Annotated in this window: 48 protein-coding genes (1 of these 48 cut by a window edge); 26 read left to right on the top strand and 22 right to left on the bottom strand. The window is 68.6% G+C overall.

Annotation, left to right across the window (positions count from 1 at the left end):
• The 3 genes from ABD260_RS17725 to ABD260_RS17715 all read right to left on the bottom strand — a co-directional run.
• Nucleotides 1-4,484, bottom strand: partial view of an Ig-like domain repeat protein gene (locus tag ABD260_RS17725; RefSeq protein WP_344234678.1) — the 5' portion only. 280 nt of this gene lie to the left of the window's left edge; 4,484 of the gene's 4,764 nt are visible here — the first part of the coding sequence; the start codon lies at nt 4,482-4,484; its stop codon lies off the left edge, out of view.
• Between the two features lie 120 nt (nt 4,485-4,604).
• Nucleotides 4,605-5,351 carry a cobalt transporter gene (locus ABD260_RS17720; RefSeq protein WP_344234677.1) on the bottom strand — a complete coding sequence of 249 codons (747 nt, stop codon included), beginning with the start codon at nt 5,349-5,351 and terminating at the stop codon, nt 4,605-4,607.
• Complete coding sequence (locus tag ABD260_RS17715; RefSeq protein ID WP_344234676.1) at nt 5,348-6,130, bottom strand: hypothetical protein; 783 nt, start codon at nt 6,128-6,130, stop codon at nt 5,348-5,350. Before ABD260_RS17715 ends, ABD260_RS17720 begins: the two co-directional genes overlap by 4 nt.
• Nucleotides 6,131-7,877: 1,747 nt before the next feature.
• Between ABD260_RS17715 and ABD260_RS17710 the strand changes: the two genes are divergently transcribed.
• Nucleotides 7,878-8,402: an ATP-dependent Clp protease proteolytic subunit gene (locus tag ABD260_RS17710; protein WP_344234675.1), complete on the top strand. Its 525-nt coding sequence runs from the start codon at nt 7,878-7,880 to the stop codon at nt 8,400-8,402.
• A gap of 542 nt (nt 8,403-8,944) precedes the next feature.
• On the top strand, nt 8,945-9,334 hold the full coding sequence (locus tag ABD260_RS17705) for a VOC family protein (RefSeq protein WP_344234674.1): 390 nt from the start codon (nt 8,945-8,947) through the stop codon (nt 9,332-9,334).
• Here the strand turns inward: ABD260_RS17705 and ABD260_RS17700 are convergent.
• From ABD260_RS17700 to ABD260_RS17690, 3 genes are all read right to left on the bottom strand, one after another.
• A complete protein-coding gene (locus tag ABD260_RS17700) occupies nt 9,324-9,785 on the bottom strand; it encodes a hypothetical protein (RefSeq protein WP_344234673.1) in 462 nt (153 codons plus the stop codon). The genes ABD260_RS17705 and ABD260_RS17700 overlap by 11 nt on opposite strands.
• Before the next feature lie 5 nt (nt 9,786-9,790).
• Nucleotides 9,791-10,381: an RNA polymerase sigma factor gene (locus ABD260_RS17695; RefSeq protein WP_344234672.1), complete on the bottom strand. Its 591-nt coding sequence runs from the start codon at nt 10,379-10,381 to the stop codon at nt 9,791-9,793.
• A 69-nt stretch (nt 10,382-10,450) separates the two neighbouring features.
• Nucleotides 10,451-13,108, bottom strand: a complete 2,658-nt coding sequence (locus ABD260_RS17690; RefSeq protein WP_344234734.1) for a CHAT domain-containing protein — start codon at nt 13,106-13,108, stop codon at nt 10,451-10,453.
• Nucleotides 13,109-13,164: 56 nt separating this feature from the next.
• Here ABD260_RS17690 and ABD260_RS17685 point away from each other — a divergent pair, with 56 nt between their 5' ends.
• Entirely contained in the window at nt 13,165-14,433 is a 1,269-nt protein-coding gene (locus ABD260_RS17685; RefSeq protein ID WP_344234671.1) for a S8 family peptidase, read from the top strand.
• Nucleotides 14,434-14,622: 189 nt separating this feature from the next.
• Here the strand turns inward: ABD260_RS17685 and ABD260_RS17680 are convergent, their stop codons facing one another.
• Nucleotides 14,623-14,934, bottom strand: a complete 312-nt coding sequence (locus ABD260_RS17680) for a hypothetical protein (protein WP_344234670.1) — start codon at nt 14,932-14,934, stop codon at nt 14,623-14,625.
• Between the two features lie 251 nt (nt 14,935-15,185).
• Between ABD260_RS17680 and ABD260_RS17675 the strand changes: the two genes are divergently transcribed.
• The gene (locus ABD260_RS17675) at nt 15,186-16,631 is read left to right on the top strand and encodes an alkaline phosphatase PhoX (RefSeq protein WP_344234669.1); all 1,446 of its coding nucleotides are present in this window, start codon (nt 15,186-15,188) and stop codon (nt 16,629-16,631) included.
• Here the strand turns inward: ABD260_RS17675 and ABD260_RS17670 are convergent.
• Complete coding sequence (locus tag ABD260_RS17670; protein ID WP_344234668.1) at nt 16,600-17,730, bottom strand: serine hydrolase domain-containing protein; 1,131 nt, start codon at nt 17,728-17,730, stop codon at nt 16,600-16,602. The genes ABD260_RS17675 and ABD260_RS17670 overlap by 32 nt on opposite strands.
• A 71-nt stretch (nt 17,731-17,801) precedes the next feature.
• Between ABD260_RS17670 and ABD260_RS17665 the strand changes: the two genes are divergently transcribed.
• Nucleotides 17,802-18,383: a TetR/AcrR family transcriptional regulator gene (locus ABD260_RS17665; RefSeq protein ID WP_344234667.1), complete on the top strand. Its 582-nt coding sequence runs from the start codon at nt 17,802-17,804 to the stop codon at nt 18,381-18,383.
• Here ABD260_RS17665 and ABD260_RS17660 read toward each other — a convergent pair.
• The 4 genes from ABD260_RS17660 to ABD260_RS17645 all read right to left on the bottom strand — a co-directional run bounded on the left by ABD260_RS17660 (nt 18,349) and on the right by ABD260_RS17645 (nt 22,957).
• Entirely contained in the window at nt 18,349-19,593 is a 1,245-nt protein-coding gene (locus ABD260_RS17660) for an MFS transporter (RefSeq protein ID WP_344234666.1), read from the bottom strand. The genes ABD260_RS17665 and ABD260_RS17660 overlap by 35 nt on opposite strands.
• A gap of 27 nt (nt 19,594-19,620) precedes the next feature.
• Entirely contained in the window at nt 19,621-20,856 is a 1,236-nt protein-coding gene (locus ABD260_RS17655; protein WP_344234665.1) for a BNR-4 repeat-containing protein, read from the bottom strand.
• Nucleotides 20,857-21,422: 566 nt separating this feature from the next.
• A complete protein-coding gene (locus tag ABD260_RS17650) occupies nt 21,423-22,109 on the bottom strand; it encodes a nucleotidyltransferase domain-containing protein (protein WP_344234664.1) in 687 nt (228 codons plus the stop codon).
• A complete protein-coding gene (locus ABD260_RS17645; protein WP_344234663.1) occupies nt 22,109-22,957 on the bottom strand; it encodes an alpha/beta hydrolase in 849 nt (282 codons plus the stop codon). The genes ABD260_RS17650 and ABD260_RS17645 overlap by 1 nt, the downstream gene beginning before the upstream one ends.
• A gap of 145 nt (nt 22,958-23,102) precedes the next feature.
• Here ABD260_RS17645 and ABD260_RS17640 point away from each other — a divergent pair, with 145 nt between their 5' ends.
• The 5 genes from ABD260_RS17640 to ABD260_RS17620 are packed head-to-tail and all read left to right on the top strand — an operon-like array spanning nt 23,103 to nt 28,690.
• Nucleotides 23,103-24,032: an ABC transporter permease gene (locus tag ABD260_RS17640; protein ID WP_344234662.1), complete on the top strand. Its 930-nt coding sequence runs from the start codon at nt 23,103-23,105 to the stop codon at nt 24,030-24,032.
• The gene (locus ABD260_RS17635) at nt 24,032-25,030 is read left to right on the top strand and encodes an ABC transporter permease (RefSeq protein WP_344234661.1); all 999 of its coding nucleotides are present in this window, start codon (nt 24,032-24,034) and stop codon (nt 25,028-25,030) included. The genes ABD260_RS17640 and ABD260_RS17635 overlap by 1 nt, the downstream gene beginning before the upstream one ends.
• Nucleotides 25,023-26,021, top strand: a complete 999-nt coding sequence (locus ABD260_RS17630) for an ABC transporter ATP-binding protein (RefSeq protein ID WP_344234660.1) — start codon at nt 25,023-25,025, stop codon at nt 26,019-26,021. Before ABD260_RS17635 ends, ABD260_RS17630 begins: the two co-directional genes overlap by 8 nt.
• Nucleotides 26,018-26,992 (top strand): ABC transporter ATP-binding protein, encoded by a 975-nt coding sequence (locus ABD260_RS17625; protein ID WP_344234659.1) that lies wholly within the window; start codon nt 26,018-26,020, stop codon nt 26,990-26,992. Before ABD260_RS17630 ends, ABD260_RS17625 begins: the two co-directional genes overlap by 4 nt.
• A gap of 9 nt (nt 26,993-27,001) precedes the next feature.
• On the top strand, nt 27,002-28,690 hold the full coding sequence (locus tag ABD260_RS17620; protein ID WP_344234658.1) for an ABC transporter substrate-binding protein: 1,689 nt from the start codon (nt 27,002-27,004) through the stop codon (nt 28,688-28,690).
• Nucleotides 28,691-28,695: 5 nt separating this feature from the next.
• Here the strand turns inward: ABD260_RS17620 and ABD260_RS17615 are convergent, their stop codons facing one another.
• Together ABD260_RS17615 and ABD260_RS17610 are read right to left on the bottom strand one after the other, a co-directional pair.
• Complete coding sequence (locus ABD260_RS17615; protein WP_344234657.1) at nt 28,696-29,199, bottom strand: phosphatase domain-containing protein; 504 nt, start codon at nt 29,197-29,199, stop codon at nt 28,696-28,698.
• Nucleotides 29,192-29,743 (bottom strand): GNAT family N-acetyltransferase, encoded by a 552-nt coding sequence (locus tag ABD260_RS17610; protein ID WP_344234656.1) that lies wholly within the window; start codon nt 29,741-29,743, stop codon nt 29,192-29,194. Before ABD260_RS17610 ends, ABD260_RS17615 begins: the two co-directional genes overlap by 8 nt.
• Before the next feature lie 107 nt (nt 29,744-29,850).
• On the opposite strand from ABD260_RS17610, the gene ABD260_RS17605 reads away from it, so the two are divergent.
• Nucleotides 29,851-30,978, top strand: coding sequence for a metallophosphoesterase family protein (locus ABD260_RS17605; RefSeq protein ID WP_344234655.1), 1,128 nt, complete (start codon nt 29,851-29,853; stop codon nt 30,976-30,978).
• On the top strand, nt 30,975-33,845 hold the full coding sequence (locus tag ABD260_RS17600; protein ID WP_344234654.1) for an AAA family ATPase: 2,871 nt from the start codon (nt 30,975-30,977) through the stop codon (nt 33,843-33,845). The genes ABD260_RS17605 and ABD260_RS17600 overlap by 4 nt, the downstream gene beginning before the upstream one ends.
• Before the next feature lie 54 nt (nt 33,846-33,899).
• Here the strand turns inward: ABD260_RS17600 and fdhD are convergent, their stop codons facing one another.
• Both fdhD and ABD260_RS17590 read right to left on the bottom strand, forming a co-directional pair.
• Nucleotides 33,900-34,733, bottom strand: coding sequence for a formate dehydrogenase accessory sulfurtransferase FdhD (gene fdhD, locus ABD260_RS17595; protein WP_344234653.1), 834 nt, complete (start codon nt 34,731-34,733; stop codon nt 33,900-33,902).
• An 18-nt stretch (nt 34,734-34,751) separates the two neighbouring features.
• On the bottom strand, nt 34,752-35,774 hold the full coding sequence (locus ABD260_RS17590) for a phosphotransferase family protein (RefSeq protein WP_344234652.1): 1,023 nt from the start codon (nt 35,772-35,774) through the stop codon (nt 34,752-34,754).
• Between the two features lie 55 nt (nt 35,775-35,829).
• Between ABD260_RS17590 and ABD260_RS17585 the strand changes: the two genes are divergently transcribed.
• The gene (locus tag ABD260_RS17585; protein ID WP_344234651.1) at nt 35,830-36,447 is read left to right on the top strand and encodes a trimeric intracellular cation channel family protein; all 618 of its coding nucleotides are present in this window, start codon (nt 35,830-35,832) and stop codon (nt 36,445-36,447) included.
• On the opposite strand, the gene ABD260_RS17580 is transcribed toward ABD260_RS17585, so the two are convergent.
• Nucleotides 36,430-37,137 (bottom strand): MerR family transcriptional regulator, encoded by a 708-nt coding sequence (locus ABD260_RS17580; RefSeq protein WP_344234650.1) that lies wholly within the window; start codon nt 37,135-37,137, stop codon nt 36,430-36,432. The genes ABD260_RS17585 and ABD260_RS17580 overlap by 18 nt on opposite strands.
• A 39-nt stretch (nt 37,138-37,176) precedes the next feature.
• Nucleotides 37,177-38,376: an MFS transporter gene (locus ABD260_RS17575; protein ID WP_344234649.1), complete on the bottom strand. Its 1,200-nt coding sequence runs from the start codon at nt 38,374-38,376 to the stop codon at nt 37,177-37,179.
• Nucleotides 38,377-38,424: 48 nt separating this feature from the next.
• On the opposite strand from ABD260_RS17575, the gene ABD260_RS17570 reads away from it, so the two are divergent.
• The 3 genes from ABD260_RS17570 to ABD260_RS17560 all read left to right on the top strand — a co-directional run bounded on the left by ABD260_RS17570 (nt 38,425) and on the right by ABD260_RS17560 (nt 40,975).
• The gene (locus ABD260_RS17570) at nt 38,425-39,510 is read left to right on the top strand and encodes a ferrochelatase (RefSeq protein WP_344234648.1); all 1,086 of its coding nucleotides are present in this window, start codon (nt 38,425-38,427) and stop codon (nt 39,508-39,510) included.
• Nucleotides 39,511-39,586: 76 nt separating this feature from the next.
• Nucleotides 39,587-40,381 (top strand): inositol monophosphatase family protein, encoded by a 795-nt coding sequence (locus tag ABD260_RS17565; RefSeq protein ID WP_344234647.1) that lies wholly within the window; start codon nt 39,587-39,589, stop codon nt 40,379-40,381.
• A gap of 294 nt (nt 40,382-40,675) precedes the next feature.
• Nucleotides 40,676-40,975, top strand: a complete 300-nt coding sequence (locus ABD260_RS17560; protein ID WP_130379292.1) for a DUF4193 domain-containing protein — start codon at nt 40,676-40,678, stop codon at nt 40,973-40,975.
• A 75-nt stretch (nt 40,976-41,050) separates the two neighbouring features.
• Here ABD260_RS17560 and ABD260_RS17555 read toward each other — a convergent pair whose 3' ends face one another.
• Nucleotides 41,051-41,377, bottom strand: coding sequence for a DUF4235 domain-containing protein (locus tag ABD260_RS17555; protein WP_344234646.1), 327 nt, complete (start codon nt 41,375-41,377; stop codon nt 41,051-41,053).
• A gap of 31 nt (nt 41,378-41,408) precedes the next feature.
• Nucleotides 41,409-41,864 carry a DUF3093 domain-containing protein gene (locus ABD260_RS17550; RefSeq protein WP_344234645.1) on the bottom strand — a complete coding sequence of 152 codons (456 nt, stop codon included), beginning with the start codon at nt 41,862-41,864 and terminating at the stop codon, nt 41,409-41,411.
• 52 nt (nt 41,865-41,916) lie between these two features.
• Between ABD260_RS17550 and dut the strand changes: the two genes are divergently transcribed.
• The 4 genes from dut to ABD260_RS17530 all read left to right on the top strand — a co-directional run bounded on the left by dut (nt 41,917) and on the right by ABD260_RS17530 (nt 44,295).
• Nucleotides 41,917-42,369 (top strand): dUTP diphosphatase, encoded by a 453-nt coding sequence (gene dut, locus ABD260_RS17545; RefSeq protein WP_344234644.1) that lies wholly within the window; start codon nt 41,917-41,919, stop codon nt 42,367-42,369.
• A gap of 76 nt (nt 42,370-42,445) precedes the next feature.
• Nucleotides 42,446-43,096, top strand: coding sequence for a DUF3710 domain-containing protein (locus ABD260_RS17540; protein WP_344234643.1), 651 nt, complete (start codon nt 42,446-42,448; stop codon nt 43,094-43,096).
• Nucleotides 43,097-43,115: 19 nt separating this feature from the next.
• Nucleotides 43,116-43,505 (top strand): OB-fold nucleic acid binding domain-containing protein, encoded by a 390-nt coding sequence (locus ABD260_RS17535; protein WP_184833282.1) that lies wholly within the window; start codon nt 43,116-43,118, stop codon nt 43,503-43,505.
• On the top strand, nt 43,498-44,295 hold the full coding sequence (locus ABD260_RS17530; protein WP_344234642.1) for a DUF3159 domain-containing protein: 798 nt from the start codon (nt 43,498-43,500) through the stop codon (nt 44,293-44,295). The genes ABD260_RS17535 and ABD260_RS17530 overlap by 8 nt, the downstream gene beginning before the upstream one ends.
• Nucleotides 44,296-45,598: 1,303 nt before the next feature.
• Here the strand turns inward: ABD260_RS17530 and ABD260_RS17525 are convergent.
• Complete coding sequence (locus ABD260_RS17525; RefSeq protein ID WP_344234641.1) at nt 45,599-46,276, bottom strand: potassium channel family protein; 678 nt, start codon at nt 46,274-46,276, stop codon at nt 45,599-45,601.
• The gene (locus ABD260_RS17520; RefSeq protein ID WP_344234640.1) at nt 46,276-46,938 is read right to left on the bottom strand and encodes a potassium channel family protein; all 663 of its coding nucleotides are present in this window, start codon (nt 46,936-46,938) and stop codon (nt 46,276-46,278) included. The genes ABD260_RS17525 and ABD260_RS17520 overlap by 1 nt, the downstream gene beginning before the upstream one ends.
• Before the next feature lie 104 nt (nt 46,939-47,042).
• On the opposite strand from ABD260_RS17520, the gene ABD260_RS17515 reads away from it, so the two are divergent.
• From ABD260_RS17515 to ABD260_RS17490, 6 genes are all read left to right on the top strand, one after another.
• On the top strand, nt 47,043-49,070 hold the full coding sequence (locus ABD260_RS17515; RefSeq protein WP_344234639.1) for an APC family permease: 2,028 nt from the start codon (nt 47,043-47,045) through the stop codon (nt 49,068-49,070).
• Nucleotides 49,067-50,251: a class I SAM-dependent RNA methyltransferase gene (locus ABD260_RS17510; RefSeq protein WP_344234638.1), complete on the top strand. Its 1,185-nt coding sequence runs from the start codon at nt 49,067-49,069 to the stop codon at nt 50,249-50,251. Before ABD260_RS17515 ends, ABD260_RS17510 begins: the two co-directional genes overlap by 4 nt.
• 62 nt (nt 50,252-50,313) lie before the next feature.
• A complete protein-coding gene (locus tag ABD260_RS17505) occupies nt 50,314-53,421 on the top strand; it encodes a hypothetical protein (RefSeq protein WP_344234637.1) in 3,108 nt (1,035 codons plus the stop codon).
• A 10-nt stretch (nt 53,422-53,431) separates the two neighbouring features.
• Entirely contained in the window at nt 53,432-54,361 is a 930-nt protein-coding gene (locus tag ABD260_RS17500) for an LLM class F420-dependent oxidoreductase (RefSeq protein WP_344234636.1), read from the top strand.
• Between the two features lie 145 nt (nt 54,362-54,506).
• A complete protein-coding gene (acnA, locus tag ABD260_RS17495) occupies nt 54,507-57,281 on the top strand; it encodes an aconitate hydratase AcnA (RefSeq protein ID WP_344234635.1) in 2,775 nt (924 codons plus the stop codon).
• Nucleotides 57,281-57,505, top strand: a complete 225-nt coding sequence (locus ABD260_RS17490; protein ID WP_344234634.1) for a cold-shock protein — start codon at nt 57,281-57,283, stop codon at nt 57,503-57,505. Before acnA ends, ABD260_RS17490 begins: the two co-directional genes overlap by 1 nt.
• The last annotated feature ends 166 nt before the right edge of the window (nt 57,506-57,671 follow it).

The following is a 57,671-nucleotide window of genomic DNA, read 5'->3' as shown; positions in this document are numbered from 1 at the left end:
GCCGGCGGCAGGTGCACCGCGACGGCGACCGTACCTTGCGCCGGCTCGAACGTGTCGTTGCCGGCGTACGAGGCCGTCAACGTGTGCGCGCCCGCGACCAGACCGATCGGCAGCGTGAGGGTCGCCTTGCCGTTGCTGATCGGCGCGGTTCCCCGGACCTTGTCGCCTTCGCGAAGCTCGACCGTCCCGCTGACCGGAAGGTTGCCCGCAGCAACATCGACGGTCACCTTGGCCGCCGTACCCCATGGCACCGACACGGCCGGTGCGGTCAGCGTCGGCTGCCCCTTGCGGGTGCGCAACACGGCCGGCTGCGCGACCGCGACACCGTCGTCGGCGCTCTTCGCGGTCACGATCCAGCCGTACGACGTCGCCGGGGCCAGACCGCTCCACGTCGTGGTCGCAGTACCGTTCGCGACCACGTTGTCAGTGCCGATCACGCCGCTCGGCACGTACGCGGCGAGCGAATCGGTGCTGAATGAGGTCTTCCGGGTGGTCAGGTCGACCGGCAGCGTGAGGTTGTCCTCGGCGCCGTTGTAGCGCGGCTTGGTCTGGCTGCCGTCCTGCCGGAGGTCGTACTCGGTCGCCCCGAAGTTGTTCAGGAACGGCGAGTACGTGTCGATGTGCAGCTCGGCGCGCTTGACGTCGAACTGCAGCAGCCGCAGGAAACTCGCGCCGAACTGCAGCCGATCGGTCGCCTTGTGATCGGGCGTACCGTCGCCGTTCACATCAATGTTGCCGGCGGCATCGACCAGCGCCGGCCAAAGCTCACCCGCGGGTACGGTGTAGAACTGGTAGTCCGCGAGCAGCTCGACCACGTCGTGGGTGACCGTCACGCCGACCTTGGACTTCACGTTGGTGCCGACGCCGTGCTCGTGACCGGCCAGCACCAGGAAGACGTTCGGGTTCGTCTCGACGACCTGTTTGTACAGCGGCGAACCGTCCGGCGCGGAGAACGCCGCGTCCCGGCCGTCCGGGCTGCTGGACGGGCGCAGGTAGTCGTGTGACAACAGGATGCCGTTGCGGTCCTTGTATCGCTTGAAGATCGAGTCCGCCCAGTTCGCTTCCTGCGGGGTCACGCCGTACGACAAACCGACCGCGACGAAGTCGAGACCACCGGCCGAGAACAGGACGTAGTTGTTCTGGTTGTCCTTCCCCGGAGTGATGGAGCCGTCCGGGTTCACCTTCTCGTCCCACGCGTGGTACTCGGCACCGGCCGGCCAGCCCTTCGCGGCCTGCTGGTACCGCTCGGCGCTGAACGTCTTGCTGAACCGCGACGCCGGACCGGTCTCCGCGCCCAGCTGATTGTCGTGATTGCCGGCAATGACCTGGTTGACAACCCCCTTCTTGTCGAGGATCGCCTGGTAGCTGGACGCCAGTGCGAGCTCCTTCTCGACCTGTTCGTTCAGCCCCGGCCGCAGCAGCGAGCCGTCCGGCTTCGTCGCCAGCGGGTCGTAGTAGTCGTTCTCGATGATGTCGCCGGTGTGCGCCGCGTACGCGATCTTGCGGCTCGTCGTATTGTCTGCAATCCACTGCACTTCGTTGCGGTACGCGGCCGCCCAGATCGCCTGCTCCTCGGCGGTCATCACGTCACTGGGCTCCTTGACGCCGTCCCAGTCGTCGTACGTGCCGCCGGCCGCGCCTTCGGTCAGGTACTGCGTGTCGGTGAAATGCGCGATCGCGAAGTCGTACGTCGCCGGATCCTCGAAGCGGTCCTTGTCGTTCTGCGCCGACGAGTCCCGCGGCGACAGATCGTCCGCGAACGGGTCCTCGCCGGTGACCAGGACATGCACGGCAGCGCCATCGCGGTACTGCGCGCCGACCTCGGCGGTGAGTACCGTGCTCTCCCCCGCGCGGCCGCGGGCGCTGGTCATCACGACCCACTTCTTCGCGGTGACGTCCCAGATCCGCAGCGCGACCACCCGCTTCGGGTCGATCGTTCCTTCCCATCGCACGGTCGGCGTACCCGCCGACGAGCCGAGGTTCAGATCGTACCGCTGGAACACCACGTCGCGACTCGACACCGTGTCGACAATCCTATTGTCCAACGGCCGCAACGAGTTCACGTCGACGATCTGATCGTGGGCGACGTCGAGCGTGGTCGGTACGTCGGCCGCCTCGCCCTGGTACCCGGTGGACGGGATCACCACGTCGGCCTTGGTGAAGGTCGCGGTGAGCGGCACGCCGGCCTCACCCGGGATCTTCGCGGACAGCTTCGCCGTCTGATTGTTGACACCGCTGACCGTCGCGCCGAGCTCGGTCGGTACGTCGGGAATGCTCGCGCTGGTGAACCGGATCTGCCGGGTGGCCGTGTTCCCGAGCGTGTCGGACGCGGTCACCGCGATCGTGTGCGCGCCCGCCGGCAGACCGTGCCCGATCTGATCGCCTTGCTTGACCGGCTTACCGTCCAGCGTGATCATCGGCGTGCCCGCCAGGCCGGTCGCATCCTTCACATTCACCGTCAACGCGACTGTCGAGGTCAGCCGCTGTCCCTCGGCCGGGACGCTGCTCTCGACCGTCGGCGCGGAATTGTCAACAATAAACTGCCGAGTCGCGGTCTTGTCGCCGGCCGCCGCCTCGATCCGGTGCGCGCCGTCCGCGATCGTCGTACTGTCGACATCCGCCCGCCGCCCCAGCGCCGCGAGCGGCGAACCGTCCTCGGCCGTGACCTCGAACTGGATCGTCTTGCGCAGCACCCCGTTGTGACTGCTTCCGCAAGTACCGTCGCCGATGTAGACGGTCACCGGCTTACCCACCGGGTAAGTCGCGCCGCCGATCGTTACGTTGCTCTCGGCAATCTCCTTGCTGAGCAGAGTCGCCTTGCCGCCGGTCGGCGCGAGCTCGAAGTCCCGCAGCGTGAAGTCGTCGTAGTTGTCGCAGCCACCGGGCTTCGCGCTGCCGTGATCGGTTCCGGCGACGAACTCCAGTACGTTGACGCCCGGGACAAGCCATTCGTTCGGGAAGGTCAGTTCGGCGGTTTCCTTCTCCCAGATCCCCAGGTCGAGCGGGATGCCGTTGATCAGCACCTTGTTGTCGTACCCGTTGTCGGAACCGTTGCCGCCGACAAATACCTTCAGATGCGCGGCGTCGCCCGTACCCAGCGTGTCCACTGTCTTCGCGGTCGGTGCATCCGCGATGGTGAAATGGAACTCGGCCTCCTTGTTCGGCCCGCAAGTACCGTCGCCGAGCGCGAGTACCGCGTCGCTGGTCACGGCCTTGGTGGTGGTCGATCCAGTTGTGGTCAGCAGGTACGTGGTGCCGCGGGTGATCGTCCCGGCACCGCTCAGCGCGAGGTTCGGCGTACTGACCTTGAAGTCGTCGTGGTTCGCGCAGGTCGCGCCGTTGAGCGTGCCGTTGTAGTCGCCGGTCTTGACCTGGATGGTGTTGTCACCGGACTTCAGGTAGCGCTGCGGCAGCTTGATCGCCGCCGTCTCCGCGCCAGTCACGCCGTAGTCGCCACCGAGATCGACACGGTTCCCGTTCACCAGCAGGTAGTTGTGATAGCGCGCCTCGACCGAGTTGCCCGCTTCGACCGTGACACCGAACGTCGCGGTGCCGGCGGCAAGCGTCTCCTCGTTCCCCGCCGGCGCGCCGTCGATCGCGAGGGTATCGACGCCGTTCTGCCCGCCCGCTGGTACGGCTGCGATGACCGGCTGCTCGCCCTTCACCACGACACCGTCGGCCGGCGTGATCTTCGGCGCACCGGCCGGCGCGTTGTTGACCTGCACCTTCGCGGTCGCGGTTGCACCGGAGGCGGTGGTCGCGACGATTGTGTGCTCGCCGTTGCTCAACTGGGTCGTGTCGAGGTCCGCGCGAAGACCGGCCGTGCTGCCCGGCTGACCCGAGACGACGAAGGTCAGATCCTTTGTCAGCAAGCGCTTCGAGCTCCCACACGTACCATCGCCGAAGGTGTAGCTGAAGTCGTTCTGCTCACCGTCGATCGCGGTGCCGAGCAAACTCACACCGATACTGCTCAGCGCGAAGTCGTCGTAGTTGGGACAACGACCGCCTTCCCCGTACGGCAGCACTTCGTACCCGTCCGCCGCGGTGTTGGTCGTGTCCACCCAGGCCGCGCCCGCGTGCACGGTCACCGTGTTCACACCGGTGTGCAGCCACTCCCCCGGCAGCTCGAGCCGGCCACCCACACCACCGGCGATGTCCGGGAAGAACACCTTGTCGGTACGCCCGTTGACGGTGAGGTAGTTCCGGTACCGCGCCTCGGTTCCGTTCCCGCCCATGTCGAACGCGAAATGTGCCGTACCCGCTGTCTTCTCGGCGTCGAACTGCTTGCCGTCGACCTTCAGCGCGACAACCGAGTCGTTCTCGACCGATGCTTCGGCGGTGACGGTCGCCGTACCTTCCAGCGTCTGCCCGGCGCGCAGGTTGAGCACCGGCACACCACTGGCCTCGGCCGCCGCGACGGCCTCAGCCCCGTTGTCCCCGATCGCGACACCACCGCCCGCAACCAAGGCGGCCGCAAGGATCACGGACGCGGCCCTCCACCGTCTGAACCGGTGCACAGTCATCACAAAAATCTCCTTTAGGCGGACTTACAAGCTGAACCACCAGGCGGTCAGACCGCCCGTCAAGCGAGGTGCTGCAGATCGTCAGGTCGGGCCGTGGACGAGGTGGATTGCGGCGTAGGCGGTCATGACGATGCCGGCGAGAGTGATGCCGGTTGCGGCAACCAGCGGTGCCACGCGGGCGGCCAGGTAGAGCAGACGATGCGAGCGCCCACCCCGGACAACCACCGAACTACCCGCAACCGCAAGCAACCCCACACCGAACAGCACCACTGCCATCCCGATCCCAAACGTGAGAACCAGCAGCACCGCAAACCCCGCCCGCCCAAGAAACAACCCCGCGACAAGCACCAGAAATGCAGAAGGCGAAGGCGTCAACCCACCCGAAATCCCCAGCAACACCAACCCCGGCCGCGATCCTCGCCCGGCACCGTGCCCATGCCCATGTCCGTGACCGTGCCCATGCCCGTGGCCGTGGGTGTGTTGGTGGTGTTTCAGCAGCCAGAGGCCGGTGCCGATTACCAAGATGCCGGCGAGTAGTTGGAGGGCGGTTGTGAGGCTTTCCAGTCGTATCAGGTTCGACAGGTTCAGGAACGTCCACGCCAAGCCGATCACCAGTACCGACAGCGTGTGCATGATCGCGACCGATCCACCCAGCCACGCCGCATCACGTACCCGACCGCGCTCTCCAACCAAGTACGCCGCCGCCAGACTCTTCCCGTGCCCCGGCATCACCGCATGCCCGGCACCCGCCGCAAACGCAAGCAAAAACGCAACCGGCGGCACCCCCGGCGAATGCACAAACCCCTCAAGCTGATCCGCGACACTCATCCACGCCACCACCCAGACACCACTCGCGGCGCGTTCGGGCGGGCTTGTGGTCGCCGGCGGCGGATGTAGATGATGGCTGCGGCTGCGAGTAGTACAGCGGCTGCGACGGCGCCTAGCTGAAGTAGCGCGCTCCGTCCGAGGTGCTTGGTGTCGACGGTGCCGAGGTTCCACTCGTGCTGGTCGTTCCCGTCGCCGTACACCGCGCGCGCCCCATCCGGCCCAGTAGCCAGCGTTTTGTACGCGGGGTTGAGATCGGTCAATGTCTTCACAGTCACCGCGACCGCTCCGACCGCGGACGGGCAGGTGTACTCGATGGATGCACCGGACTTGGCAAGATCCGCGATCAGCTGTACCGCGCCGGGGCAGTCCTTCCCGTGGCTGGTGACCGTGATCCGACGCAGCAGGTACTCGGTGAGCTTGGGCGAGGACCCCATCGCCGTACCGTCGGACGGCCGGTAAATCACCGCACCGTCCATCAGCACCCGATCCTTGGGCAGCACACCGAGCCCGACCCCGAGCAAGGTCAGATCGTCCAGCCCACCAACCTTCCACCGAACCCGCACAACCGCCCCACCACCACTCGAGGCGTCACTGCCGTACTCGCCGCCCGCGCTGTACTTGTCGTCGGCGCCGTGCTTCTTGTCAGCGCCGTACTTGTCGTGGGTGCCGTACCCGTCGTCGGTGCTGTGCTTGTCAGCGCTGTGCTTGTCGGCGAGGGCAATCGTCACTGTTTGCGGATCGCCGAACGGGTGCGCCGCCGCCGGCAAGACACCCAGCACTCCCGGCACCAGAACCGCAGCTAGTACCAATGCACGCCGCCTGAACCCACCCAACCGACAACGCTCCGAACGCTCGCGGTCCCCCAAGACACGCGCCACACGTAACCGCGCCGGACTCTGTCAACGCTCAGGTAACGACCAACCCTCCCCCGATGGTCAAAAAGCAACCCAAAGATGAACGATTGACTGCCCCGTCAGATAACCACCGGCCCATCGCCTCACCCCACACCGGAGACACCAACCCCCACCCAGCCCACGCCCCCGTGCACCCGTGCAGCCGTGCGTCCGTCAGCACCCCCGTCCCGTGCACCCGTCAGCATCTCAGCCACCCGTGCACCCGTCACCACCGAGCCAGCCGTGCACCCGTCACCCCCCAGCCACCCAGCCAGCCGTGCACCCGTCACCACGCAGCCACCCAGCCAGCCGTGCACCCGTCACCACGCAGCCACCCAGCCAGCCAACCGCGCAGCACCCACAGCAACTGCCCGCCGGGTACGTGACCCCCGCTGCCTGTGCCGTTGGGTACCGAAGGACGGGTAGTCATCGTCGGCTCCGCCCGTTGCTGAGCGTGCGGCACCGGTGTTGGGCGGTTGCGGGTCGGACCACTACCCGTCCTTCGGTACCGGTCAGGCGGTCAAGAGCTGGAACGGCCTCAACACGCAGCCGACCCGGCCGGAGGTCGCCACAGCCCCCGCGCGCACTCACTCGCCGCCGCAGACTCCACACGCACCCACTCAGCGCCGCAGCCTCCGCACGCACCCACTGACCGCCGCAGCCTCCGCGGGCACTCAGTCGCTGTTGGAGCCTCAGCGCGCACCCGCTTGTCGCCGCAGTCTCCACAGCCGCTGCAGCCGTCGCCATGTACGTCCATCGCCACGCCCGCCGCGACTACCCACCTCCGTGCCGGCGAGGCGCACCCATCGCCCCATTCGCCGCTAGTCCCCACCTCGCGCGGGCGAGGCGCATCCATCGCGACGTTCACGGCGAGCACCGACCTTCCCGCCTCCGGGGCGCATCTATAGCCACATTCGTTACGTGCGCCCACTGGTACGCACACCCACCAGCGCGTCCACCACGCGCCCAAACCGGTTTGGGGCACTCAGCGGCCTATTCCAGGAGTACAACGGGCCCCGCTCCGCGCACCCACCGTCCCCAAACTGGTTTGGGGCATGGAACACCCACCAGCAGGTGCTGGATGAAACCGGCACACCCGGGGCAGTAACCACCTGAGGGGTGGATCTCTCGAACGGTTTTGCTTGCTCTGGGCGTACTTCGTCTGCTGACAGCGGAAGTACCTTCACCTGGTCGACGTCCTACCGCAGGCTGGAAAGGAGATCCACGCGGAAGGACACCCATGTACACCGAGAACTCCACGACCCACTCGCCGGACACCCTGTTGTCTGGCGGCTCACCGTACGGAGTCTGGTCGACCGGTCCATCGCCGTCCGGTAGCTCCGCGTCCAGTAGCTCGCCGGCCGGTAGTTCGCCCGCCAATAGTTCGGCGCCCGGTAGCTCCGCGGCCAGTAGCTCGAGGACCGGTAGTTCGGTGTTGGGGGTGTGGCCGCCGGGTGGGCCTGAGATTCCTCGGCCCGGTGTGCCAGGTCCCGGGCCACGTACGCCCGGGGTGCCAGGTACACCCGGGGTGCCGGGTACACCCGGGGTGCCAGGTACACCTGGGATGCCGGGGCCGGGGCGGCCGGGGGTGGAGCCTCAGCCGGTTTTGCCTTCGTGGTGGGAGCCGGCTTCGGTGTCGGTTGAGCAGGAGCTGGCGGATCGGTTGCTGGCGCAGCGGACGATTCTGGTCGGTGGGCGGCTCGACGACGCGCTCGCTGGTCATGTCACCGCGCAGCTTCTGCTACTAGATGCCGACAGCAACGATCTCGTCACGTTGCATCTGTCGTCCGCCGATGCCGACCTGGACGCGGCTCTTTCGGTCGCGGGCGCCATCGATTTGATCAGCTCGCCAGTACATGCGGTTGCCCGCGGTACAGTCCGAGGTGCCGCGATCGCCGTACTCGCTGCCGCCGCGCAGCGCGAGGCCCAGCGACACACCATGTTCGTACTCTCGACGCCGCGCTTCACTGCCGCCGGCACGGCCGATCAACTGGCGACCCTCGCCGAACAGCATGAACGCCAGTTCGCCCGCCTACTAGACCTGATCGCGAACGCCACCGGCCGCCCCAGTACCGAAATAGCCGCCGACCTGGACCCCGGCCGAGTACTCAACGCCGACGAGGCGAAGGACTACGGCCTCATCACCAACATCCGCTGAACCACCACCGCCGCCGCTCCGGGGTGGGTGCTCCGTGAGCAGGCGTGCGGGCCTGCGGGCGTGCGGGACTGCGCGCGTGCGGACGGGCGGCGCGCGCACGAGGCGGACCTCCCTTGATGACGACGACGGCTGGCAGGGTTCCAGCACGCGTGCAGGGGTGCACGCGGCGCATCGTGGCGTGCGGCGCCGGCGGCACACGGCACACGGCACACGGCACGCGGCACGCGGCACGCGGCACGCGGCGGCAATGGTGGCGCGAGCGGCGGGCCGCGCAGAGCGGGCGAGCAGAGCGGGGCGGGGCGAGTAGAGCGGGGCGGCGCTGGCAGAGCGGGCAGCGGGCAGCGGGCAGCGGGCAGGCATGCTGACGCGGGTGACGCGGGTGACGCGGGTGACGCGGCCGGGGCGGCGCGGGCGGGGCGGCGCGAGCGGGGCGGCGCGAGCGGGGCGGCGCGGGCGGCGCGCCAGGAGGCGGGGTGGTGGGTGGGTTGTGGGGGAGGATGGGGGGTATGGGTGACTTGTCTGTTCCTCGGTTTCATCTTGCGGTGGCGGTTGATGATCTTGGGGCGGCGCGGTGGTTTTACGGGGAAGTGCTTGGGCTGGCGGAAGGGCGTAGTTCCGGTCGGTGGATCGACTGGAATCTGCAAGGGCATCAGTTCGTCACGCATCTTGCGGCGGATCGGCCGAAGCAGATTCACAACCCGGTGGACGGGCATGACGTACCCGTACCGCACTTCGGCCTGATTCTCACCGTCGCCGACTTCCAGACCTTCGCCGAACGCCTCAAAACAGCAGGCATCGAGTTCGTGATCGAGCCGTACGTACGCTTCGAGGGCCAGCCCGGTGAGCAGTGGACGATGTTCTTCCTCGACCCGGCCGGTAACGCGCTTGAATTCAAAGCGTTCGCCGACGACAGTCAGATCTTCAAGGCGTGATCCAACCGGTCAGGATCGTCGCGCCGGATTGAGTCGTGCACAGCAACCGGTACGGGGTCGTCGGCGGTGGACCCAAGGCGAAGAACCCCAGCTCGTCGACGGTCGCGGTGGCGAGTTCGCCGAGTTCGCCGCGCGCGGTGACCGTGCCGGCCGCGGGTGGGTCGAGCTGGCCGAGGACGGCGCCGGGCGTGAGTTCCAGCTCGACCGTCCAGCCGTCGGAGGCAAAGGTGAGTGAGCGCAGGATCGCGCTCTCGGAGCGGATCGCCAGCGCGTCGAGCGGTTCGAGCGCGGAGTCGTAGGTGAGCGCGGCCAGTTCGGCGTCGATCGTGCGCCACGAGAACGCGGCCTTGCCCGCTTCCACGAACGCCACGGGTACGTCGTCCGCGGACTTCAGCGCGTCCCGCAACGCCTCGATCAGCCGTTCGTCGTCGCTCCATTCGGGATCGATCACGCCACTCACCTCCTCGTCTCCTCGTTCATTCCGTCCGGTCCGTCGGCCAGCAGGGCCAGTGCGGGTGTCTGCCGGAGCCGGTTCAGGCAGCGCGCCCGGTTCGGTCCGATGCTGCCGATCGGCACCTGCAAGCGCCGGCTGATTTCCCCGTACGGCGCCGGTGGATCTTGGGTCAGCAGCGAAAGCAACGCCTGGCACTGCCGCGAAAGCTCCGCGAACGCGGCCCGCAGGATCGTGCAACGTTCGTGCCGCAGCACTTCCTCCTCCGCGATCGCCTGCTCGGGTACGTCGGCTGATTCCGCCGGATCGACTGGTTCGACCCGGCTGCTCGCGCGGATCAGCCGGAAGCACTCGCGCTGGGTCGTGGTCGCGATCCAGCCCGGTAGCGCGGCCGGCTCGCGCAGGCCGGGCAGGTGCTCGACCAGCCGCAGCCAGACGCTCTGCCCGACGTCGTCGATATCCGGCTGGGTCAGCCGGTACCGCCGGCAGACCGAGTACACGAGCGGCGCGTACCGCACCACCAACTCGTCCCACGCGCTCTTGTCGCCGCCCCTGGCCCGGGTGACCAGGTCGACGACGGTCGGGTCGTCCCGCATGCCGTCCCCCTTTGTCCTCCGGACCGCTCATCTGTACAGAGTGCTCCGGACGTACTGCTGATACATCTCTCAGGCGCCGAGTGCGATGAATGATCGCGCCGCCGCTGTTGCGACCGGGTCGCCGCGCGCTTCCCGTCTGGCGGTCGCGAACGCCGACGCCAGCGAGTGCCCGGCGCGCAGGTTGTCGTGGACCGCGAGCATCAGTGGCGCGGTCGCCGGGTCGTTCACCGGTACGACGCTGGCGAGGATGCCCGCGGCGCCGAGCGGGATCAGGCTGCTGCTCAACCCGAGCAGTTCGTCCGCGCCGACGGGTTTCGCGAGACCGGAGTCGCAGCTCGAGAGGACCATCCGGTACGGGGCGCGGCGCAGGCGCTCGAAGTCGTACACGGTCAACGGGCCGTCGTCGAGGCGTAGTGACGAGAAGAGCGGGCTGTCCGCGCGGAAGGTGCCGTGCGCAGCGATGTGTGCGATCCAGGCGCCGTCGAGTTCGCGGAGTACTTTCTCGGCGGTCGCGTCGCCGTCCGCGAGTACGGTCGCGTCCGGGTACTGCTCGGCCAGCCGCATCACCTCGTTCCGGCCGGCCGACAAACCCGGTCCGAGTACAAGCACCACCCGCCGATCAGCCGGCGGCCGCACCCGCCGCGCCCGCAACCAGGCCGCAGCCGACGGCACCACATTCACCACCCGCTCCGCTAGCCCAGGCACCAGGCCCCAGGGCAACGCCTGCAACCGCCCCGGCGGCACCAACACCACCGCCCGCTCCCCCACCTCGTCAAGCGCCTCCCCTAACACCGCCCGCCCTAACCGAGCCCCCAACACCTCCAGCGACGGGAGACTCCCACCCACTCGCCTGCCAGCGCCCACACCACCCGCTGCACGACCAGCCGCACCCGTCGCCCCGCCATGCGGGCGAGCATGGGCTAGGCGGCGGAGGTGGAAGCGGGAGCGTTCTACTTCGAGTGCGGCAGCTGCTAGTGGGCCGACTTCGTGGTGGGTCAGCTGTCCGTCTCGGATCACCACAGCGTGTAGTACGCCGTCGACCTCGACCAGCTCCACCAGGACCGTCTCCCCGAGCGCCGCCACCACCTCACCAACGTCGAACCGCACCACCCCGCGCCGCCGCGACCCGGACCGGGTTCCAGCGTGGGCCCGCAGCGTCCGGTCCCGAACGGCCCGCTCCAACCGCCGGCGCTCTTTCTCCAACGACGGATCAGCATCCACCCGCCGCACCACGTCCCGCAGCGCCGCAAGCTCCGCAACCAACTGCTGATCAGCCGACCGCACAGGAGGCACCCCAAGAGCAGTAGCCCGCCACCGCTCCGCCCAACTCAGCAACCGCCCCGCATCACCCCGCCGTAACGCATCGCGCAACGCCAACCCGGCAAGCTCAGCCCCCTGCCCAGTAGCCAACGCCCGCAACTCGGTAGCGCCCATAGCCAGCCGATGCTCGTCCAGCGCATCCAGCCCGCGCCCGCACGCCGCCAACATCCCGCGTACGTCACCACGCGCTTCCGCCCGCAGCGCCTTCCCCAACCACGCCGAGCTTCGGGCAAGCGGCGGAGCGTCCTTGCTGCGCCGCCCCGCCAACTCCAGCTGCCGATCCGCCGCCCGCGACTTCCCGGCCACCAACGCCAACCGCCCAGCCAGCAAATGCGCCGCCGACGCCTCGCTCGCCCCCAACGCATCCAGCCGCCGCGCGACCGTACTGACCCGCCGCAGTAACCCGTCCCCACGCTCGCCCGACTGGTACCGAGCATCCAGCAGCACCATCGAAGAACGCACCGACCACCACTCCCGGCGCTGCGCCGAGAACAACCGCCGCGCCCGCTCTGCGCGTTCCTCCGCCCCAGCCGGATCACCCGCCGCCAGCGCGGCCGTCGCCGCCGCAAACCACAGTTCGCCGCGCTTGGTCGCCGTACCGCTTCCGGCTTCCATTTCCGCGATCGCCTGATCCATCTCGGTCAGCGCCTCGGCACTCAGCCCAGCCGCGAGCAGTACGCCACACCGGTCGATCGCCAGATCTGGCCAAACGACCCCCACCGCCGCGAACCGGCGCCCGGCCTCGTCGAGATACCGCAACGCCGCCGGCAGATCACCCCGCGAGTACGCGACCAGGCCCCGGTTCTGTCGCGCTTCCGCGTACTCGAACTCCTGCCCGGTCGCCGCGTACAACTTCTCCGCGACGGCGAAATCCGCATCCGCCCGCCGCGCACCACCCAAGGCGAGCTGGATGAACCCGCGATAGTTCCGCGACCGCGCCTCCCAGACCTGATCGCCCGACCGCCGCAACCGCGTGATCGCGGACCGAAGATCGTCCAGCGCCTCACGATGCCGCCCGAGCACCAGCAGTACGTCGGCGCGCCGCAGCAGCACCCGCCCGGTCAGCGCACCCCGGGTCAGCTCGACGGCACGATCCAGCAGCGCCAGCCCTTCCCGGCTCCGGCCGGCCCGGCCGAGCGTCGCGCCGAGCGTGGCCAGCACATCCGCCTCGCGCTCCGATCGCCCGGATTGTTCGGCCAGCCGTAACGCCGTACGCAACTCGCGCACCGCCGCGGTCACCTCACCGAGCTGCCGCAAAGCGATGCCCCACGCCTGATGCGCGATCGACGCTTCGACCGCGGCCGGGGCATGAGCGAGCAGGCTGCGCGCGGACGCGATCGCGTCATGTGGACGTGACAACGCCAACGGCAGCAAATTCTTTACCGCCTCAACACTCCCCCCGGCCATCGGCACTCTGAAATGATAAGCGCCATTTCATTGATCCAGGGGGAAGGAAAGAAAAGGTGGATTCAACGAATGACCGAAAGTACGTCGCGCAGATCAAACTGATTCTGGAGGCGTACGGGCGTGCGGTCGAGATCTTCCCGGTCGACTGGGAGAAGCGGCCGGAGGGGGCGGACTATCTGTACCGGACCGGGGTGGTCCTGGTCCGCGACGAGGACCTCGGCCGCGTGGTCGAGCTGTTCCAGGGCGGCCGTCCGGCCGAGGGTGGGATCGGCGGGGTGACCCGGCTCCTGCTGCCGGAGAAGGTCCCGCCGGAAGCGCCCGAGGACGAGTCGATCACCCAGCAATTCCTCAAGTACGCGGACCTGCACTTGGGCCGCGGCGTGGTGACGCCAGAGCACCTGTTCTACGTCTGCCCGAGCGTCAGCCCGTGCCCGGCGACCGAACCGGAGGAGGTCGCACCGGGCATCCCGCCGGACCCGGTGCTGCCGACGCCGTTCCTGCCCGCTGGCGCCGCGGATGGTCGCGACGTAAAGGTCGTCGTACTGGACGTCGGCTGGTCGGACGCACCGGGCGCGTACTGGCTCACCGGCGTGACCGGTGATCCGGAAAATGCGTTCGACGGCTCCGGACGGATTCGCCCGTACGCCGGGCACGGTACGTTCATCGCCGGCGTGATGCGGGCGATCGCCCGGAACGTGGAGATCGTGGTGAAGAGCTACTTCACCAGCGCCGGGGCGATGTGGGAGTTCGACCTGGCGCAGGCCCTGGACGAGGTACTCGACCTTGCCCCGGACATCATCAGCCTTTCGGCTGGTACCCGGACCAGGTTCGACCTGCCCGCGCTCGGCCTGGACGTGTTCATCCAGACCCGGCTGAACCGGGTCAACGGCCTGACGCTGGTCGCCGCGGCCGGCAACGAGTCGACCCGGGACTACTTCTGGCCGGCCGCGTTCCCGGAAACGGTCGCCGTCGGTGCACTTGCCGACAACGGCCGGGACCGGGCCGCGTTCAGCAACTTCGGCGGCTGGGTGGACGTCTACGCGCCCGGCGAGAACCTGGTGAACGCGTTCCTGACCGGCGACTACGAGTGCACCGAACCGCCGAACGCCGGTCAGCTCCGGTCATTCGCCGGGATGGCGCGCTGGAGCGGTACGTCGTTCGCGACGCCGCTGGTGGCCGGGCTGATCGCCGGCCGGATGTCGATCACCGGTGAGAACGCCAAGCAGGCCTCGGACGCGCTGCTGGCGTTCGCACTCACGCAGTCTGAGCCGGGCGTCGGCCCAGTGCTGCGCGCCGGTGACGCCCTGGGGTCGGTGACTCCCTAGGCAGCCCTAGACAGCCCCTAGGCAGTACTGACGCGGTGCGGACCTCCGGCCTGACCCACCGATCCGCACCGCGTCAGTCCCCCTCTGCACCTCCGCGCTGCCCTCCCCCCTGCGACGGCCCGAAGGTTCCCCCATTGCTGCGGAGTCGCCCTGGACCCGAGTTGATACACCCTGATCGCGAGAAGTTTTTCAGCGTGCCGGGTGCTCACAGAGGAACGGCGCCCGGTGCCCGCCGGAGTGGTAGCTGTACTGCTTGCCGTCGACCTCCAGCACGGTCTTGTTCCCCGGGATCAGCGCCTGGGTGTAGCGCATCCCCGGCTCCGGGCAGCCGAGGCTGCCGTCCGGCCAGGTGACCTCCTCGGAGCTGACCACCGTCACCTTGGCGGCCTCCACCCCGAGCCGCTTGGTCAGGTCGGCCTTCGCCTGCTCGACCAGGCCACCGCTGGGCGGAGTACTGCTGCTACCGGAACTGCTACCGGAACTGCTACTGCTCGGCGTCATCGACGGTTGTCCTCCTGTTGCCGGTGCTGCTGATTCATTGCCACACGCAACCAAAAGTACGGCTGCCGCCGCCACGATCATCACCCTGTGCATCGCCATCACCTCCCACAGTAGACGTCGCCCGGTCACGGTTCGTTGCAGCGCGCCACCTGAGCGTTCGCTGAGAGCTGTTCAACTGTTGTTTGCCGTCCGGCAGCCGACGGCGGGGAGGATCGCAGCGCTCGGGAACCGCCTTTTCAAGGAGTCGCACCATGTCAGTCGATCGTCGTTCCGTTCTCCGTGGCGCCGCCGTCGGTGCCGCCGGCGTCGGGTTCACCACCGTCGGTGCCGTACCGACCCTGGCCCAGGCCGCGCCCGCGTCGCACCCCGGCCGGACGCCGTTCCCGCAGAACAAGCCGTTCCCGCCGCTGCTCGACGACCCGAAGGGCATCCTCGCGCTGCCGGCCGGTTTCAAGTACAAGATCGTCACCCAGGCCGGTGAGACCAAGCTGAAGAGCGGTCACCCGACGCCGACCCTGCACGACGGTACGGCGGTCTTCTCCACCGGCCACGGCCGGTACCAGCTGATCCAGAACCACGAGGTCGGCAGCAACAACGCCCTCGGCGTACCGCAGATCCCCGGCACCGTGTACGACACCGGTGTCGGCGCGGCCGGCGGCTGCACGGTGATCGATGTGGACAAGGACGGTACCAACCGCGGTGAGTGGGTCGGCATCTCCGGCACGCTGACGAACTGCGCCGGCGGCCCGACCCCGTGGGGTACGTGGATGACCTGCGAGGAGACCGAGAACAAGGCCAACGGCACCACCCGGCTGAAGGACCACGGGTACGTCTTCGAGGTGTGGGGCGACGGCAAGACCGCGCACCCGGTCCCGCTGAAGGCGCTCGGCCGGTACGCGCACGAGGCGCTGGCCATCGACCAGGAGCGGACCCACATCTACCTGTCCGAGGACGCGTCCGGCCCGAACGGGACGTTCTACCGCTGGTCGGCGCCGCGCGGCTACAAGCTCGGCCCGCGCAGCTGGCAGGACCTGCAGAACAAGGACTTCGGCACCCTGGAAGCACTCGCCATCCTCGGTGACGACGGCAAGCCGATCCCGGACGTCGCGTACCTGACGTCGGCGCAGCTGCTCCGCCCGTTCCGGGTCGCGTGGGTGCCGGTGCCGGATCGGGACGGGGCGACCACCTCGGTACGCAAGCAGTTCACCGACGGGCAGATCACCCGCGGCAAGAAGTTCGAGGGCGTCTTCGGTACCAAGGAGGGCGTGTACGTGGTGAACTCGTACGCCGAATCCGGGACGTCGGACCTGCCGGCGGATGCCGTACCGCATGACGGCATGGTGTGGTTCTACAGCTACGACGCGAAGACCATCCAGCTGGTCACGTACTTCCCGGACAACGCGGCCGCGGACCTCGGGGCGGACGCGAAGTACGACGACTACAACTTCGACAGCCCGGACAACGTGACCGTGACGCCGTGGGGTTCGCTGGTGCTGGCCGAGGACGGCAACGCCAGCAGCCACGTGCTGAGCGCGACGCCGGGCGGACCGACGTACGCGATCGCGCGGAACATGCTGAACGACTCGGAGTTCACCGGGCCGTCGTTCTCGGCCGACGGGAAGGTGCTGTTCGTCAACATCCAGACGCCGGGGATCACGCTGGCGATCACCGGGCCGTGGCGCGAGTACCTCGGCTGAGCCCAGCTGCTGATAGCGCTGTCAACAGACTGATGGGGCGCGGGTCGGGACTGACGCGCACCTCGTTCATCAGGTAGGAGTAGGCGATCTCGCGGTCCGGCCAGGCGCCGTGCCGCGAGCCGCCGGCTCCGGAATGCCCGAAACCCTTCGGCTGCTCTGGCTGCTCTGGTTGCCCTGACTGCTCTGGCTGCTCTGTCAGCTCGAAGCCGGCGCCGTAGCTCATTGGGCTGCCCCAGTTCGGTTCGGTCCCGCGCCGGATCTCGCGCTGCGCCAGCGCGACCGTCTCCCTCGTCAGCACGCCGGCCGTCTGGTCGAGCAGTGATGCGTAGAAGCGCGCCATCCCGCGCGCGGTCGCGTACCCGCCGACGGCCGCCAGCCCCGCGGTGCGGTACTCCGTGGTGTTCCAGTACTTCTCGGCGCCAGGAATCCACAGTGGATTGGGCCGATTCAGGTCCGACCACGGGCCATCAACCAGTACGCCCTCCGGCGCGACCATCGTCGCCGCCCGCCAGTGCAGCTCCTCCGGCAACCCGATCCACACCTCGAGCCCGAGCGGCTGGGCGAACTCCTCGGCAAAGAACCTGCCGACGGTCCGGCCGTCCACCCGCCGTACCAGCTCGTCGAGCAACCATCCCCAGGTGACAGGGTGGTACATGAACGCGGCCCGCGGATCGGCCGCCGGCGCCTGCGCGGCCAGGTGCGCCGCCATCGCGTCGTGGTCGAGCAGCTCGGCGTACCCGGCGTCGACCCACGGCAGCCGGGCCTGATGCGACAGCACCTCGGCGATCGTGATCGATTCCTTGCCGTTGGCACCGAACTCCGGCCAGTACCGGCTGAGCGGATCGGTCAGGCTGAGCTGACCGCGCTGCATCAGCAACAGCACGCAGGCGCTGGTGGGGCCTTTCGTACCGGAGAACATCAGGTGGATCGTGTCGTGATCCCATCGCCGCCCGGTGTCCGGATCGGCCGTGCCGCCGTACAGGTCGACCACCAGTTCACCCCGGTGGTACGCCGCGAACGCCGCGCCCACCTCACCCCGCTCGGCGAAGTTCCGCGCGAACTCTTCGGCCACCTGCTCGAATCCTGGCGCTGTCCACATGAGAAGTGATAGTACCGATCGTTCTTATCTGGGTCCAGCTCGGTAAGGTGGGGCGTGGAGGTGGTGTCACGATGCCGGTCAAGGCCGGGGAACGGCTGGACCCGGAGGCGACCCGGGACCGGATTCTGCGGGCGGCGGCGGACGTGTTCGGCCGGCGCGGCATCCACGCGGCCGGAATCAACGAGATCGTCGAGGCGGCCGGGGCGTCCAAACTCACCATCTACCGGAACTTCGGATCGAAGGACGGCCTGATCGAGGCGGTGCTGACCGACCGCGCCCAGCGGGTCCGCGCGTGGCACCACGAGGCAGTGGCCGGTGCCGACGGTGGCGGTCGCGCGCAGGTGCTGGCGGTCTTCGATCTGATCGCGACCTGGTATGCGGAGGCGGGGTTCCGCGGGTGCGCGCTGATGAACGCCGCCACCGAGGATCGCGGGTACGACGGGGCGCCGCGGCGGCTCGCTCAGGATCATTTGACGTTCTATCGGGACTTGTTCCGGCGATTGCTGTCCGGGGCGCGCGATCCGGAGCGGACGGCTCGGCAGCTGGTCGTCGTACTGGAGGGTGCGACGCTGGTGAGTGCGATGGATCGCGATCCGGGGGTTGGCGCGGAGGCGCGGGTCATCGTGGAGATGCTGCTCGACGCGGCGTTCTGAGGAAGATCAGGCAGACGAGGACGCAGGAGACGCCGGAACCTGCTGCCACCAGGAAGGCTGTTGGGTAGCCCGATCGTTCGGCGATCAGGCCGCCGAGGGGGCCGGCGGCCATCACGCCGAGGTCCCAGAACGAGGTCATCACACCCATCGAGACACCTGGGCGCAGGCCGCGGACTCGATCCAGGGTCATCGAGACGCAGGCTGGGTAGATGAGCGCGAGTCCTGCGCCGGCGAGGGCTGTGTACGCGGTGGCGGCTGTTGTCGTGTCGGCCAGCGCGATTCCGGTCAGCGCTATCACCTCGAGCGCGACGGTCGCCGCGGCTACCCGGCGGCCGCCGTATCGGTCGACAAGCGGGCTGCCCGCGAACCTGACCACGAGAAACGCGGCCGCGAAGACGGTCAGCGCGATGCCGTCCGTGGCAAGGTGATCCGCCCGCATCCGCAACACCACCAGGGCGGCGACCGTGCCATAACAGTACGCGGCCAGCCCAATAGTTGCTCCAGGCAAAGGAACACCCCGGGGTACGAGATCCCGAATGCCCCGAATCGGAACCAACGGCTCCCGCCGAGCCGGATCCGCCCGAGTAGCCAGCACCATCAAAACCGAAACCACCGACAACCCGACCACCACCCACCAAACCACCCGCTCCCCAGCCAGACCAGAGCCCATCACCCCGGCACTCATGACCCCGCCGCCCAGCGCATCACGCACAGGGCGGGCGGCCTCCGCACCGTCTCCCCCACCAACGATCCGGGTGACGGCAGTGGCAATGACTGGACCGCCGGCGAGGCCGCCCCACATGGACAGGCCGAACCAGCCGGCGAGGCGGCCGCGTTGGGCAACTCGTACGCCGGTGAGCACCCACGGCAGGGCGGCCGAGAACAGGGCTGCCTCGCCCGCGCCCATCACCAGCCGGGCGACCAGCAGCAACGCGAGGTCCGGCGCCAACAGTTGCCCAAGGCCCCCAATTGCTGCCAGCACTCCGCCGGCCAGCACCACCGGCCGCGACCACCCGGCATCCGCCAGCCAACCGGCGAACGGCCGGCCGCACGCCGTCGCCAGGAACGCGATCCCGACCGCCGTCCCACTCGCCAGCGCGCCACCGCCGAACCGCGCCGGCACATCCGACGGCAGTACCTGCAACGCCGCCCCGAACGCGAGATACCCAGCAAGGACCGCCACCCACAACCGTCGTACCGGAACACCCATGGACAAGATGGTACCGCTTGTTACTATCTATGTCCGCGGCGAGTCCAGCAACACCACCTCACAGGCGTAATGCTGGGAAGCAGTCATCGAACCCCGGAACCACAGCAACGGCACCCACCCCGGATCCCCTGGCGCGACGATCGGCCGTAGATTGTCAACAATCGACCGCTCGGTCACCGCCGTCCACGCCCAACTGTTTCCCGCATCGGCGGTCCGCGCATGGAAGATCTCGTGATGCTCGAGCGAGCTCCCGTCCCGCGGATCGATCGGCGTCGAGACGTACAGCGAGTCGAGATCGTACGGATCGATCGCGACCAGGCCCGTGTAGTCGTTCTCATGCCGCAGCAAACCGTGACCGGCTTTCGCCAACTGCCGCACCTGCCACGTACCGCCCGGCGCCAGGCGCGCATAGAAGAACCGATGATCCGGCACCGGATGCTCCCGCGCGTACGCATCCTCCGGCCGCTCCGGAGTGTCCCGCCGCGCCAGCAGTACCGCGGCGAGCGAACCGTCGTCGCCCCGGCGAATGTCGATCGTCCAGCAATGCGTCATGGGCTCGCCGTCCCAGACCGAACCAGCAGCCAGCACGGTCGTCAGCTCCACCTGCGACGGAGCCTCCGCATCAAGCGCGGCATTGTCGACAATCGACCCGTCCGTACGATGGAGCGCGCCGCCTTCCAGGTACCCGTGGTAGATCGAGTTGTCGTAGTCGCGTGGGTGGTGATCGGTCGTGATCAGATCGATGCGCTTCGGCTGCGACACGTACCGGGTGTATCCGTTGACGTACCCGACCTTCGGGCGGGTGAACAGCTTGCCCGCGTACGCCCAGGTGTCGCCCTCGTCATCGGAGACCAGTGCACACGGATCGTCGTTCACCGCGCGAGCGAAGCAGTACAGGCGACCGTCCAGTTCGTGCAGATTCGAGTACGTGACGCCGCGCCCGCCGGTGAACTCGCTCCAGTCGAACGACCGCTCCGGACCCCAGCGCCGCGGATCGCCCGGCTCGCTCACCCGCCAGCGGGTCAGGTCATCGGTCTTGTGCTTCGTGTACACCGCGAGCCAGCGCCCGTCACGCCGCCGCCACAACGCGGGTACGTCATGATCATCCGCTTCGAACCGCTCATGCAGTACGACAACGTCACTCGTACCGGTCCGCAGGTCAACCACCGTCAGCTCGACATTGCCGGCCCGTTCGTCACCACCGGGACCTTCCGCAGCCGCGATCGACCCGACCACCAACAGCCCGCGCTCCGGATCAACCAAGGCCCGCTCATCCTGAAACCAGCACCAAGCACCGTTGTCATTAACCACCCGACCCACATCCATGGCCACCCAGTGTGGCAGAGCACACCCGCCTTTGGTAAGCGCTTGCCACCATCCGAAACAGTCAGGCATCCACGCAGACGGACGTGCAGGCAGGCAGGCGCACATACACGCGGGCGGTGGGTCGGTGGGTGGGTGGGTGGGTGGGTGGGTGGGTGGCGATGCTGCCCTGCCCACCGACCCACCGACCCCACCCGAACCCACCGCCCGCGCCCCGGGACCCACCGCCCGCGCCCCGGGTATGCGTCTGAGGGGCTGACCCCTGAGCTGGTGGGTTTGGCCGTGAGATTCTCGGGGGTCAACCCACCGTCTCAGGGGCCAGCCCCTGAGACGGCGGGCGGCGGGTGCGGGCGGCGGCGTGGTGCCGGCGTGGGGTGGGGTCGGTGTGGGGTGGTGCCGGTGTGGCGTGGGGTGGGTGGGGTGGTGCCGGTGTGGGTGGTGCCGGTGTGGGGTCGGGTGGGGCTGGTGTGGGGTCGGGTGGGTGGGGTGGGGGCGACCGATCGTGGTTAGCCGGGTAGTTCGAAGCCGGCGAAGAGGCGGCCGCCGTGGGGGGAGAGGATGGTGTCTACCTCGTGCACCAAGTGGTCGTCGTCGGTTCGTAGGCCGGCGAGGAGGGCTGTGGCGTGGGTGGTGCCGTGGGTTGTGTCGTAGCGGGTGAGCTCGCGTAGTAGGCCCTTGCTGGTGCCGGACCAGTGGCCGGTGCCTAGTAGGAGCAGGCGGGCTGCTTCTTGCCAGAGGGTTGACTTGATGGCGAGGCGTACGTCGGGGGTGGCGCCGGGTAGGTCGTTTAGTAGGTCGGTGATGGTGTAGCGGAGGAGGTTCAGCTCGTCCGGTGACAGGGGGCGCGGGCCGGCCGCGACCTCTGCCAGGTACTCGGCCTGCAGGCGGGCGCCGGAGCCGTCGGTGTCCAGCAGCACCACGGATTCGCCGACCAAGCGCATCATTGTCGGCTGGCGCCGTTCCTGGTCTTTGTCGGCGAAGTAGCGCAGTGACTTCTCGGTGTGTACGAACAGCTCGACCGGCCAGCCGCCGTACTCCAGCGACTTCCGCCGCGGTGCTGGTGGGCCGTCCAGTAGCACGGTGATGTCCAGGTCGGACCCAGGTCCCGCATCCCCCCGCACCACACTCCCACCGAGCCAAGCAGCCCGAGCACCGGGGTACAGCTCTCGCACCAGCTCCAACGCAACATCCATCACGACAGTGTCAGCCACCGAAGCAGTTCCCGGTACGCGTTTACGGGCGGAATGTGCCCGCCGATGTAGTACCGACGCTCCGCATGAGGCACGGCCGCCGCCAGGTGATCCGCGTACTTGCCAGCACGCTCATCGCCCGAACCGTGCCACAAGGACACCGGCACCCGGATGTCACCCAGCTCGAACCCCCACGGCTTGGCGAACGCGATCAGGTCGTCCAGCCACCCGTCATGACTGGTGACAAACGTGGCGGTAAGACGGGCCATAGCCGCCGGATCTTCCCGAGCCGGCGGCCCCGGAGCAGCACCCGGGTCAGGCGGGAACTCAGGCCCGCCCACTTGCACCGCCTCCATGATGTGACGGGCGGTCTCCTCCAACTGCGTACGCAACTGCTCTCCATCACGCGCAGCCAGCCAGGAGGTGCGGTTGCGGCGAGGATCCGCTTGTTCGTCCGCCTCAGTAGGCTCCGGTCCGTCAACAACAGGTGGCGCGATCCCGCCGCTCACCGCGCACCGCGTCACCCGGTCCGGCAGTAGCGCGGCACAAGCGAGCGCATGCGGTCCACCACCGGAGCCGCCGGTCACCGCGAAGCGCTCCCACCCGAGTACGTCGGCCAGCGCGGCAGCGTCTTCGACTACTGAGGCCACCGTCCGGCCGGGCTGCCGGGTGGAGCCGCCGTACCCGGAGCGGTCCGGGACGGCCATCCACAGACCGGAGGCTGAAATGGCTTCTACCGCATCGGGGCGTTTCCAGCGGGTGCTGGGCGACCCGCCGAAGGACATGGTGGGTATGGCGCCCTCGGTGCCGTACACGTTGTAGTGGATGATCCGGTCGCCGATCCGCAGCATCAGCGGAGCGTAACCAACCGGCTAGAGCTAACCGAATCCGCAGTTATCAACCTGAGATTCTCGGGATTCGAGATGTGGTGATGGTGGTGGAAGGATGCGGCCTACGTTTTGTCGGCTGTGTGATTCGAACCTGTCAGGAGTGCTTGTGACTTCCTCGGTCGCCGGGACCGTCTCGCCCACCCGGCAGGCGTTGCGCCGGGTGGGGCGGGATCGGAGCGCGCGGGTCGGACTGGTGCTGGTGGTGCTCCTTGTCGTGATCGCGGCGGCGGCCCCGCTGCTGGTCAAGCTGGCCGGCCAGGACGCGACCACGTACCACATCGACCTGCTCGACCCGGCTCGCGGCAACGCGCCGCGTGGGGCGCTCGGCGGCGTGAGCGGCAGCCATTGGTTCGGCGTCGAGCCGCTGACCGGCCGGGACCTGTTCTCGATCGTCGTCCTCGGCCTCAGGACCTCGCTCTTCATCGCGGTCGTGGTGACCGTGATCACCGCGGTGGTCGGCACCCTGGCCGGTATCAGTGCGGCGTACTTCGGCGGCTGGTACGACGCGGTCCTGTCCCGGCTGCTGGACTTCCTCTTCGGCTTCCCGCAGCTGGTGTTCATGATTGCCCTCGGCATCATCGTGCCGGCCAAGTTCCCGCGCTGGCTGCTGCTGATCCTGGTGCTGAGCTTCTTCGGCTGGGCCGCCCTGGCCCGGTTGATCCGGAACCAGGCCCGCTCACTGGTCGCCCGCGAGTTCGTCGAGGCGGCCCGCAGCGTCGGCTCGTCCGGCTGGATGGTGATCACCCGCGAACTCCTCCCGAACCTGCTCGGCCCGGTCCTGGTGATCGCCACCCTCGCCATCCCTGGGTACGTCGGTACGGAGGCGGCACTGTCCTTCCTGGGCGTCGGCGTACCACCGCCGACCCCCAGCCTCGGCCGCTCCATCTCGGATTCGATCGCCTGGGTGTACACGGGCGCTGACCCGTGGTTCCTGCTCTTCCCCGGCGCGATGCTCTTCCTCGCCGTACTCGGCTTCACCTTGCTCGGCGACGGCGTACGGGACGCGTTCGACGTGCGGCTGCGGAGGACGAACTGATGCCCGATCTCGTCTGGTTCATCGTCCGCCGCCTGTTCGCGGCGCTACTCGTGATGCTCGCCCTCAGCCTGGCTGTCTACCTGGTCTTCTACGCGATCCCCGCCGACCCCGCGCACCTGGCCTGCGGCAAGCCGTGTACGCCGGACCGCTTGGAGCAGGCCCGCCATTTCATGCAGCTCGACCAGAGCACCCTGCAGCAGTACCTGCAGTTTCTAAAGGGCATCTTCGCCGGGCGAACGTTCGGTGAAGGTACGGCGGCCGTACATTGCAACGCACCGTGCTTCGGCTACTCCTTCCCCCTGGCCCGTCCGGTGACCACGCTGATCCTGGACCGGTTGCCCATCACCGCCTCGATCACCCTCGGTGCCGCCGTGCTCTGGCTGTTGATCGGCGTCTCACTAGGCGTGATCGCCGCACTCAACCGCGGCCGCCTACTCGACCGCCTGGCCGTCGGCATCGCACTGGTCGGTGTCTCAACCCCGTCGTTCCTGCTCGGCCTGCTGGCGATCCTGGTGTTCGGTTTCTGGCTGAACATGGTCCCGGTCAACGGATACGTGCCGTTCGGCGAGAGCCCGGTGGATTGGGCGTGGCACCTGATCACGCCATGGATCGTGCTCGCAGTACTACAAGCGGCCGCGTACATCCGGTTGACGCGCTCCCAGATGCTGGAGGAGCTGAACCTCGACTACATCACCACTGCACGGGCCAAAGGCGCCGGCGAGACCAGAGTGGTGCTGACCCACGGCCTGCGCGGCGTACTGGTACCGGTGATCACGCTGTTCGGCCTGGACCTCGGCAGTCTGCTCGGTGGTGCCATCCTGACGGAGAAGGTGTTCAGCATGCAGGGTCTCGGTGACCTGCTGATCAGTGCCGTCGGGCAGCTGGACGTTGCCGTGGTCGTCGGCGTGACGCTGTTCGCCGCGTTCCTGATCATCCTCGCGAACCTGGTGGTGGACATAGTGCACGGTGTGCTCGACCCGAGGGTGAGTCATGGCTGACCCGGTGCTGGAGGTGCACGACCTGCACGTCACGTTCGCGACCGAGGGCGGTCCGGTGCCGGCCGTGGACGGGATCGACTTCGCGGTCGCGGCGGGGGAGACGCTCGCGATCGTCGGCGAATCCGGTTCCGGCAAGAGCGTCAGCTCGGCCGCCGTGATGGGCCTGCTGCCGTCGAACGCGACCGTCACCGGCGAGGTGCTGCTGGACGGCCGCGAACTGATCGGCCTGCCCAACGACGAGCTCCGCAAGATCCGCGGCAACGACATCGCGATGGTCTTCCAGGACGCGCTGTCGGCGCTGAATCCGTACTACAGCGTCGGCTGGCAGGTCGCCGAGGCGTACCGGCTGCACCACGACGTGTCCAAGAAGGACGCGCACCGGCGGGCGGTCGAGATGCTCGGCAAGGTCGGCATCCCGGACGCGGCCCGGCGCGCGGAGAGTTACCCGCACGAGTTCTCCGGGGGAATGCGCCAGCGGGTCGTGATTGCTATGGCTTTGGTGAACAACCCGAGGGTGCTGATCGCGGACGAGCCGACGACCGCACTCGACGTCACCGTCCAGGCGCAGATCATGCACCTGCTGGACGACGTCCAGGAAGAGTTCGGTACGGCGCTCGTACTGATCTCGCACGACCTCGGGGTGGTTGCCGAGGTCGCCGACGACGTCCTGGTGATGTACGCGGGCCGCGCCGCCGAGCGCGGTACGGTCCGCGACCTGTTCTTCCGGGCCGCACACCCGTACAGCCTCGGACTGCTCGGTGCGATGCCGCGTGTCGACGTACCGCCGAAGCGACGACTGACCACGATCCCGGGCAGTCCACCCACGCCCGGGTCGATCAGCACCGGGTGCCCGTTCCAGCCGCGCTGCGCGTACACGCATTTGGTCGGCGAGCGGTGCATCACCGAGCGTCCCGAGCTCACGCCCCGTCCAGGTGAAGGCGATCATGAGGCCGCATGCCATCTGGGTCGCCGTCCGGAGCCGCTGCTATGACCACCGAGCTGCTGAACCTCAAAGACGTCAAGAAGTACTTCGGTCTGCGCGGCGTGCCGTGGCAGAAGGCGCAGGCGGTCCGTGCGGTCGACGGGGTGAACCTCGTGGTCCGCAAGGGCGAAACGGTCGGTCTGGTCGGCGAGTCCGGTTCGGGCAAGTCGACGCTGGCCCGGGTCGCGACCCGGCTGCTCGACCCGACCACCGGCCGGGTCGAGATCGGCGGCAAGGACGTCACGAAAGTGAAGGGCCGTCGGCTCCGTCCGGTGCGCCGGCAGATCCAGATGGTCTTCCAGGATCCACAAGCGTCGCTGAATCCGCGTCAGTCAGTCGGGACCATCCTCAGTACGCCGTTCCGCGCGCAGGGGATCAAGCCCACGCGTGCCCAGTTGGTCGAGCTGCTGGAGCAGGTCGGACTGGCCGAGCAGCACCTGGAGCGGTACCCGCACGAGTTCTCCGGCGGCCAACGGCAGCGGATCGGCATCGCCCGCGCGCTGTCGGTCAAACCGGACCTACTGGTGTGCGACGAGCCGGTGTCCGCGCTCGACGTATCCGTGCAGGCACAGGTACTGAACCTGCTGGCCGACCTTCGCGACGAGCTCGGCCTGTCGTACGTGCTGGTTGCGCATGATCTCGCCGTAGTTCGTCAGGTCGCCGACCGGCTGGCTGTGATGTACCTCGGCACGATCGTCGAGGAAGGGCCGGCCGATCAGGTGTACGCATCGCCCGCCCACCCGTACACGAAGGCGTTGCTGTCCGCGGTGCCGGTGCCGGAGCCGGGGGTGGTCCGGGACCGGATCGTGCTGACCGGCGACGTACCGACTCCGATCGACCCGCCGTCCGGATGCCCGTTCCGGACCCGCTGTTACAAGGCCGAGGACGTGTGCGCGACCGAACGACCGGTGCTGGAGCCCGTGGCGGGGTCGACCGAACACCGGGCCGCCTGCTACTTCCCTGAGCCCCCCCACCTCTGAGAGGACCCCATGAAACGCAAATCCCGTGCGGTCGCGCTAGCGGCCGTGCTCGCGCTGGCAGCGGCCGCCTGCAACGCCAACAGCAAGTCGACGCCCAACGCCGGCAGCAGCGCGTCCGCGGCCGAGCCGGGCGGTACGTTCCACGTGCTGAGCACCAGCAAGGACATCAGCCTGGACCCGGCCAAGAGCCAGAACCTCGGCACGAGCAGCATCCACCTGGTGCTGCGCGGCCTGACCTCGTGGAAGACCTCGCCGGACAAGGCGGCCGAGCTGGTACCCGACCTGGCCACCGACACCGGTCAGGTCAGTGACGGCGGCAAGACCTGGACGTACAAGCTGAAGTCCGGTCTGAAGTACTCCGACGGTTCGCCGATCGTTGCCGCGGACATCAAGTACGGGATCGAGCGCTCGTTCGCCCCGGAGCTGTCCGGCGGGCTGGGCTACCACAAGTCGCTGCTGGTCGGCGGCGAGAAGTACACCGGCCCGTACAAGGGTGGTGAGCTGGCGTCGATCGAGACGCCCGACGACACCACGATCATCTTCAAGCTGAACAAGCCGTACGGCGACTGGCCGTGGATCGTCAGCATGCCGGCGTTCTCGCCGGTACCGAAGAAGGCCGACACCGACCCGGCGCACTACGGCGAGAAGCCGGTCGCCAGCGGTCCGTACCAGGTGCAGTCGTACACGCCGGGCTCGAAGCTGGTGCTGGTCCGCAACCCGAACTGGGACAAGTCGACCGACCAGGCCCGTACTGGTCTGCCGGACTCGATCGTCACCGACATGGGCCTGCAGCCGGATGTGGTGAACCAGCGGCTGATCGCGGACTCCGGCGACGACAAGTTCTCCGCCGCGACCGGGGTTTCCGTACCGGCCGCGCTGATCCCGACGATCTCCGGCAACCCGGCCGTCAAGGCGCGGGTGGCCACGTCACCGTCCGGTGCGCTCGCGTACCTCGCGATGAACACGAAGCGGCCGGCGCTGGCGAACCCCGAGGTCCGCAAGGCGATCGAGTACGCCGTGGACAAGCAGGCCGTTCAGGTCGCGGTCGGCGGCCCGGAGTACGGCGGCGACATCGCCTCGACGCTGATCACGCCGGGGATGAACGGCTACAACAAGTACAACCTGTACGAGGCACCGCCCGCCGGTGACCCGGAGAAGGCCAAGCAAATGCTGCAGGCCGCCGGCGTCAGCAACCTGAACCTCGTCCTGGTCGCCGACAGCACCTCGAGCGGCGTGATCGGCCTGGCGGTGGCCCAGGCGATCCAGCAGGGACTGAAGCGGGCCGGCATCAACGTCACGATCAAGCCGATGGACAACACCCCGCTGACCGACCTGATCACCGGCAACAAGCCGGACTTCGACCTGACCGTGTCCAGCTGGCTGCCGGACTTCCCGAGCGCGATCGGCAACATCCAGCCGCTGATCGCCTCCTCGGAGATCGGCAACGGCGGGTACAACATCTCCCGGTACTCCAACTCGGCCGTCGACTCCGCGATCGCTGCGGCCACCGCCGAGCCGGACCTGAACAAGTCGGCGTCGATGTGGGGAGCGGTCGACAAGCAGGCGATGGCGGACGCGCCGTTGGTGCCGCTGATCTACGCGCGGAACGCGTTCCTGCACGGGTCGAAGGTGCAGAACTTCTACCTGCCGCCGTATCCGCCATACCCGAACGTGCTGATCGTCGGGCTCAGTAAGTAAGTGGTTCAGGTCCGGCCTTCGGATTCCTGAGCTTCGAAGAGGGTCGGCTGGGTCTCGGCATCGAGTCCCCAGTCGGCCCGCATCACCGTGTACCCGGCCTTCTCCGCGGCCGCGATCACCTTCGCGTCGTCGTCGACCAGGACGGCGACCGGGCGCTGTTCGGCGAGGCGTTTCAGCCGCCCGAGTTTCATCAGCATCGACGGCCGGCGGTCGGTGTTGCCGCGCATGTACAGCTTCCCGTCCGGAAACCCGTTGTCCTTCAGCCACTTGGCCGTTTCCCGCCGCAGCCGCTCCGGCCGGCCGGTCAGGTAGACGATCTCGTGGTCGGCCGCCAGCGTGGTCGCGACCGCCAGGCCCTCGTCGAGGACCGCGTCCTCCTTGGCGTGCGCGAAGAACGAATCCCAGTCCTTCGGCTTCTTCTGCAGGAAGTGCACCCGTTGGCTGGTGTCGGACAAGGTCGCATCGATGTCGAGCACGGCGTACGGTCTGCCGTCCGCGGATTCACCCATGCCGTCCAGCTTCCCAGGTGGCGCGGTCCACTCCGTACAGCACCTCACCGAACTCGGTTCCGGGCAGCGGGTCGTCGAAGTGCTCGTGGTACACCTTCAGGAACCGGAGCCCCGACCGCCGCATCACCGCCCGCGAGCGGTGGTTGACCGCCATCGTGTCCGCGACCACGCGATCCATCCCGAGCTCGGTGAACGCTTTCGCGATCAGTGCCTTGGTGCCTTCGGTCGCGTACCCCTTGCCCCACGCGGCCCGGTTCAACCGGTACCCAACCCCAGCCGTTGTCGGCTCATCCGTCGGCTGCAGCCCGAACCACCCGATGAAGCCGTCCGCCGACTCGGCCTTGAACGTGCCCAGCCGCGGATGCTCGGCGTACACCTTCAGGATCTCCGGGAGCACCACGTCCTCAACCTCGGCTCGCGGAGTTGGCTCACCCGTCAGGTACCGCATCACCTCCGGATCGGAGTCCAGCTCGACCAGGAGCTCGGCGTCGTCGGGCGTGAACCTGCTCAGCACCAGGCGGGAGGTCTGCAGATACGCGGTCACCACCGAATGGTAGGCGGTCAATGACTGTCCGGAGTGTGGGCGGTGTGGGGGTTTGGGGGTGTTGGGTTGGGCGGTTGTCGGTGCCGCGGGTTAGCGTTCTGTTCGCGATGGAGAAGTCGATCACGTTCTTGCACAGCTCGGACTGGCAGCTGGGGATGATGCGCCGGTTCCTCGGGCCGGACGGCCAGGCCCGGTGGGGTCAGGCGCGGCTCGATGCTGTCGCGCGGATCGGCACGGTCGCGGAGCGGACCGGGGCGGCGTTCGTGGTCGTCACCGGGGATGTGTTCGAGCACAACCAGGTCGAGCGGCAGACCATCCTGCGGGCCTGCGAGGCGCTGAAGCGAATCCCGGTCCCGGTGGTGCTGCTGCCCGGCAACCACGATGCGCTCGAGCCCGGCTCGCTGTGGACGTCGAGCCAGTGGCAGGCGCACGCACCCGAGCATGTGACGGTCGTGACCGGCACGGCTCCGATCGAGATCGTTCCCGGCGTCGAGATCGTCGGCGCCCCCTGGCGGTCCCGGCGACCGCTGTCGGACCCGGCCGCGCCTGGGTACGCGGACCTGGCGCCGGTCGCGGACGGCACGGTCCGGATTCTGCTCGCCCACGGCCAGCTGACCAGCTTGTCCGGCGGCATGTCCGAAGTGCCGACGATCGACCAGGCCGCGCTGGAGGCGGCGGTCACGGACGGCCGGCTGCAGTACGTCGGGCTCGGCGACCGGCACTCGACCACCCAGGTCACCGACCGGATCTGGTTTTCCGGGACGCAGGAGGTGACGTCGCCGGAGGAGGACGCACCGGGCAACGTGCTGAAGGTGACCATCGGCGACGGCATCGACGTCGAGCCGGTCCGAGTCGGTGCCTGGCACATGGTCGACCACCGGGTCGAGCTGTTCGACGCGGAGTCGATCACCGCACTCGAGGACTGGTTCGCCGAGCTGCCGGACAAGGAGCGTACGTACATCCGGCTGGCCGGTGACGGATCGCTCGCGCTGCCGTTGCTGACCCGGCTGGACACGATCATCGACGCGCAGGGCGAGGTGTTCGCGAGTGTCGAGCGGTGGGCCAAGTTCTGGACCGTACGCCCGGCTCCGGACGCGGCGGACTTGGAGTCGCTGCAGCTGAGCGGCCCGGCCCGGGCCGCGATGGAGGAGCTGCGGCAGGCCCTGGCCGGCGGCGACGAGGGTGCCGGCGCGGCGCTCTCGCTGATGCATCGATTGGCGCGGGACGCGGGATGAGATTACACAGCTTGGCGCTACGGGACTTCCGTGGCGTCAAGGACCGCATTGTCCGGTTCCGCGCGCTCGGTACCACCGTGGTGGTCGGCGACAACGAGGTCGGGAAGTCCAGCCTGGTCGAGGCGTTCGGGCTGATCTTCGACTTGCCCGACGACTCGAAATCGACCCGGATCAAGGACATCCAGCCGGTCGGCCAGGACGTCGGGCCGGAGGTCACGGCCGAGTTGAGCCTGGGCGGGCGCGAGCTCACGTACACGAAGCGCTGGCTGAAGAACCGGTCCACCGAGCTGACCATCGTCGAGCCGGACGGCCGGCGGCAGTCCTGGACCGGACGCGAGGCGCACAACGAGGCCGAGCGGCTGTTCAGCCAGAACGTCGACCCGGTGCTCTGGCAGACCTTGATGGTCAGTCAGGGGCAATCGTTGGTGCTGCCAACACCGGCGGACGCGGAACCACTGATCACCGCGGTGACGGCCGAGTCCGGTACGCCGGTCGACGGCGCGTCGATGCCCTTGGTGACAGCGGTCGAGCACGAGTACCTGCGGTACTGGACGCCGCGTGGTAAGCCGACCGGTGATTTCGCCCGGTCCGCGAAGGCGGTGACGACGGCCGAGCTGAGCGCGGCGCAGGCACTGCAGGCGATGGACGAGGTTCGCGCCGACATCCGCCGGGCCGAGCGGCTGAACCTTGATCTCGAAGACGTGACCGCCCGGCTGACCGATCACCTCACCGGTGTCGAGGAGCTGCGCGAGCGGAAGAAGGCGACCGACGAGATCCTGCTCCGCCGCGATTCGGTCCGGTCCCGGGCCGAGACGGCTCGTGCCCGGCTGGAGAACCACACGCGGACGCGGCTGGACCGTGAACGGCTGCTGGACGAGGTCGAGCGATTCACCAAGTACGAGGCTGAGCTGGCCGCGCGGCGTGGTGATGCCGAGCTGGTGGCCCGGACCGCGGCCGAGACCGTACAGGCGGCCGAGGCCGCGCTGGCGGAGGTCGTCGAGCTGAAGGACCTCCGGCGTACGGACGTGCAGGCGGCCGAGCGCCGGGTCGCGGATCTGATGGATCGGGCCGAGCTGGATCGGCTGATCGGTCAGCAGACGGAGCTGGTCGACGTCCGTGCCCGGATCGCGGCGGCGGGCACGATCCTGGACCGGATCAAGGTCGACGACGCGATCGTCGCCGGGCTGGAGGACGCGCGCGCGGCGGTGGTCGAGGCTCGTGCGGCGCTCGCCGCCGGCGTTCCGGAGGTGACGGTACGGCGCCTCGGCGCGGAGCCGGTCGAGCTGTCCGGCACCGGGCTGTCCGCGGCCGGGTCGCCCGGAGCAGTGTCGCCCGGAACAGGGTCGTCCGGAACTGGGTCGTCCGGAGCTGGGTCGTCCGGTAGTGGGCGGTCCGGGGCCGGGTTGGACGGTGCGGACGGGCTTGTGCCGGGTGAGTTGGGCTTTGACGAGACGGCCGAGCTGCTGGTGTCGGGCGAGCTGGTCGTCGGGGTGCCGGGCCAGCTGGAGGTGACCGTCCGCGCGGGCGGTGAGGCGGCGACGTTGCGGTCGCGGGTCGACGACGCGGTCCGGCGTGAGAAGGATCTGCTCAAGAAGGCCGGCGTGAAGGATGTCGCGGCTGCCCGCGACCTGCTGCGCAAGGCGGACACCGCGACCGCGGAGCTGAACGAGGCGCGCCGGACCGAGAAGTCGCTGACCGCCGGGGGCGACCCGGGGGAGCGGATCGCGGTCCTGACCGCGCGGCTCGGCGTCGGCGAAGAAGCCGAAGCCGAGGAGACCGGTGGGAAGCAGCCGGCGGTCGAGGGCGTACCCGGGCAGATGTCGCTGTTCGAGGAGTTCGCCTCGCCGCACGACACGTTGTTCGACGACTTCGAGGTGCCCGAGCCGGAGCCGGACGATCTCGCCGGTGCCCAGCGGACCTTGGACTCGGCGCGCGAGGCGCTTGCGGAGGCGGAGCGCTTGCTGTCGGACGCCGAGTTCGCGGTGGCCCAGGCGCGCAAGGCCGCAGACGAGGACCGGTCGGAGGCGCAGAACGCGCGCGCCCGGTCGGAGCTGGCAGGCGAGCGGCTGGCCGCAGCGGTCGAGGAGCTGGAAGCGGCGCGGGCGGTGCTCGATGATGACGCGGTGGCCGCTGCTGAAACCGAGGCGACGGCCGAGGTCGAGGCGGTGCTCGACGAGCTGACCGTCGTTCAGGAGCAGGTGGATGCGGCCGGAGCGGATCAGGTCGCGGGCGAGTTGACGCATGCGCTGGCGGTCGCGACGCGGCTGCAAGGCGAGCGCGATACCTTGCGGGACGCGTTGCGTACGACGGAAGGCCGGCTGGAGCAGTCCGGGCGTGATGGCCTCGCGACCCGGCGAGACGTGGCGGAGCTGGAGCTGGCGGCCATCCGCGCCGAGCACGAGAGCCTCGCTCGGCGCGCGGAAGCGGCCCGACGGGTGTACGAAACGCTGAGCCGGCATCGCGCCGCCGCGCAAACCAAGTACTCCGAGCCGCTGCAAAGCCGGATCGAGTCACTCGGACGCAGTGTGTACGGGCCGTCCTTCCGGGTCTGGCTCGATGACGATCTCGCTGTCGCGGAGCGCGAGCTGGACGGCGTACGCCTCCGGGTCGATGCACTGTCGACGGGTGCCCAGGAGCAGCTGGCGATCATCACCCGGCTGGCGATCAGCCACCTGGTCAGTACCGGCGAGGGCAGCGTGCCGGTGATCTTCGACGACGCGCTCGGCTGGTCGGACAAGGCCCGGCTGCGCGACATGGGCGCACTGCTCGGCCGCGCGGGCGATCACGGGCAGGTCATCATCCTCACCTGCATGCCGGATCGGTACGAGTACGTACCAAAGGCGACCTTCATCAAGCTGGACGGCTGAATCGAGCCGGCCGGCGAGCCAAGCCGGCCGGCTGAACCGAGCCGGCCGGGTGACTCAGGCCGGCCGGATGATGCGCTCCGGTGCGGAGTAGACGACGCAGCGGTCGCCGCGGACGAAGCCGGCCAGGGTGACGCCGAATTGGCGGGCCAGGTCTACGGCCAGGCTGGACGGCGCGCCGACCGCGACGATCATGCCGAGCCCGGCGGCGACGGCCTTCTGGACGATCTCGTAGCCGATCCGGCCGCTGACGGCGAGGACGGGACCGGCGCGGCTGTGCTGGTTCAGAACGGTCCAGCCGACGACCTTGTCCACCGCGTTGTGGCGGCCGACGTCTTCCTTCACCACGATCTTGCTGCCGTCGGTGGTGAACAGTCCGGCCGCATGCAGGCTTCCGGTACGACTGAACATCGGCTGTGCTTCGCGGAGCAGCTCGGGCAGGCGGCGTACGACGTCGACGGTGATCTCGACCGGGTCCACCGGTGCGTAGTCGCGGTCCGCGAGTTCGTCCAGGCTCTGTTGGCCGCAGACGCCGCAGGCCGCGGACGTGACGCCGTACCGCTGCGGTGGTTCGCGGTCCGGAGGAGCGTCGAGGGCGACCGTGACGGTGTTGAACTGCTGCTCGCGGGTGAGGGTGACATCAGTGCAGTAGGCAACGGTCCGGATCGCGTCCGGGCGGACCGCGAAACCTTCGCCGAGACAGAACCCGGCGGCGAGCTCGAAGTCCGCGCCCGGCGTACGCATCGTCACGACCAGCGGCTCCGGTGGCCGCCCAGGCCACTCCAGCCGCAACTCGAGCGGCTCCTCGGTGGTGACCAGATCCTCACGCCGCGACGTACGCTCCCCGTCGAGCACCTCGACCTTGAACCTGGACGTCGGCCCCTTCGTCATACCTTCAACAGTAGGCGCTTACCAGCCGCGACGTACTGCCAGCCAGTCGAGGAAAGTCCAGGCGGAGAGGCGCTGGTGTTCGCGGAGTGCGGGCGTGCAGCCGGGTGGGGGTGGGTTGTCGAGGTGGTTCATCATGTACGCGGCGATGGCGGCGGCGAACGTGTCGAGGTGATCGTTCGGTACGTCGGCGGTCAGCGGACTGCGCTGCACCGCGCTGAAGGTGTCGATGCCGTGATGCTGCGCGAGCGGGAGCAGACCGGCCCAATCCACCCAGCGTGGGCCGAGAGTCAGCCAGTTCCAGTCGACGGTCCAGCAGGTGCCGGACGCGTCGATCAGCAGGTTGTCCGGGCGCAGGTCGGAGTGCGCCGCGTTGTCACCGACGATCACCTCCGGAGCGGCTTCGGCCAGGTCAGCCAGCTCCGGCAGTACGCGTGGCAGCCAGTCCTGCAGCCCGGTCGGCAGCGGCAGCTCACCGGCGAGAATCTGCCGTGGCACGGCGGCATCGCCACCCGCTAGCTCCCCGAACGACCCCAGCCCGTCCAACGGACTCGGATGCAACGCGTCCGCCATCCGCTCACACGTCGCGGTCACCCGGAGGAAGTCCTCCTCCGTCCACGGCGTCCCAGGCATCCGCCCATCCACCCACTCCGACACCACGGCGAACCACCGCCGTTGACCGGAGGACTCACCGGCGGCGGAGGTGGACGTGCTGCCGGCGGACGCGCCGCTCACCTCGACCGTGGTGACGATTGCCGGGGCATGGATGGCCGCGGGCAGCTTGGCGACCACCTCGGCCTCACGCTGGTACGCGTTGAACGCATGCACGTTTTCCGGCGCTGCCTTGATGAAGATCTGGCGGCCGTCGTCGAGGGTGGCGCGGGCCGCGAAGCCGGCGGTGAAGCCGGAGCTGACCGGTCGCGCCACCGACTTGATGCCGGTGCCGAGCGCAACCGCGAGCGTCTCCCGCAGTGAGGCCGGGAGCGAGGCCCAGTCCGGGCGCGCGGAGGTAGCGGTGTAGTCGACATCGGGAGCGCGGCTCATGCTCACCAACCATAGAAGTACAAGGCTTTCGGCGCTCGTGGTTTAGCGTGCGGCTGTGGACGGATCGGCTGTGCTGCACGTACTCGACCTGATCGGGATCTTCGTGTTCGGGATCACCGGCGCGCTGGTCGGCGTCCGGAAGAAGCTCGACGTGTTCGGGATCGAGGTACTGGCGCTCGTCACCGGGCTCGGCGGCGGCTTCATCCGGGACGTACTGATCGGGCAGACCCCGCCGGCCGCGCTCCAGGACTGGCGCTACCTGGCGGTACCGATCGTGGCCGGCCTGCTGACGTTCTTCCTGCATCCGGGGATCGGCCGGCTGGAGCGGCTGGTGAACATCTTCGACGCCGCCGGCCTCGCGCTGTTCTGCGTGACCGGCGCGCTGAAGGCGATCGACTTCGGGCTGTCACCGATCTCGGCCGCGCTGCTCGGCGTACTGTCCGGCATCGGCGGCGGTGTGCTCCGTGACATCCTCAGCGGCCGCGTACCGGTCGTGCTGCGCTCCGAGATCTATGCCACTCCCGCGTTGCTCGGCGCCGGCATCGTGGTGGTCGCGGCGGCACTCGGGTACCACGCGGCCTGGGTTCCGATCGCCGCCGCACTGGCCTGCTTCGGGATCCGGTTGCTGGCGATCCGGCGCGGCTGGAACGCCCCGCTACCCCGCAATCCGTGACGGCGCCTCCCAGCCGTTGACCACGGCAACCAATTCCAGATAGCGGTGCCAGCGCGGCCCGCCCTCCGTACGCCGCAGCTCGATCAGCCGGGTACGCAGCTCCGGGCCGGCGCGGAGTGGATCGTCGCCCGCGAGTGCCTGGTAGCCGGTCGCGATCCGCCGTACCGATGCGCGGAAGTCCTCGTCGGACATCAGCGCGGTCAACTCCACCCAGGCGTTGAGCTGCTCTGGAGTGGCCTCGTCGGGCAGTACGGGCGTGAGGTTCTGCTGGATGCCGGGATCGGTGTCGCCGAGTGTCGTACGTAGGAAGTCCGCGACCAAGGCACGCTGCTCTGACTGGTCAGTGAGTTCGTACATGAGTTCCCTGTCCTCCGGATGCTGGGCCAGGACCTTGAGCAGGGCATGCTGCCGTTGCAGCGTACGGATCTGGATCGCCACCGCATCCGCATGAGTTGCCACGACGTCGGCGAGAGAGCGTTCGTCGTGGAGTACGGCGCCGATGGTCGGTAGATCGAGGTCCAAGGCACGCAACGTCCGGATCAGCCGCAGCCGGGCTACGGCCGTGTCGTCGTACCGGCGGTGGCCGGCGGGCGTACGGGCGTACGTCAGCAACCCGAGATCGGAGTAGTGCCGCACTGTCTTCACAGAGACGCCTGCGAGCCGCGCGAGTGCCCCGATCGAGTGGTCCATGGTCACAGCCTCACATCTGCCCTAACAGGAGATACAAGGCTAGTTGTGGGCGAAGCGTTCCTTGGGGCGGGCGAAGGTGGTGGAGATTGCTGCGACGACGGCACACGCGATACCGACGCCGAACGGTACCCAGTACGCGTTGGAGGGGCCCCAGAGGTCCACAGCGTGCCCAGCAGCCGCATTGCCTGGTGCGACACCGAAGAGTATGCCGGTGACGGTCCAGGTGATCGCCTCGGTCAGCCGCTCCGGTGGTACCCACTCCTCGACACACGCGGTGACAGCGACCATCGTCGGTGCGATCGTCATGCCGCAGCAGAACAGCACCACACCAAGCAGCCACACGCTGTCGACCCAGGGGAGTGGCGCCAGGGTGATGGCCAGCACGATGGTGCCGATGAACAGCCTGCGCTCGACTGGAGCGCGCCAGTGCACCGACCCGTACCAGAGGCCTGCCAGCAGGCTGCCGAACGCCCAGATGGCCAGTACGACGCCAGCCAGCCCCTCCTGGCCCTTCTCGGTGGCAAACGCCACTGTGATGACCTCTGCGCCACCAAGCGTCGCGCCGAGGCCCAGACCGATCAGACTGAGCAGGAGGATCGACAACCAGGGCATCGGCGGCTGTGTACCGTCCGCGGACCTGCCGCGACCAGGAGGGTCCGTAGCGCGCAGTGATGCCAACCAGATGCCGCCGGCAAGACCCAGTACGCCAGCAGTGATCAGAGCGGCGTACGGACTCCACTGCGTCGCCAGTGTGGTGACCAGTACCGGACCGACGATGAAGACGACCTCGTCACCAACCGCCTCGAGTGCGAACGCAGTCTGTAGCGCGCGGCCCCTACCGAGCAGGTGCGTCCAGCGGGCTCGTACGAACGAACCGACCTGTGGACGCGTGCCACCGGCAACGAAGGACAGCACGTACAAGACCCAGGTCGGTGAATCGCTCCGGACAGCGATGAGCAGACCGGCCAGGCCGACAGTGCAGGTGACCGAGCCGATCAGGATCAGCAGCCGCTGACCGAACCGGTCGACCAGACGGCCCTGCACCGGGCCGGTCAGTGCACCGGCGATGACGGCCACTCCGGAGACCGCGCCGGCCAGCCCGTACGAGCCGCTCTCCTTGGCGATCAGGATGACGATGCCGAGACCGATCATCGAGATCGGCATACGTCCGAGTACCCCGGCGGTGACGAAGGCTCCGGCACCGGGACGGCGGAGCAGATGTATGTAGGGCTTGAGCATGAGAGACCGGGAAGAGCTTAGGCCATCGGCGTCTGAGAAGCTTGGAATATGTCGCCTGCCCCGCACCCGATCGGCACTGCCCCGTACGACGCGGTCCTGCTGCTCTCCTTCGGCGGACCCGAGAAACCCGAGGACGTCCTGCCCTTCCTGCAGAACGTGACCCGCGGCCGGGGCATCCCGGACGAGCGGTTGAAGGAGGTCGGCGAGCACTACTACTCGTTCGGCGGCAAGAGCCCGATCAACGACCAGAACAGGGCGCTGCTCGGCGCGCTGCGGGCGTCGTTCGACGAGATCGGGCTGGACCTGCCGATCTACTGGGGCAACCGCAACTGGGCGCCGTACCTGACCGACACGATGCGCGAAATGGCCGCCGACGGTGTCCGCCGGGCAGTGGTGATCGTCACGTCGGCGTACCCGTCGTACTCGGGCTGCCGGCAGTACCGGGAGAACCTCGAGGACGCCGCGCGTGAGGTACCGGACGCGCCGCGGATCGACAAGCTGCGGCACTACGCGAACCACCCCGGTTTCGTCGGGTCGTTCGTGGAGTCCACCGCGGCGGCGCTGAGCAAGCTGCCGGCCGGATCGGCGATCGCGTACGTGACGCACTCCATCCCGACCGCGATGAACGCGACCAGCGGACCGGACGGCAACGGGTACCTGGACTGGCATCTGGACGTCGCCGCGGAGATCACGGCCGAGCTGGAGCGCCGTACCGGACAGGCCAGGCGGACTGACCTCGTGTACTGCTCGCGGTCCGGGCCGCCGCAGGTGCCGTGGCTCGAGCCGGATGTGAACGACCACCTGGAAGCGCTCGCCGCCGAGGGCGTACCGGGAGTGGCGGTGGTACCGATCGGGTTCGTCAGCGACCACATGGAGGTCATCTACGACCTCGACACCGAGGCCGCGAAGACCGCCGAGAAGCTCGGGCTGCCGATGGCGCGGGCCGCGACGCCGGGGACGGACGAGAAGTTCGTCACCATGCTCCGCGACCTGGTCGTCGAGCGCGCCGCCGCCGAACGTGGGGAGCAGCCGGCCCGGCCCTGCGCCGGCAAGCTCGGCCCGGCCTGGGACGACTGCCGCCACGACTGCTGCCCACCACTCCGCCGACCGACTCCAGCTAAGGAAACCGCGTGAGAGAGCGAAGCGAACGAGCCATCCAATGCAGCGCGTTTCGTGCCTCGTCGGCGCCCGGAACGAAGTGAGGACGTCGATGAGTTTCCCCGATCAGTTGCTGAAGCTGGCTGTCGAGGTCGCGGAGGAGGCGGCGCGGCTGATCGTCGAGCGTCGTCGCGGGCAGATCACCGTCGCGGACACCAAGAGCACGATCACCGATGTCGTGACCGCCGTCGACCGGGAGTCCGAGGAGCTGATCCGCGCACGGGTGCTGGCAGCCCGGCCGGACGACTCGTTCCTCGGCGAAGAGGGCGACGACGTGAACGGTACGAGTGGCGTGCGCTGGGTGGTCGATCCGATCGACGGGACGGTCAACTACTTGTACGACCTGCCGACGTACGCCGTCTCGATCGCGGTGGAGGTGGACGGCGAGACGGTCGCCGGGGTCGTCGTGGACGCGCCCAAGGGGGAGGTGTTCACCGCGACGAAGGGCGGCGGCGCTTTCGTGGACGGCAAGCCGATCCGGGTGTCCGGCGAGACCGAGCTGGCCAAGGCCCTGGTCGGGACAGGCTTCGGGTACGACCCGGCGCGCCGCCAGGTACAGGCCGAGGTGGTGCAGCAGCTGATCACCAAGGTCCGGGACATCCGCCGGATCGGCGTCGGCGCGATCGACCTCTGCTACGTCGCGTGCGGCCGGCTGGACGTGGTCTACGAGCGCGGCCTGAACCCATGGGACTACGGCGCCGGTGCCCTCATCGCGGCCGAGGCCGGCGCGGCGGTGGGCGGCCTGAACGGCGCACCGGTGTCACCGGAGATGTCGATCGCGGCCACCCCAGCCCTCTTCGACCCCTTCCACGACCTGATCGCCGCTGCGAACCCATTGCGCGCTTAGAATCTCCTGAGTGTTCGTTTCTGCGCAGTACCGCGCACTAATGAGCATTTCGGTGTTCGGTACTGACATTTGTGGCGACACGCGGGTCAGAGCATGGACCCAGTCGTGCATTGCGGAGCGTAATAGGGCACAATCCCGTCCTCGGGAACGGTGATTGCCGATCCCGGCCTGGCTGTCAAGGGTTTCGGGGGACGAAGATTCAGCGCGGTGCGCCGACGCGGAATTTCTCGGCCGCTCCACCCGTTCAGGGCTCAGCAGGCAACACCACGGGTACGAAGAGGGCAGGGAAACACCATGGCGACTGATTACGACGCCCCGCGCAAGACAGACGAGGACGCTTCCGAAGAGTCGATCGAGGAGCTGAAGACTCGTCGTCACGACAAGAACTCCGGCAAGGTCGACGAGGACGAGGCCGAGGCCGCGGAGAGCTTCGAGCTGCCCGGCGCCGACCTGAGTCACGAGGAGCTGGCGGTCCGGGTGCTCCCGCGCCAGGCCGACGAGTTCACTTGTTCGAGCTGCTTCCTGGTACACCACCGCAGCCAGCTCGCCGAAACGAAGAACGGGCAGCTGATCTGCCGCGACTGCGCAGCCTGACACCAGCCGCCCTGCTTCGTCTCAACGGCCAGCGGGACCGTCCCACCTCGGTGGGACGGTCCCGCTGACGAACGTTCAGTCTTCTTTCTTGACCAGACCGGTGTCGGTACCCCGGATCAGGCCCGCCGTCGCGTCCTGGACGTAGCCGGGCGGCGCGTGACCGGTCGACTTCAGGTAGTACGCGGCGGCGCGCCGCTCCGCGAACAGCTTCGCGGCAGCCGCGGCGGCCGCGCTCGCGGCGGCCCAGGTGACGACCTCCAGGTACTCGCCCTGGCCGTCCTTCGGCGGCTTCCCGCCCGAACCGAGTTTCCAGGCCGTGCTCACGGCCTTGCTCGCCGCCAGACCGACCGCCACCGTGAACGCGGCCTGTACCAGCTTCCAGCCGATCTTCGCTCCGACCACCGCAAACCCTCCTCCTGCGACTACCTGACAGTCAGGATCTTCCCACGCTGTGCCCGTCCAGAGCCGCAGCCAAGCGGTCCGGGTGGCGCGTGCCGATCAGCCAGTACGGCGCCGGGTCGCCCGGATCGGTGATCTGGACCCGGACCGCGCCGCGCAGATAGCTGCGCAGCACCAGGTACGCCTGCGGGTCGCAGTCGCGGCCGAACGCCTGCCGCGCGGCATCACCGCTGAGCGCCTCGACGGTGCCCAGGTACGACCGGTCGATCTCGGCCCGGCCGGCCCGCAGCCGCTTGGCGTCGACCTCCACCCGCGCGCCCCCGTACCGGACGAACAGCAGCACCAGCAGCGCCGCCGACACCGCACCGACGACCACACCGGCGATGGTGCCGGCCGGGACCGCGGTGATGACGAACAGCGTGATCACGGTCGCGGCGGCGATGATCCACCACGACACCGGGACCCGGAGACTCTCGCGATACGTACCCACGGGACCAGCCTGGCACGTCACCGGTGGATCGGTCTCGATAGGGTCACCTCTCGTGACCGAGGTACTGATCCAGCGCATCGACCCCGACCTGCCGATCCCGGCGTACGCACACCCCGGCGACGCCGGCGCGGACCTGGTGGCGGCCACCGACCTGACCCTGAAGCCCGGGGAGCGTGGCTTGGTCGGTACGGGGATCGCGATCGCCCTGCAAGACGGGTACGCGGCCTTCGTACACCCACGCTCCGGGCTGGCCGCGAAGCACGGTGTGTCGATCGTGAACGCGCCCGGTACCGTCGACGCCGGGTACCGCGGTGAGATCAAGGTGTGCCTGATCAACCTCGACCCGCACGCCGAAGTCACGGTGCGGCGAGGCGACCGGATCGCCCAGCTCGTCATCCAGCAGGTGGAGAAGGCACGGTTCGTCGAGGTGACCACGCTGCCCGGTTCCGCGCGCGGCGACGGGGGACACGGGTCGACCGGTGGTTTCGGCGATGTGACACGCTGAGCAGGTACATCCGTTGGACCGGCGGGGCTGCGAAACTACGGCGGCCGTACAAACATCGAGGAAGTAGGCAACAGCTGTGATCTTCCGCCGCAAGGGCAGGAACGAAGACGCCGAGATCGGGACCGAAGGCGGTCCGGACGAGGCGGTGGAGCCCCGTGCCGAGGGTCCGTTCGACGTGACCGAGGTCGACGCGGAGGTGCTGGAGGCTGACGACCGGATCGACCTCGGCGCGCTCGTCGTGACCGGGATGCCGGGCATGGAGCTGGGCCTGCAGGTCGACGAGCAGAGCGGCGTGGTGCAGGCCGTGCTGCTGATGCTCGAGGACTCCGCGCTGGAGCTGCGCGCGTTCGCGGCGCCCAAGAAGAGTGGCATCTGGGACGAGGTCCGCCAGGAGATCGCCGCCGAGGCCAGCCGGATGGGCGGCACCGCCACCGAGACCGACGGCCCGTTCGGTACCGAGCTCGTGCTGGTCGTACCGGTCGAGGACCCCGAAGGCCAGATCTTCAGCCAGACCTCCCGGGTGATCGGCGTGGACGGCCCGCGCTGGCTGCTCCGCGGCACCATCCTGGGCCGCGCCGCGGTCGAGCCGGACGCCGCCGAGCCGATGGAGGCGACGCTGCGCAACACCATCGTCGTCCGCGGTGACGAGCCGATGGCGGTCCGTGAGTCGCTGCCGCTGCAGCTGCCGCCGGGCGCCCAGCCGAACCCGGACGAAGAACAGGTCTGAGCGGACTACACTCGACATCATGGGTAGCAGCAAACCCGCGGGGCTCTGGAAGCGTGCCTTCCGAGGGCTCGCCGGAGACCGCGATCAGCAGGACGCGGAAGTCCTCCAGGACTTCGCGCAGGACTGTGGCGCGCGGTCCATCACCGGCTGCCACGACCGTGAGGTGGTCACCTTGTACGGCACCCTCCGGACCATCACGTTCAGCCCACGCGGCGGCGTACCGGCCTTGGAGGGCGAGTTGTACGACGGCACCGGCACGGTGAAACTGGTGTGGCTCGGCCGCCGCAAGATCGGCGGCATCCACGCCGGCTCCGACCTGATCGCCTCCGGCCGGATCGGCGTCGTCGACGGCGACCGGGTGATGTTCAACCCCCGCTACGAGCTGCGTCCGCAGGCCGCGAATGGCTGACCCGACGTCCCGCCGGGACCAGGTCGAGGACGACCTCCAGGAGAAACTGGTCGAAATCCTGAAGCCCGAGGTGGAGGCCGCGGCGACGCAGGAGGCTTCGGCGGCGGGGGAGCCGGCTGGGGAGCCCGGGAAGCCGGCGCAGAGTTCGGACAAGGACTTCTTCCAGGCGCTCGGTGGCTGGGGCGCGCTGCTCGACATCGGTCTGCCGTGGATCGCGTTCCTGGTCGCGTACGCCGCCACCGACCACAAACTCCAGCAGTCCCTGATCATCGCGGTCGGTATCGCCGGGCTGATCGCGGTCATCCGCCTGATCCGCAAACAGCCCCTGCGCAACGTCTTCGGCGGTTTCGTCGGCGTACTCATCTCAGCCTTCGTCGCCAACCGGACCGGCAACGCGAAGGACTTCTACGTCCCTGGTCTGCTGACAAACCTCGGGTACGGGGCGCTGTACTTGCTGACCGTACTGTTCCGCTGGCCCCTGTTCGGCGTCCTGTACGGCGTGATCACCCAAACCGGTACGGCTTGGCGCCGCGACCCCGCCCTGCTCAAGGGCTTCTCCCGCGCCACCATGGTGTTCGTAGGCCTGTTCGCCATCCGCCTGATCGTCCAGGTCCCGCTGTACTTCACCGGCAGCCTGAACGCCCTCGGCATCGCCAAGATCGGCCTGGGCCTCCCGTTCTACGCCCTGGCCATCTGGTGCGCCTACACCGTCCTCCGAGGCTCCATGCCCCCCGAAAAATGGACCGAAACCCGAGACACCATCACCCACCTCCTCCGCGGCAAAAAATAAGCCACCACTCCGCAGCGACTACCTGCAGCCCGCTTCACGGCGTAAGACAGGCGCTTCCGCGGGGAGGTGCTAGGTGGAGCCGGATGTCCTTCCGGCGGGAGCCGCTTCCAACTGCGCCGCGTGAAGAAGTAGTACTGCTGCGGACGACACCGCTCCGCGGCGGCCGTCAGCTGGCGCTTCGCGGCGCGGCGGAGGTTCCTTTCGGAGCAGCGGCTGCCCGCAGTGCCAGGTAGAAGGTGTACTGCCTGCAAAGGTCATCGCTTCGCGGCGGCTGTCTACTTGCCGCTGCGCGGCGTGAGACAGGTGCTTCCGCGAGGAGGTGCTAGGCGAAGCGGGATGTCCTCCCGGGGGAACCAGCTTCCAACTGCTGTGTGAGGAAGTAGTACTCCGCAGAGGACACCACTTCGCGGCGGCTGTCGGCCGGCCGCTCCGCGGCGCGGCGGAGGTGCTTTCGGACCAGCGGCTGCCCTCAGTGCCAGGTAGAAGGTGTACTGCGTGCAAAGGTCACCGCTTCGCGGCGGCCCGTCAAGCTGGTTGTTTCGCTTCGCGGCGGACGTGCTTTCGCGCCGGCGGACCCCAGGACGGCCAGGTACAAGAGGTACTGCTCGTACAGGACACCGCTCCGTGGCGCGGTGGAGGTGATTGGTGTATCGCTCTGCCCGAAAGCCAGGTGTTTGGCGTGGGCGCTGGGTGGGTGCCAGAGGTGCTTCCGGGGTGAGCGTGGCAGGGTGCTGTGTCACGGTCGTTCGGCCGGGTAGCGCCTACTGCGTACACCCCAGTGCAGAAGAAAGGTCGCGACACGTCACCGCCTTGGTGCGGATGTTGCCCGGCGGTGGCCTACCCGGGTTGCTGCTGGGTTCTCCACTCGAGTGGTGGGTTCTCTACTGGTATGCGGGTGGAGAACCCACAAGAGCAGTGGAGAACCCACCTGAGATGTGCTCAGCACGGGGTTGCTTCGCGGCGGCTGTTTGTTGGTTGCTGCGCGGAAAGTGCTTCCGCGGGGTGGTGTGGTGAAGCCGCATGTACTTCTGGGGCGCGGCGGGTGACTGTGCTGTGCGAAAGAAGGAGCACTGACACAGGTGCTTGCGGGGTGGGGGTTAACGTCACAGGTTGTTCCTTCACCATCGGCATGCAGGGGGTGAAGGAACAACCTCAGGGGTTAACGCCTGCATCGGTCCCTCCGCCCGACGCTCGACGCGAAGTGGCCGACAAGCAGTTGGTGCGAAGCGGCCAACAAGCAGGTGGCGCGAAGCGGGGTTCTTTGTGGGCGGTGCTTCCCGTAGCTGGGCGTGTGTCCCGAGAGTTACTGGTCGGGCTTTCGGTGGTGGGGGGAGAGCATGTCTTCGAGTTGTTCTTCGGTTTCGTCGGCGGCTACGAAGAGGAGTTCGTCGTTGAGTTCGAGGGTGCCTTCGGGGTCGGGGCGGAGGACTCGGCCTTCGCGGAGGATGACCACCAAGGCGGTGTCCAGCGGCCAGTCGACGTCGCCGACGCGGCGGCCGATCATGGGGGAGTCTTCGGGGAGGGTGAGTTCGACCAGGTTGGCGTCGCCCTGGCGGAAGGTGAACAGGCGGACCAGGTCGCCGACCGACACCGCCTCTTCCACCAGCGCGGACATGATCCGCGGCGTGGACACCGACACGTCGACGCCCCACGCCTCGTTGAACATCCACTCGTTGCGCGGATGGTTGACCCGCGCAACGGTTCGCGGTACGCCGAACTCGGTTTTCGCGAGCAGTGACACGACCAAGTTGACCTTGTCGTCGCCGGTGCTGGCGATCGCGACCTGGCAGCGCTGCAGGGCGGCCTCTTCCAGGGAGGACAGCTCGCAGGCGTCGGCCAGCAGCCATTCGGCCCGCGGTACGGACTCGGCCTTGATCGCGCGTGGGTCCTTGTCGATCAGCAGGACCTCGTGGCCGTTGTCCAGCAGTTCGCTGGCGATCGACCGGCCGACCTGCCCGGCCCCGGCGATGGCTACCCGCATCACAGCTCCTCAGGCTTCGCGCCGAGCTGGGACTCGATCGCGGCGGCGTCCCGCTCCAGCATCACGACATGGACCAGGTCACCCTCCTGGATGACCGTGTCGGCCCGGGGCAGGATGCCCTCGCCGAGCCGGGTCAGGAACGCGACCCGGGCGCCGGTGGCCTTCTCGATGTCCAGGGCGACCCGGCCGATCCAGGCGGCGTGTACGTGCACCTCGGCCAGCCGTACGGTGCCGGACGGATCGCGCCACTCCGGCTCGGATCCTTCGGGCAGCAGCCGGCGCATCATCTGGTCGACGGTCCAGCGGACGGTGCCGACGGTGGGGATGCCGAGCCGCTGGTACACCTCGGCGCGGCCCGGGTCGTAGATCCGGGCCACCACGTTGCCGATCCCGAACGTCTCCCGCGCCACCCGGGCGGCCAGGATGTTCGAGTTGTCGCCGTTGGAGACCGCGGCGAACGCCTCGGCGTCCTCGATCCCGGCCTCGATCAGTACCTCCCGGTCGAAGCCCATCCCGACGATGGTCCGGCCGGTGAAGTTCGGGCTCAGCCGGCGGAACGCGTCGGCCGCCTGGTCGATGATCGCGACCGTGTGGCCCCGCTTCTCCAGACCGCGGGCGAGCGTCGAACCGACGCGGCCGCAGCCCATGATGACGACGTGCACTCCGCAATCACTCCTCGCCCCCGGAAGGGCTGCTGTCTCGTTCGGCAGGGTTAGACGCTACACCGGAACAGAGGTCGTGTCCGACGCCCTCTAACATCACCGGTGTGACTCCCGCTCTAGGCGACATCGGCAAACGGCTGCTGCTCGGTCGCAAATTACGTAGCACCCAGTTGGGTGAGACGCTGCTGCCGAAGCGCATCGCGCTGCCGGTTTTCGCCAGTGACGCGCTGTCCTCGGTCGCGTACGCGCCGGACGAGGTCTTTCTGACGCTGTCGATCGCCGGGCTGGCGGCGTACAGCTACTCGTGGAAGATCGGGCTGCTGGTCGCGTTCGTGATGCTCGTGGTGGTGGCCTCGTACCGGCAGAACGTGCACGCGTACCCGTCGGGTGGGGGTGACTACGAGGTCGCGACCGTCAACATCGGCCCGACCGCCGGGCTGACCGTGGCGAGCGCGCTGATGGTCGACTACGTGCTGACCGTGGCGGTGTCGATCTCCTCCGGCGTACAGAACGCGAAATCGGCGCTGCCGTTCCTGGAAGGACATGAGGTACCACTCGCGGTCGGCCTGGTACTGCTGCTGACCGCGATGAATCTGCGCGGCGTCCGCGAATCCGGCGGGATCTTCGCGATCCCGACCTACATCTTCATGTTCTCGATCATCGGAATGGCGATCTGGGGCCTGATCCGGCTCGCGGCCGGCAACCTGCCGCTGGCGGAGAGCGCCGGCTTCGAGGTCCGCGCCGAGTCCGGCCACGAGGTGTTCACCGGGCTGGCCGCGGTCTTCCTGCTGGCCCGGGCGTTCTCGTCCGGCTGTGCGGCGCTGACCGGCGTCGAGGCGATCAGCAACGGCGTACCGGCGTTCCGCAAGCCGAAGAGCCGGAACGCCGCGACCACGCTGCTGCTGCTCGGTACGATCGCCGTCACGATGCTGATGAGCATCCTGTTCCTGGCCGGCAAGATGAAGCTCCGCTTCGCCGAAGACCCAGCCACTCAGCTGTACCTGAACGGTCAGCCGGTCGGTGCGAGCTACACCCAGAAGACCGTGATCGGCCAGATCGGCGACGCGGTGTTCTCCAACTTCCAGCCGGCCTTCTACGTGGTGATCGGCGCGACCATGCTGATCCTGGTACTGGCCGCGAACACCGCCTTCAACGGCTTCCCCGTCCTCGCGTCGATCCTGGCCCGGGACGGTTTCCTGCCGCGTCAGTTGCATACGCGAGGCGACCGGCTCGCGTACAGCAACGGCATCGTCCTGCTGGCGCTCTGCGCGGCCGGGCTGATCATCGCGTTCGACGCCCAGGTGACCAAGCTGATCCAGCTGTACATCGTGGGTGTGTTCGTGAGCTTCACGCTCAGCCAGTTCGGCATGATCCGGCACTGGACGCGGCACCTGAAGACCGAGACGGACAGCGCCAAACGACGGCACATGTACCGGTCCCGGGTGATCAACACGGTCGGCCTGACGATGACCGCGGTCGTGCTGGTGATCGTGCTGCTGACCAAGTTCACCCACGGCGCGTACATCGCGATCATCGCCATGGCGGCACTGTTCTTGCTGATGAAGGGCATTCGGCGGCACTACGAGACCGTACGCAAGCAGATGTCCGCGGAAGGGGACGAGCCGCTGATGCTGCCGTCCCGCGTGCACTCGATCGTGCTGGTGTCGAAACTGCACCGGCCGACGCTGCGGGCACTGGCCTTCGCCAAGGCGGCCCGGCCGTACACGCTGGAGGCGGTCACCGTCGACGTCGACCGCGACGAGGCGGACGCGCTACAGGCGGACTGGGACGCCCGGAACATCCCGATCCCGTTGAAGCGGCTGGCGTCGCCGTATCGGGAGATCACCCGGCCGATCCTGCAGTACGTGCGGGACATCCGCAGGCAGTCGCCGCGGGACGTGGTGATGGTCTACATCCCCGAGTACGTGGTCGGGCACTGGTGGGAGCACCTCCTGCACAACCAGAGTGCACTGCGGCTCAAGGGGCGGCTCTTGTTCACACCTGGTGTGATGGTGACGTCCGTTCCTTACCAGCTGCTCTCGTCGCAGGGGGCCGAGGAGCGGCAGGACCGGGTGGAACGGGTGGCCGGCCAGGTACGGCGCGGCGCCCGCAAGTCGACAGGAGATCGGTGACAGGCGAGAACGGTGACGGCGACAGTCTGGTCGGGACGGTTGTCGAGCTGGAAGTAGGTCCGGTAGCGCACGGGGGACACTGTGTCGCTCGGCACGAGGGACAGGTGGTGTTCGTCCGGCATGCGCTGCCGGGGGAGCTGGTGCATGCGCGGATCACTGAGCAGACCGCCAAGTACCTGAGAGCCGATGCGGTTCAGGTGCTGACGCCGTCGCCGCAGCGGATCGATCCGCCCTGCCCGTACGCCGGACCGGGGCTGTGTGGTGGCTGCGACTTCCAGCACGCCAACATCGTCGAGCAGCGCCGGCTGAAGGCCACTGTGGTCTCCGATACGTTGCGGCGGATCGGTGGGATCGAGCGCACCATCGTGATGGAGTCACCTGGTGACGACGGTCTCGGCTGGCGTACCCGGATGCGGTACGCGGTGGTGGACGGCCGGCCCGGCATGTACGCGCACCGGTCGCACGACCTGGTACCCATCGACCGGTGTCTGATCGCCCACCCGGGGACTCCGGACGTACTGAACTCGCAGTGGCCCGGTGTTTCGTCTGTACAGGCTGTTGTGTCGTCGGAGGGGAAGACCGCCGTCCAGACCGACCAGGAGGCTGGTGAGCGTCTGGTTGAGGTAGTACGGGAGCGGCGGTTCCGGGTCGAGGCCGGTGGGTTCTGGCAGGTGCATCCTGCCGCACCGGAGATGCTCGTGGACGCCGTCCTGAGCGGTCTGGAGCCAGTGGCGGGGGAGACCGCGCTGGACCTGTACTGCGGGGTCGGACTGTTCGCGGCGTTCCTGGCCGAAGCAGGCTGCCCGGTGCTGGCGATCGAGGGCGACAAGGACGCGGTCCGGAACGCCCGGCGCAACCTGCACGACCTGGACGGTGTGACACTCGAGAACGGTGACGTCGACCGCGTACTGAACGCTGCCGCTGGTCATGGCCTTGAGCACGTGGATCTGGTCGTACTGGACCCGCCGCGTACCGGCGCGGGGAAGGACGTCGTACGCCGGATCGCCGCGCTGAGCCCGCGGCGCATCGCGTACGTGGCGTGCGACCCGGCGGCGCTGGCCCGCGACCTCAAGACCTTCGGGCGACTCGGGTACGGGATCGCGTCCTTGCGGGCGTTCGACCTGTTCGGCATGACCCACCACATCGAATGCGTCGCCATCCTCGAGCCTGTGGACAGCTGACTGGTGCCTCCTGGGAGCCTCGGGTAGCGTCTGGGTCTGGATTCCAATGCGCTGGAGACCTGATGCCGCTCGTTGATTTGGACGACCCGGAGGAGTTGCGGGCCCGCTGGACCGCGCTGTCCGCGGTCGCCCATGCCACGGGCTTCGACCGGCGGTGGTATGCGGACGCCGACGGGTACCACCATCAGGACGAAACCGCGTCCGTGCTGCGGATGACCCGCCTGGGCGACGGGCGGGCGGTGCTGTGGGGCTTCCACACGCAGCACAGCCGCACCGCCGGCTCCGACCTGCTGGCCGGATCGCCGGACTGGATCGGTCAGCCGGAGGTACGCCGCCGCCAGGACGCGGGCGAGCTCGGCTTCGTGTACGGGGCGTTCAACGGGACATGGGCGCGCGCTTCGTACCCCGGTGACCCCTGGGACGCGGTTGAGGACGGCTTCGCACCGATCGGCCAGTGGATCACCTCCGACGAGGCCACGGCCGAGGAAATGGTCGAGTGGGTGGCCGAGTGGGCCGACTACCTGGGCGGGCTCGACGAGTTACGCCCGTACGGGGTCGAGCTGATCCAGACCGCCCGCACCGGCGAGATCACAGTTGAGTCCCTCGCGGCGTTCTTCGCGCCGTTCCGGATCGACCCCCGCTCACCCGTCCAGCCCGACCCGGCCGCCGGGGTCACCGCCGCCGCCGATTTCACCCGAAACTTTGCGGTCCCGGAAATTTTCCCGACTGACCCTGACACAGCCGAGGTCTCAGTCGTTGAGCCTGACGTGACTGGAGCACCCGACACGCAGTGGCCGACCCAGGACGAGGAATCGTTCGTCGTCCCCCCAGGCATCAGCCCTTTCACCGGCCAACCCATAGACACGCCCCCCTCCAGCCAGCCGACCCCCGGGTCGGCTCAGCCGGGCGCAGGTTTCGGTCAGCCGGGCGACACCTCTGGGAGCGGTCGGGCCGGTGAGTATCCGCCGGCACCTGCTCCCGGCGCGTATCTCCCGGAGAATCTCTCCGGCAACGGCCTCCCGACGTCCCACCCGCCGTACAACCCGGCCCTCCCGTCGGCCGAACCCCCACGCGTGGGCGGCGGCCGCTACGAAGGCGAAGACTTCTACAACAGCCTCTTCGCCGACACCCCCGCCACGCCCCCAGCCGACGAACAAGACTGGGAAACCGCCGAACACCCAGCCTGGTCCGACCAGCCCGCGACCAGCGAATACAACCCCTTCCCTCCCGAACCGTCCACCGGCACCCCCGCGCCCACCGTCCTCGGAGCGCCCGGTGGCGCGGACGCCGAATGGAACGGCCCGGCCTGGATCAACGGCGAGTGGGTAGAAGACCCCAACAGCCGCACCCAGCCCCTCACCACCCCACCCAACCTCCCCAACGCGTCCCACCAAGCCGCGTCCCTGCCCGCCGCGTCCCTCCCCGCTGCCCCTCCGCAGCCGTCCGACGCTGCCCTCGAAGACGACGACGCCCCCACCGCCGAGATCGAGGCCGTCCTCGACCTACCAACCGACGAGGACCCACCAACCGAAGACAACGAGCCCGAGTCCTTCACCGGCCCGTCCCCCTTCGCGCCCGCACGACCCGAACCGCACGACACGTACTCACCGCCGTCCACCCCCGACGCGTACCCCACGGTGTCCACGCCCGACATCTCCGACAGGTACTCGGCTGATGCGGCATCCGGTGCACCAGCTGACGCGTACACGGAACCTGCTTCGCCATCGGCGCTCGACCGGGCGTACGAGCCTGCGGATCGCACCGCGGACACCGCAGGCCCGGTGGGGGAGTCGGACGCAGGTCCGTTGGGGGACGCGGGCGCAGGTCCGGTCGGGGAATCGGACGACGAACTCACCGATGACCTGACCGCAGAGATCCCCGCCGTCATCGACGACCCCGAGCCGTACCAGGCGTCCGACGCACTCACGACGGGCCCGCAACAGCCCGCATACATCTTCCCAGAGGCTAAAGCTCAAGTAGAGCCTCAATCCGCCCCGTCACCCCAGTCCGACCCCTGGCCACAACCAACCCCCAACCCGCTGCCCACCCCCAACCCGATCCCAGGCCCGGGCCCCGACCCATACCCAACCCCAGGTCCAGGGCCCGACCCCTACCCAGGTCCCGATCCGTACCCAACCCCAGGTCCGGGCCCCGACCCGTACCCGACCCCTGACCCCCGCCCGGAACCGCGCCCCTTCCCGGACCCGGAACCGAGCCCCGAACCCCGGCCGTTCCCAGATCCGGAACCCCGCCCGGAGCCGCGGCCGTTCCCAGAACCCGAACCCGAACCGTGGCCCGAACCCGAGCCGCACCCTGAGCCCGAGCCGCATCCTGAGCCCGAGCCGCATCCTGAGCCCGAGCCCGCGCCGAGCCCGTTGCCGGAACCCGAGCCTCAGCCGGACCCGGAGCCGGATCGTGAGCCGTGGCCTGACCCGCACCCCGACCCGAGCCGCGTGCCCCCACCGGAGCCCGCACCCAACCCCAACCCAGAGCTCACCCCCAGCACCTACGAGCTCGATCACCCGCACCCCGCGGAGCAGCCGGTTCGCGCGTACGCGGCTGACTCGGCCGAGGTTCGCGATGGGCTGGACACGGCCGCCGGTGTGAGTGCAGTCGCGGCCGCGGTGGCCCTCGGAGGCATGTCGATTCCGGGGCTGGGGCTGATCGGCGGGGACGGGCCTCGGGTTACGCCGCCGGCGGGATCCTTGGAGGAAGCAATGCGCGCGGAGGCCGAGCGGCCCCGGCCGCGCCCCGAGGAGTCCGACGCGATGCGAGCACTGCACGACTGGTGCCGGGCGCGCACGGCGGTCGTGCCTTCGGGTTTCACGATTCAGGTGCAGGTGCTGGATCCGCGGGCGCCGTCCTACCGGTTCGACCTCGAGCCGCCGGAGATCGACGACCCGGAGTTCGCGGCGGACAAGCTCAGCGGGCTGCTCGGTGACCTGTGGCTGACCGAGGCGCAGGGTGAGCAGGGCGGCTGGTTGTTCGCCCGGATCGACGCGGCCGGGCGTACGTTGCGGGTGGACCGCTGGTACGACCAGGTGCCGGACTGGTGGGACAACCCGATCGAGCCGCGGCTGGACGTGAACGGCCTGGTACGTCGCTTGTACGACCGTGGTCCCGAGTGGCAGCCGTCCTATCTCGAGAAGCTGTACACCAGCGCGAGATAGCGTTTGCGTCATGCTTCTCAGGATCTTCACCGAACCCCAGCAAGGCGCCACCTACGACGACCTGCTCGCCGTGGCCAAGAAGACCGAGGAGAACGGCTTCGACGCGTTCTTCCGGTCGGACCACTACCTGGTCATGGGCCCGAACGACGGCCTCCCTGGCCCGACCGACTCCTGGATCACGCTGGCCGGCCTGGCCCGTGAAACGCAGCGGATCAAGCTCGGCACTCTGGTCAGCTCAGCCACCTTCCGGTACCCGGGTGTCCTCGCGATCTCGGTCGCGCAGGTCGACCAGATGAGCGGCGGTCGCGCCGAGCTCGGTCTCGGCGCCGGGTGGTACGAGGCGGAGCACAAGGCGTACGGACTGGACTTCCCCGACACCCCGGGCCGTTTCGACCTCCTCACCGAGCAGCTCGAGCTGATCACCGGCCTCTGGGACACACCGGTGGGGGAGAAGTACGACTTCGAGGGCAAGCACTACCAGCTCTCCGATTCGCCGGCGTTGCCGAAGCCGGTGCAGCAGCATCCACCGATCATCATCGGCGGCGCGGGCAAGAAGCGTACGCCGGCGCTCGCCGCCCAGTACGCGGCCGAGTTCAACGCGGGCTTCCGGAGCGTCGAGGAGACCCAGACCCTGTTCGAGCGCGTACGAGCGGCCTGCGCGGCGATCGGCCGTGACCCGAAGACACTCGCCTTGTCCACCGCGCACACGGTCGTGGTCGGCAAGGACGACGCGCAGGTGAAGCAGCGCGCCGACGCGATCGGCCGCGACGTCGACGACCTGAAGGCGAACGCGATCGCGGGTACGCCGGCCGAGGTGGTCGACCGGCTCGGGCGGTTCGCCGCGGTGGGATCGGACCGGCAGTACGTGCAGATCATGGACCTGCACGACCTCGATCACCTGGACCTGATCGCGGCCGAGGTTTGTCCACAGGTTTCATAACGCCTCCCGACAGTGGCTCGATGTCGTGTATCTTGATGTCGAGAGAGTTTTGCGGCCGGAGGTTAGGGGAACCTGACCTCTGGGCCGGGAGCCGCGCTCGGCAGGATGGGCCTGAGCGAACAAGGACTGACAGAGGAGCGGGTTGATGGCGAGCGTCGACAGCTTCGGTGCCAAGGGTGCACTCGAGGTCAACGGGCAGTCGTACGAGATCTTCAGGTTGGCGGGCATCGAGGGTGCGGACACACTGCCGTACTCGCTGAAGATCCTGCTGGAGAACCTGCTGCGCACCGAGGACGGCGCGAACATCACCGCCGAGCACATCGGCAAGCTCGGCAACTGGGACCAGAATGCGGCCCCGGACACCGAGATCCAGTTCACCCCGGCGCGGGTGATCATGCAGGACTTCACCGGCGTGCCGTGCGTGGTCGACCTGGCCACGATGCGCGAGGCGGTCGGTGAGCTCGGCGGCGACCCGACCAAGATCAACCCGCTGGCGCCGGCCGAGCTGGTCATCGACCACTCGGTCATCATCGACGTGTTCGGCACGCCGGACGCCTTCGAGCGCAACGTCGAGTTCGAGTACGGGCGGAACCGCGAGCGCTACCAGTTCCTCCGCTGGGGCCAGACCGCCTTCGACGAGTTCAAGGTCGTCCCGCCCGGCACCGGCATCGTGCACCAGGTGAACATCGAGCACCTGGCGCGGACGGTCATGGTCCGCAACGGCCAGGCGTACCCGGACACCTGTGTCGGCACCGACAGCCACACCACGATGGTGAACGGCCTGGGCGTGCTCGGCTGGGGTGTCGGCGGGATCGAGGCCGAGGCCGCGATGCTCGGCCAGCCGGTGTCGATGCTGATCCCGAAGGTCGTCGGCTTCAAGCTGACCGGCGCGGTGCCGGCCGGCGCGACCGCGACCGACGTGGTGCTGACGATCACCCAGATGCTGCGCAAGCACGGCGTGGTCGGCAAGTTCGTCGAGTTCTACGGTGACGGCGTCGCCGCGGTCCCGCTGGCGAACCGGGCCACGATCGGCAACATGAGCCCGGAGTTCGGCTCCACCTGTGCGATCTTCCCGATCGACGACGTCACGCTCGACTACCTGCGGCTCACCGGCCGCTCGGACGACGACGTCGCCCTGGTCGAGGCGTACGCGAAGGAGCAGGGCCTCTGGCACAACCCGGCCGTCGAGCCGCGCTTCTCGGAGTACCTCGAGCTCGACCTGTCGACGGTCGTTCCGTCGATCGCGGGCCCGAAGCGGCCGCAGGACCGGATCGAGCTGAGCAAGGCCAAGGAGTCGTTCCGCGCGGTGCTGCCGGACTACGCGGACGAGGAGAAGGACGTCGACCCGTCCGAGACCGGGAGCTTCCCGGCCAGCGACGCGCCCAACGGCCACGGCAGCGTGGACGACAACCCGCACGAGGTCGCGGGCGTCGCGGACCGCCGGTCGAAGAAGACCACGGTCTCGCTGGACGGCCAGGAGGTCGAGCTCGACCACGGCCACGTCGTGATCGCCAGCATCACCTCCTGCACCAACACGTCGAACCCGTCGGTCATGCTCGCCGCCGCGCTGCTCGCGAAGAACGCGGTGGACAAGGGCCTCGCCTCGAAGCCGTGGGTGAAGACGTCGCTGGCGCCGGGTTCGAAGGTCGTCACCGATTACTACGAGAAGGCCGGCGTCACGCCGTACCTGGAGAAGCTCGGCTTCCACCTGGTCGGTTACGGCTGCACGACCTGCATCGGCAACTCGGGCCCGCTGCCGGAAGCGATCTCGGCCGGCGTGCAGGAGGCCGACCTGGCCGTCGTCTCGGTGCTGTCCGGAAACCGCAACTTCGAGGGCCGGATCAACCCGGACGTGAAGATGAACTACCTGGCCTCGCCGCCGCTGGTGATCGCGTACGCGCTGGCCGGGACGATGGACTTCGACTTCGAGACCGATGCCCTGGGCAAGGACCAGGACGGGAACGACGTCTTCCTGAAGGACATCTGGCCGAGCGCCGACGAGGTCGAGGCGACGATCGCGACCTCGATCAACAAGGAGATGTTCGCGAAGGACTACGCCGACGTGTTCGCCGGTGACGAGCGCTGGCAGTCGCTGCCGACGCCGGAGGGCAAGACGTTCGCGTGGGACAGCGAGTCGACGTACGTCCGCAAGCCTCCGTACTTCGACGGCATGGCGAAGGAGCCGGCACCGGTCACCGACATCGCCGGCGCGCGGGTGCTGGCGAAGCTGGGCGACTCGGTCACGACCGACCACATCTCGCCGGCCGGTTCGATCAAGGCGGACAGCCCGGCGGGTACGTACCTGGCCGACCACGGCGTCGCGCGCAAGGACTTCAACTCGTACGGTTCGCGCCGGGGCAACCACGAGGTGATGATCCGCGGCACGTTCGCGAACATCCGGCTCCGGAACCAGATCGCGCCGGGGACCGAGGGCGGTTTCACCCGCGACTTCACCCAGGCCGACGCGCCGGTCACCACGATCTACGACGCGGCCCAGGCGTACGCCGCGGCCGGGACGCCGCTGGTGATCCTGGCCGGCAAGGAGTACGGCTCGGGTTCGTCGCGTGACTGGGCCGCGAAGGGCACTGCGCTGCTCGGTGCGAAGGCTGTCATCACCGAGTCCTTCGAACGGATCCACCGGTCGAACCTGATCGGGATGGGTGTGCTGCCGCTGCAGTACCCGGAGGGCGAGACCGCCGAGTCGCTCGGGCTGACCGGCGAGGAGACGTTCGACATCACGGGCGTCACCGAGCTCAACAACGGCTCGATCCCACGCACCGTACACGTCAAGGCCACCGCGCCCGACGGTGCCGTGCAGGAGTTCGACGCGGTCGTCCGCATCGACACCCCAGGTGAGGCCGACTACTACCGCAACGGCGGCATCCTGCAGTACGTCCTGCGTTCCCTGATCGCGAGCTGATGGACCACCAGACCGGCGAGGACGACGGCATCGTCCGGTTCTGGCACGACGACGAGGGCTGGGGCGTCATCGACAGCCCCAGCACCCCCGGCGGCTGCTGGACCCACTTCTCCGCCATCGAAGCCGAAGGCTTCCGCTCCCTGACCCCCGGCGCCCGGGTCCGCCTCCACTGGGAATCCCCCGGCCAAGACGGCTACAACTACCGAGCCACCTGGACCCACTAACCCCCGGCCCCGGCCCGCCCAACCCTGGCGGCGCCGGGCAAACCCCCACCCCACCGCGACACCTCACCGCGACACCTCACCGCGACACCTCACCGCCGCTGAGGACCACGTCCAGCTTCCGGCCGGGTCACCGCAACCTCCGCGCGTGTACGCCGTCACGTCCGCG

Source organism: Kribbella hippodromi (assembly GCF_039531045.1).
Classification (GTDB): domain Bacteria; phylum Actinomycetota; class Actinomycetes; order Propionibacteriales; family Kribbellaceae; genus Kribbella; species Kribbella hippodromi.
Note: the sequence above shows the minus strand (reverse complement) of the source record. Positions and strands in the feature narration are given on the sequence as shown.

Bases quoted from the DNA above. Each gene is read 5' to 3' on its own strand.
- ABD260_RS17720 (WP_344234677.1), bottom strand. From the start codon at position 5,351: ATGAGTGTCGCGGATCAGCTTGAGGGGTTTGTGCATTCGCCGGGGGTG.
- ABD260_RS17695 (WP_344234672.1), bottom strand. From the start codon at position 10,381: ATGCGGGACGACCCGACCGTCGTCGACCTGGTCACCCGGGCCAGGGGC.
- ABD260_RS17690 (WP_344234734.1), bottom strand. From the start codon at position 13,108: ATGGCCGGGGGGAGTGTTGAGGCGGTAAAGAATTTGCTGCCGTTGGCG.
- ABD260_RS17680 (WP_344234670.1), bottom strand. From the start codon at position 14,934: ATGACGCCGAGCAGTAGCAGTTCCGGTAGCAGTTCCGGTAGCAGCAGT.
- ABD260_RS17675 (WP_344234669.1), top strand. From the start codon at position 15,186: ATGTCAGTCGATCGTCGTTCCGTTCTCCGTGGCGCCGCCGTCGGTGCC.
- ABD260_RS17670 (WP_344234668.1), bottom strand. From the start codon at position 17,730: ATGTGGACAGCGCCAGGATTCGAGCAGGTGGCCGAAGAGTTCGCGCGG.
- ABD260_RS17665 (WP_344234667.1), top strand. From the start codon at position 17,802: ATGCCGGTCAAGGCCGGGGAACGGCTGGACCCGGAGGCGACCCGGGAC.
- ABD260_RS17660 (WP_344234666.1), bottom strand. From the start codon at position 19,593: ATGGGTGTTCCGGTACGACGGTTGTGGGTGGCGGTCCTTGCTGGGTAT.
- ABD260_RS17650 (WP_344234664.1), bottom strand. From the start codon at position 22,109: ATGGATGTTGCGTTGGAGCTGGTGCGAGAGCTGTACCCCGGTGCTCGG.
- ABD260_RS17645 (WP_344234663.1), bottom strand. From the start codon at position 22,957: ATGCTGCGGATCGGCGACCGGATCATCCACTACAACGTGTACGGCACC.
- ABD260_RS17635 (WP_344234661.1), top strand. From the start codon at position 24,032: ATGCCCGATCTCGTCTGGTTCATCGTCCGCCGCCTGTTCGCGGCGCTA.
- ABD260_RS17630 (WP_344234660.1), top strand. From the start codon at position 25,023: ATGGCTGACCCGGTGCTGGAGGTGCACGACCTGCACGTCACGTTCGCG.
- ABD260_RS17625 (WP_344234659.1), top strand. From the start codon at position 26,018: ATGACCACCGAGCTGCTGAACCTCAAAGACGTCAAGAAGTACTTCGGT.
- ABD260_RS17620 (WP_344234658.1), top strand. From the start codon at position 27,002: ATGAAACGCAAATCCCGTGCGGTCGCGCTAGCGGCCGTGCTCGCGCTG.
- ABD260_RS17615 (WP_344234657.1), bottom strand. From the start codon at position 29,199: ATGGGTGAATCCGCGGACGGCAGACCGTACGCCGTGCTCGACATCGAT.
- ABD260_RS17605 (WP_344234655.1), top strand. From the start codon at position 29,851: ATGGAGAAGTCGATCACGTTCTTGCACAGCTCGGACTGGCAGCTGGGG.
- ABD260_RS17600 (WP_344234654.1), top strand. From the start codon at position 30,975: ATGAGATTACACAGCTTGGCGCTACGGGACTTCCGTGGCGTCAAGGAC.
- fdhD (WP_344234653.1), bottom strand. From the start codon at position 34,733: ATGACGAAGGGGCCGACGTCCAGGTTCAAGGTCGAGGTGCTCGACGGG.
- ABD260_RS17590 (WP_344234652.1), bottom strand. From the start codon at position 35,774: ATGAGCCGCGCTCCCGATGTCGACTACACCGCTACCTCCGCGCGCCCG.
- ABD260_RS17580 (WP_344234650.1), bottom strand. From the start codon at position 37,137: ATGGACCACTCGATCGGGGCACTCGCGCGGCTCGCAGGCGTCTCTGTG.
- ABD260_RS17575 (WP_344234649.1), bottom strand. From the start codon at position 38,376: ATGCTCAAGCCCTACATACATCTGCTCCGCCGTCCCGGTGCCGGAGCC.
- ABD260_RS17570 (WP_344234648.1), top strand. From the start codon at position 38,425: ATGTCGCCTGCCCCGCACCCGATCGGCACTGCCCCGTACGACGCGGTC.
- ABD260_RS17565 (WP_344234647.1), top strand. From the start codon at position 39,587: ATGAGTTTCCCCGATCAGTTGCTGAAGCTGGCTGTCGAGGTCGCGGAG.
- ABD260_RS17560 (WP_130379292.1), top strand. From the start codon at position 40,676: ATGGCGACTGATTACGACGCCCCGCGCAAGACAGACGAGGACGCTTCC.
- ABD260_RS17535 (WP_184833282.1), top strand. From the start codon at position 43,116: ATGGGTAGCAGCAAACCCGCGGGGCTCTGGAAGCGTGCCTTCCGAGGG.
- ABD260_RS17530 (WP_344234642.1), top strand. From the start codon at position 43,498: ATGGCTGACCCGACGTCCCGCCGGGACCAGGTCGAGGACGACCTCCAG.
- ABD260_RS17525 (WP_344234641.1), bottom strand. From the start codon at position 46,276: ATGCGGGTAGCCATCGCCGGGGCCGGGCAGGTCGGCCGGTCGATCGCC.
- ABD260_RS17505 (WP_344234637.1), top strand. From the start codon at position 50,314: ATGCCGCTCGTTGATTTGGACGACCCGGAGGAGTTGCGGGCCCGCTGG.
- ABD260_RS17500 (WP_344234636.1), top strand. From the start codon at position 53,432: ATGCTTCTCAGGATCTTCACCGAACCCCAGCAAGGCGCCACCTACGAC.
- acnA (WP_344234635.1), top strand. From the start codon at position 54,507: ATGGCGAGCGTCGACAGCTTCGGTGCCAAGGGTGCACTCGAGGTCAAC.
- ABD260_RS17490 (WP_344234634.1), top strand. From the start codon at position 57,281: ATGGACCACCAGACCGGCGAGGACGACGGCATCGTCCGGTTCTGGCAC.